Genomic DNA, 57,299 nt, shown 5'->3' with positions numbered 1-57,299 from the left:
TCACATCAACTGCAACAGAGACAGGCATATCTTCAACCACGAATTTGTAGATTGCTTCCATACCTAAGTCTGCAAAAGCAACAACTTCAGCCTCACGAACTGCTTTAGATACAAGGTAAGCAGCGCCACCAACAGCCATCAAGTAAGTTGCTTGATTGTCTTTGATTGCTTCAATTGCAGCAGGACCACGGTCTGCTTTACCAATCATACCGAATAAGCCAGTTGCTTCTAACACTTGACGAGTGAACTTATCCATACGGGTTGCAGTTGTTGGGCCAGCAGGACCAACCACTTCATCGCCAACTGGATCGACTGGACCCACGTAGTAAATGAATTTACCTTTGAGATCCACTGGAAGTTCTTCGCCATTATTTAACATGTCGACCATGCGCTTATGTGCAGCATCACGACCTGTATAAATGGTACCGTTCAATAATAATGTATCGCCTGGCTTCCAAGCATTCATTTCTTCTTGAGTAATGGTATCCAGGTTGACCCGCTTCGATTGAGACGAATCCCACGTTACAGCAGGGTAGTCTTCAAGTTTTGGTGCTTGAATATGTGCAACACCAGTACCATCTAACTGGAAGTGTGCGTGACGAGTCGCAGCACAGTTTGGAATCATACCCACTGGCTTACCTGCCGCATGACATGGGTAATCCTTGATTTTAATATCAAGGACTGTGGTTAAACCACCAAGACCTTGTGCGCCAATACCCAACGCATTCACTTTCTCGAAGATCTCGATACGGAGTTCTTCCATTTTGCTTTGTGGGCCACGATGAAGTAATTCGTCCATGTTGATTTCTTCCATGAGTGCTTCTTTTGCAAGCATCATGGCTTTTTCAGCAGTACCACCGATACCAATACCGAGCATACCCGGTGGACACCAACCTGCACCCATAGTTGGAACAGTTTTAAGTACCCAATCCACGATTGAATCAGATGGGTTTAACATCGCAAGTTTAGATTTATTTTCTGAACCGCCACCCTTCGCTGCGACGGTAATATCAACTTTATTACCAGGAACGAGTTTGTAGTGAATCACGGCAGGCGTGTTGTCTTTGGTATTTTTGCGACCAAAAGCTGGATCTGCTAAAACAGAAGCACGGAGTACGTTTGAGTTTTCTAGATAACCTTGGCGTACACCTTCGTTTACAGCATCATCCAAGCTCATGGTTAAATCAAATTTAACGTCTAAGCCAACTTCAAGGAAAACGTTAACAATCCCTGTATCCTGACAGATTGGTCGGTGACCTTCAGCACACATACGTGAGTTGATCAGGATTTGGGCAATAGCATCTTTTGCAGCTTTGTTTGCTTCACGATCGTAAGCACGGCTCATCGCTTGGATGAAGTCTTGCGGGTGATAGTAAGAAATAAACTGCAGGGCATCCTTGATTGATGTAATCAAGTCATCTTGTTTGATGATCGTTGTCATATCAAATTTCTCTTGAGCGGGCGATTAGCTGGCGGGCTAAATTATATGACAAAAAGGAATGAATGTGGGAGTTTTAGCTTAGATTTGGCGAAAGGTCTAAACTGAGCCTTCGATTAAATTGCATCAACAAAAGATGCGCTGTGGATTTTAGTTTTTTCTCAGTTGAGATGGACTATAGCCAAACTGTTTCTTAAAGCGATGGCTAAAATGGCTGCTGGAGCTAAAACCATATTGCACAGCAATCTCTGTCAGATTCGCTGTAGTCTGTTCCAGTGCTTGATGAGCACGCTCAAGACGGCGTTGCATCACATATTGATGCGGTGGCATCTGCATCGATTGTTTAAACATATGCGCAAAATGATACTCGCTGAGTTGCGCTTGTTGCGCCAGATCAGACAAGGTCAAACTCAAATGGAGATGTTGATCAATCCATTCCAATAACTGCTTAAGCACATAAGGCGAGAGCCCCCCTTTAACTTCAGGTGCTTGCCATCGGGCATGACTGTAATTTTTGATCAGATGATTGAGTAACAGCGTTGTTGCGGTACTCATCTGCAAATGGTTTTCACGATCTTGCCATGCGCCATTGAGTAAGAAGTGTCGATAGATCATCGAAATTTGTGGGTCAGCCACAAAAATTTGTGGGTTTAAAATGATCTGACTCGGTTCCCGATCCCAGACTTGTTCGGCCACACGTTGTAAGTGCTGTTCAGTATAGTAAAGATGTACGAAGGTGAGTGGATCACGTAGGTCCCAAGTCGACTCGAAATCTTGTGGCATTAGGCACATCCGGTCAGGGCCACCGCCATTGTGCCAGCCCTGTTGGGTTTTTTGATAGCTTTCATAACCGCCCTGAATATACATACTCAAAGTGTGGTGATTGCTACAGACGCTGACACGGTCTTGGTTATTTTGCCACATGGCCAACTGCATACCCGAACCCAGTTCTACCGAGTCGAGCAATTGCGCTTTATATTGCTGTAATTGATCTAGAATCTGATATTTCATCTTCTATACGCAGTGCCAAATATGATCCAGTTTAGTGTAGAACGTTCAGCCAGTTTTGTCATCTGGTCAAAAAATCTAGAAAAACGCAAATCCATGACAATCACCGCAAGATGGTGCAAGTAATCATGACCGCAAAAGCAGCAAAATAGTCGTCGAGGTAATTGAATTTGGTTCTAATGATATGAATGCGCTGTTATATGCTTTGGTGGTGGTGATCTGGGGAACCACATGGATTGCGATCAGTCTGCAACAACAAAGTGGGATATCAGCCAGTGTTGCGGTGTTCTGGCGTTTTTTTATTTCTGCAATGGTGTTATTTGTTTTCGTCGCTTTGAGCCGAAAGTTGCAGAAACTCGCCGGTAAAGATCATCTGTTTTGTATGTTGCAGGCCTGCTGTATTTTTGGCTTTAACTTTGTCTGTTTTTATTATGCGGTGCAATATATCAGTAGTGGTTTAGAGGCCGTTATTTTCTCTATGGCGGTGATTTTCAATACCATCAATGCCCGATTATTTTTCTCTCAGCAGGTTTCTTCGCGCTTTTATCCTGCGGCCTTATTAGGTGTACTCGGGATTATTGCTCTGTTCTGGCATGACATGGTAGGCACCACTTTAAATCGCAATACCTTGATCGGTATCGGGCTCTGTATTTTAGGCACCTATGGTTTCTCTTTGGGCAATATGATCAGTACGCGCCATCAAAAACATGGCTTGGATATTTTTACCACCAATGCCTACGGGATGTTGTATGGCTCACTGCTGATGGCGTTGATTTCATGGTTTAGACAGGATCAGTTTTTCCCGAGTATGCAATTCAGTGCAGTCAGTGCTTTACTGTATCTCGCGATCTTTGGTTCGGTGATTGGTTTCACTGCCTATTTCTATCTGGTCGGACGGATTGGTGCGGGTAAGGCAGCCTATAGTACCTTGTTATTTCCTTTAGTGGCCTTAGTGATTTCGACGGTATGGGAGGATTATCATTGGCAAATGAATGCGGTGATCGGGGTGGTTTTAATTCTATGTGGCAATGCAATTTTCTTTGTGAAAGGGCCGCAAACCAAGAAAATTCAGACATTAAATAAGCCAGAATCTTGTTAAGATTTTGCTCAATGGCTTTAAAAAAGTAATGACGCATCATAGGCAATGACATGGTACAGGAATATCTAGCACAGCATATTATTGAACTCTATCAGCAGCATGCTCGTGAATGGATTGAACTACGAGGTAAGGTGCTATCTGAGAAAGTTTGGCTAGATCGGTTTCTAGCATTACTCCCAAGCTCGGTAAGTATTTTGGATTTAGGTTGTGGTTCAGCTCAACCTATTGCTGCGTATTTTATTGCTCAAGGACATCAGGTAACAGGGGTAGATGCTTCGGAATACATGATTGAAATGGCACGGCAGTCTTTCCCTGAACAAGTCTGGGTGCAGCAAGATTTTCGGGAGTACTTTACTGAACAAAAGTTTCAGGGCATTGTTGCGTGGGATAGTTTCTTCCATTTAACCCAAGATGATCAACGCAACATGTTTAAACGTTTTGCCGAATATGCACAATCAGGTACAGCTTTAATGTTTAGCAGTGGGCCTGAGCAGGGTGAGGCGATTGGTTCGTTATGTGGAGAGCCACTGTACCATGCCAGTCTCTCAGCGGAGGAATATCAGACTTTGCTGCAACACAATGGGTTTAAGCTGATTAAAATGATTGCTGAAGATGTTGAATGTACGGGGCATACGGTCTGGTTGGCTCAATACTGCAAATGAAAAAGCCCTTTCAATGTAAAGGGCTTTTTCAATTTCAAGCGAATAGTGGATTTAATCTTGTTGCTTCGCCTGAATCGCCGTCAGGGCAATGGTAAACACAATATCATCGACCAAAGCACCGCGAGACAAGTCATTCACAGGTTTATTTAAACCTTGTAGCATCGGGCCGACACTCACCACATTGGCAGCACGTTGTACCGCTTTATAGGTGGTATTACCTGTGTTCAGATCAGGGAAAATAAACACATTGGCACGACCTGCGACTTGTGAGTCTGGCGCTTTTTGGCGACCGACACTTTCAACCGAAGCAGCATCGTATTGTAATGGACCATCAATCAATAAATCAGGACGGCGTTGCTGTGCGATTTTGGTCGCTTCAGCCACTTTCTCAACATCTGCACCCGTGCCCGAAGTTCCTGTGGAATAACTGATCATGGCAATACGCGGATCAAGACCAAAGGCTTTGGCTGAATCGGCAGACTGAATCGCAATCTCGGCAAGTTGTTCTGCATTTGGATCTGGATTGATGGCACAGTCACCATAGACATAGACTTCATCAGGCAACAACATAAAGAAGATTGATGACACCAGTGAGTAGTTTGGAGCGGTCTTAATCAGCTGGAATGCCGGGCGTACGGTGTTGGCCGTGGTATGAATTGCACCAGACACCAAACCATCAACTTGATCGAGTGCCAACATCATGGTGCCGAGTACCACGGTATCTTGCAACTGTGCTTTGGCTTGTAGTGCGTCGAGCTTACTTTTACGCAGTTCTACCATCGGTTCGATGTATTGATCACGAATGGTATCAGGGTCAATGATCTGTAAATCATCGGGTAACTGAATACCGCGTGCTTTAGCCACTTCGGCAACCGATTCAGGTTTTGCCAATAAAATACACTGTGCAATGCCACGGGTTTGACAGATGACAGCCGCTTGTACCGTACGTGGCTCATCACCCTCAGGTAGGACGATGCGTTTTTTCGCAGCAATGGATTTTTGTACCAGCTCATAACGGAACGCTGAAGGTGACAGGCGAGGATGCAAGTTGTTCTGGGTATGTTGATCCAGCCAATTGCTATCCAAATGACTCGATACGAAACGGGTGACTTGCTCGGCACGTTCAGTATCATCTATTGGAATTTCATTGCCAAAGCGATGTAGCAATTGCGCCGTTTCCAATGTATCTAAAGGCGTGTGTAAGATCGGGAGCCCTTGCTTAATCGCACTTTGGCAAAACTCGAGTACATTGCTTGCAGGCGCAGCTTGTTCGGTTAACACCAGACCCGCCAGCGGTGTACCATTACTGCTGGCAAGGCTGGCAGCCAAGATCGCATCGGTGCGTTGTGATGCGCTAATAATCAATTCGCCCGCAACAAATTTATGCAATTCTGATTCGATATTGGATGCAATTAAACTGGTATGCAGAATACGACGTTGTTTGGCCTCACCTTGATGTAACCATGTACCATTGATGATCGAAGCGATATCTAAACTACGTGGCACACTGAGGGTATTGCTGAATGGCACCAGTCCAATAATCGGCAGCTCATCGGTGCCCATAAAGCGGTTATAACGTTGTAATTCTAAGGCAAACGCATCGATGTGCTGGTCTAGGCGTAGACTCGGATCAAGTGTGACCGGAATTTCGGCCGTACCCTCAGGCAAGCCTTTGGTCCGCATAAACAACACGCCTGTCGTGCGTGCTGAGGCCGCGCCACCGAATTGACGTAAGTGCGCGTCGACTCTTTCTGCTGTTTTACGTGGATCAGCTAAATCTGCGGTGCTGACCAAAACCACTTGCGCATCCAGTGCTTGTGCCAGTGCGGCATTGATTTCACTGACAAAATGATCTTGTCCATTCGGAACCAAACCTTCAACGATAATCACATCATGATCAGCCGAAATTTGGCGGTGTAGTGCAACAGCCTCCTCAAGTAACTCATCTGTTTCACCCAAAGCGATTAGTTGAGTCAGTCTTTCATAGGTGATTGGCTCGGCAGATTTATGCTGAAATAAATGGCGATAGAGTGTCGTGGTACGGTCAACAGTGGTGTCTGCAATTTGAGAGTAGGGTTTTAAGAAACCCGCATTAATCCCTTTACAATCTAGCGCGTAGATCATACCTAAGCAGGCTGAAGTTAAGCCAACACCTTCACCTGTGGGGATGAGTAAAATCGTATTCATAATGACCTTAGAATTGTCTAATATTTTGATTAAATCGTGTGTTCAAGTACTTGGCGTGTTTCTTTGGCGATACGACCTTCTTCATCTGTTGGAATCACCCAAATTTGTGGTCCTGCACCATTGTCGATACGACCTTCACTACCGCGAGGCAATGCATTATTTTTCTCTTTGCTGAACTGCAAACCAAAGTGCGCTAGGTAAGCTAAGGTTTTTTCACGGACATATGCTGAATTTTCACCAATACCACCTGTAAATACTAAACCATCCAAACGCGGTAAACCGCAACTTAAAGCCGATAAAGATTTGGCTAAGCGATAGCAGAACACTTCAATCGCAAGGGTTGCACCATCATGACCATTTTCAGAGGCTTCAACTAAGGTACGCATATCATTGGATAAACCAGACAAGCCCAATAAGCCACTTTCTTTATTCAACATGCTGTCAATTTTTTGGATATCCCAGCCGAGGTTGCTGGCAAGGAATAGATGTAAGCTTGGATCGACATCACCACTACGGGTGCCCATGACTACGCCTTCAAGCGGGGTCATGCCCATTGAGGTATCGACGCTATGACCATTCCATACTGCACAGGTTGAACTGCCATTGCCTAAATGTGCACTGAGCCAGCCGCCTTCATTTTTATGGCCTGCCAATTCGCTGGCGCGTTCAGTCACATAAGCATGGCTGGTTCCATGGAAACCATAGCGACGCACTTGATGTGCTGTATATAAAAATTGTGGCAAGGCATAACGGTAGGCGCGTTCAGGCATGGTTTGGTGGAAGGCAGTATCGAATACAGCAACTTGTGGTAATTGTGGGAACAAGCGCATGGTTGCTTCGATCCCAATCAAATGTGCTGGATTGTGTAGAGGGGCGAGAGGCGTTGCGGCTTCAATACGCTCAACCAACTCTGGTGTGAGTAATTCTGCTTTAGTGATGTCGCCGCCGTGAACGACACGGTGTCCAATCGCCTGCGGGTTATAGTTGGCTAAACGTGCCAATAAGGTTTCGAGTGCTTTGGCATGATCTGCATACGGAATTAAAAGTTCCAGTGGTTCGCCCCCAAGCGTGATGCCTTTGATACGGGCATCTGCCGAGCCTAAGTTTTCTGCCAAACCATAAATACGATCTTCACGACGTTCAGAAATGAGCGCGTATTTGATTGATGATGAACCACAGTTAATTACTAATACAGATATAGCCACGTTTGAACACCTAACAGATTTTAAATTTTATGATGAACACTTTGATTTTGCTGCAACGCATGAGGCAGTGGAATCAAGCGCAATGTTTTAACATGGGATGTCGTCTTGGCGAAGATAGACTTTAGCCTATACGACCCGTTTATAAATCAACCTATTCAGTATAGTTAGGAAATGAGCAGTTGTTTTGATTGATCTGTTGATTTTGTCATTGTTTTTTGTATGTAAATATATAAAAACACGATAAAGATCAAATGAATGGCCTTTATCGTGTTTCTGTGTCCGAATACTCGATTTTGTTATTGGCGGATTTGACCGTCACCAAAAACGATCCATTTTTGTGAGGTTAAACCTTCTAGACCAACTGGACCACGAGCATGGATTTTATCGGTTGAAATACCGATTTCTGCACCTAAACCATATTCAAAGCCATCAGCGAAGCGGGTTGAAGCATTGATCATCACCGAACTTGAATCCACACGCGCCAAGAACTCACGGGCTAGACTAAAGTTTTCAGTAATAATCGCATCGGTATGGTGTGAACCATACTTATTGATATGTTCAATCGCTTCATCCATGCCAGTGACCACTTTAACTGCAAGAATGGGTCCGAGATATTCGGTATACCAATCTTCCTCTGTCGCTGTTTTTACGGATACACCTAAAATACGTTGAGTTTCGGCGCAACCTCGTAGTTCAACCTGTTTTTCAGCATAAAGTTCGGCAATACGCGGTAAGAATTCTTCCGCAATGGCTTCATCGACCAATAAGGTTTCCATGGCATTACACACACCATAACGATGTGTTTTGGCATTGAGTGCAATCGGTAAGGCTTTCTGTAAGTCTGCTTGTGCTTCAACAAAAACATGGCAGTTGCCATCTAAATGCTTAATCACAGGAATACGTGCTTCATTGCTGATACGTTCAATCAGGCTTTTACCACCACGTGGCACTATCACATCAACGAATTCAGTCATGGTAATCAGGTGACCCACTGCGGCGCGATCAGGGGTATCAATCACTTGAACCGCATGTTCAGGCAAGCCTGAAATTTGTAGGCCATGTTGAATCGCAGTTGCAATAGCTTTATTCGATTCAAGTGCTTCTGATCCACCACGTAAAATAATCGCGTTGCCAGATTTTAAAGCCAATGAAGCGGCTTCAAGGGTTACATTGGGTCTTGATTCATAGATCATGCCAATCACACCCAAAGGAACACGCATTTTTCCAAGCTGAATGCCTGATGGGCGATAGGCCAAATCGGTAATTTCTCCAATTGGATCAATCAAGGCAATCACATCTTTTAAGCCTTGCAGCATGCCTTTGAAACGTGCGGGGGTAAGTTCTAAACGGTCAAGCAAAGCACTGTCGAGTTGACGTTGACGGCCATTGTCCATATCAATTTGATTGGCTGCTAAAATTTGGGCTTGATTATTTTCCAAAGCCGTATAGATTGCAGATAGGGCATGGTTTTTCAAATGCGTTGATGCGCTCGTTAATACACGAGAAGCTTGACGCGCTTGAGCACCGACCTGTTGCATATAATTTTGAATAGAATCTTGCATAGCAGTTTGAGATTTGCATGTATTTATAAAGATAGTAACAGTCAACGGCTGAACAATGAATAGGCTGAACTGACAATTCAAAAAATTATGAAGCGTTAATTGGCGCAAAAGTTTTTATTTTAATGCGATGAAGATATTGAATCTAAAGCTGAGATTACATATTTTGCAAAAGATTAATGTTCTAAACAAGATAAGTGGTTAAGGAAATGATTGCGTATAAAACGTGCATATGTATAGAATGAAAAAGTATAGGATAAATGTAATACAAATTTTATAAATTTGTTAACTTGCAAGTAGAAATCGCTGAAAATGAGATTCTTGCAACAAAAAAATAAACAAGGATGGAGGAAGGACATGAATTCCATTATCCAAATGGACTCGGATATAAATCATACCTACACAGGCTTTGGTTTTTTCGACATTTACAATAAAAACAGTTTTAAGCAACCAGCGCGTACTACGTGGATCGATGGTTGGAAAATTGAATATATGGCAATTGCAGATCCGAAAACGATCCACAACACGCCGATTGTAATTGTCGGGGGCGCATTTCAAAATTTTAACTCTTATAAGTATTGTGTTGAGCAACTCTTTGAGAGTGGTCCTGTTATTTTAATCGATTTACCGTCAATGGGTGCGAATCAACAAATTCGCAATGTTGATACAGGTGAGTCTGCTGGAATTCTGGAGCTGCCTGATTTATCTAAAATGCTCGGTCAATGGTTGGATATTGTGGGCTTTGATAAAGTTTCAGTGATGGGCATGTCATTGGGTTCTGTGGTGGCTTCTTCATTTGCAGATCAACGCCCTGAGCTGATTGATCGCATGGTGTTGATGGGGGTGATGCAGAAAACCCGTAAAAGTTGGCGGATGCTGCTGGAGGAATCACTGCATTTAATGCGTGAAGACCGTATGGAAGAATTTGGCCAAGCCGTGATTCTGTATTTGGTGAATCATGCCAAGCTTGATAAAACTCGGATGTCACCAACAGCCAAGCGTTTATTCTTCAGACAGATGGCCGAGTTTAGTGCAACTGAACGTGAGCGTTATGAAATTAACTGCAACCGTTTATTGCGTTTAAGTGATGTGCCTGTGCCTCAATGTAAAACTTTGGTGGCTGCTGGGCAGTATGACAGCTTTACTTTGCCGCACGAAAATGCTGATTTTGCTTTGCAATGCCAAGATATGCAGTTCGCTTTAATTGCCAATGCAGATCATGTGCCGCAACTACAACGCCGTAAAGAAACCATGAATTTGTTTACCACCTTCTTAAAGGGAGAATCCATCGACAATTTAGATGGCATTATCACAATGAGTCGTGAACAAATGCAGCAGATTGAGCGTCGTGGGGAAGAGCGTATTGCAGTATTACAGCCTGAAAGCAAACTGTCACATCGTCATCTTGCGATAGAAGCGGATGTGAAGATTGTCGATATCACCTACTTTGGGGTGTATTTAAAACTTCACAATCTTGAGCTGCTTGATTTTGTAAATCAACACCCGCGTGACTTAGCGCTGCATTTAGCAGATGAAGAAGGCGAGTTTAAAATTGAATGTTTAATCTTTGATGCAACTGAGCAAGGACTGCGCATCTTGTTTAAACATGGCAGTTTTGATATCGCAGAGCGTTTGACGCGCTTTATTCAACGCCAACAGCCAATTGAATAACGCGTATTCCAAGATTAAAAAAAGTGGCAATTTGCCACTTTTTTTGTGGATGTTATTGATTGGTCGCTTGGATCACCCAGACCAAGTCACCTAAATGCTGCTGCGTATTTTCTAAAGTCGCTTGCTCAAAAAATTGTTTCGGTTGCAGGACTTCAACTTGATTAAAACCTGCTTCGTGGAAAAATTGTTCGATTTCGGCAGGGGTCTTAAAATGAAAGCTAAAGGCACTGCGAGACATCCATTTTAATAAACGACTACTGTTCCAGATAATCGTCGCTAATTTGTTTTGAGTGGGTTCTGGGTATATATCAGTTAAATAATGCAGCTCTTTAAAGCCTTGACCATAGTTGGCAATGGCTTGAATCAATTGTTGTAATAGTGATTTTTCAAAGTAATTGATGAGTCCTTCACTAATGATCACCAATGGACGTTGAGGATCAAATACTTCAAAAGCAGAGGCAAAGGCATCGGTAAATAAATCGACAGACAGAACTTCATCTACATTGTTTTCAATTTGTTGCAGTGCTGCCTGTTTGGTGGCGGCCATGTCAGGTAAATCTAGTTCACGGTAGCTGATGTTTGGATAATGTTGTCTAAACCACCAACCACGTGGCGATAGACCACAAGCAATTTCAAGCACTTGTAGGTCAGGATGTTGCTCAATCAATTCTTTTAACTGGTTGTCGAGCATGCTGTGACGTTGTTTGAGCGTGGTGCGCATACTGCCACCGACATATTTTTCTGCCCAACTTTCAATTGGGTGAACTAAGGCTGCCAGCGTTTTTCCTTTTGCTGTTGCCAGTGCTGGATGTGAGATCCCCATTTGGTACCAGATGTAGCCGGTGTAGTGTGCGGTAAATGAAATGTGGCGATGTTTCGAAAGTTGTTGTGTCATCTGTCCTAGACTCTATTTTTCCTAATTGGGATATATAAAATTAATCTCTTTTTTTTAATTGAGATTTTTCTATCAAATCCGATTTTAGGTTTGTTATTTACTATCGTGGGGCGGCATGGATGCCGCCGTTGGGCTGGGGTTACAAGAATGTACCCTCAGCCTAACAAAGGATTTTTGCTTACTTTTCATCCCTGAAAAGTAAGTCGAGCCGAAGGCAAAATTCTTTAATCAGATGAGCACTCGGCAAGATTCCATTATGTTAATAAAGCGATGAAAAAACCTAAGTAAAGTTAGAACGAATTTTTAAACTCTTCAATGACTTTTCTGACGCTGTGCCAGTTTTCATCGTCTAAAGACAATGTGGTGCCAACCTGAATATTTGGAATTTTACCGCGCATACGCTCTAAACGTTGTTGATTTGGTAAGGCCAAGGTTTGAATTCCATCTAATGCAGTACATGCCGCTGCACGGTCATTACACACTAAGCCCATATCACAACCCGCATTTAAAGCCGCTTGAATACGTGCATCGGCACCGCCTGCGACACAGGCAGCCTGCATGCTTAAGTCATCTGAGAAGAGTACGCCGTCAAATTTAAGCTGTTGACGTAAGATTTCTTGTAACCAGAACGGTGAGAAGCCTGCTGGATTTGGATCGACTTGATCATAGATCACATGAGCTGGCATGAGCGCATCAAGCTGAGGCATCAACTTGATAAAGCTCTGCATATCTTTGTCATAGATTTCTTGGTATGAGCGACTGTCAATTGCAGCGGCAACATGTGAATCCGCTTTGACTGAACCATGCCCAGGGAAATGTTTGCCCGTAGTGGCCATGCCTGCTTTTTTCATACCACGCATAAAGGCATCAGCCAGTGGCACGATGTCTTGCATGTTTTTGGCAAAACCACGATCACCAATCACATCACTCACATCATTCAGGTCCAAAACAGGCGCAAAGCTAAAATCAATGCCAACGGCGAGGACTTCAATCGCCATTAACCAGCCGCACTGCTCAGCCAGTTCAAGTGCTTGTTGTGGATTGCTGAGGTAGCGTTCGCCCAATCGGCCCATGGCAGGAAGTAGAGTAAAGCCCTGTCTTAAGCGTTGTACACGGCCGCCTTCCTGATCAACGGCAATCAAAATCTCAGGACGGATTTGACGCATATGGTCGGTTAAGGCACGGACTTGTTGAGGGGATTCAATATTTCGTGCAAATAAAATCATGCCACCGACTTGCGGAGCTTGTAATAGTTCAATATCTTCTTGAGTAAGTTCTGTGCCAGCAATATCTAGCATCAACGCGCCGATCATAAGGATTCCGTTTGATTTTTGATAAAAAAATTGATGAAAAAAACGATAGCTAAATTGTGCAATGATTTGCTACATTTTGTCAGTACAGAATATGATAAAACTACATGATATTGATGATAAGTGCTTGTTGGTCATTTATTTATGGTGACCGATGAGTTTTACATGTTGGGAAGTACTTGGGTGAAATATGTTCATTTCAATCAGCCCCACATGTAATAATTGCCATATCCAAGGAAGTACCAAAATTTTATGAAACTTCAAATGATAGCGTGTGCAGTTGCAATCGCGACTGGTGGTTTATTTTTCTCTCATACCATGAATGAGGCATTTGCGGCGACTGAGGCACCTGTCGTTTCAACGGTAATCAAGCCATCACAAGAACAGGCCTTGGTTGCACGTCAGTTAGCCACATTGGTTGATCGTCAGCATTATTTAAATATGCGCTTAGACGCAACCACGTCAAACCGTATTTTGAATATGTATTTGGATAGTCTGGATCCAGATCATTCATTATTTCTGAGCGGCGAAGTGGAAGACTATCAAAAAAAATATGGGTCAACCTTTGGCAGTTCGTTAAAAGCAGGTAACTTAACTGGACCATTTCTGATTCATGCGCAATATCGTGATCGTTTGAAACAATTCTATGAGTTTATGTTGGCTGAGTTGAAAAAGCCGCAGAACCTGAATCAAAAAGACGTCTATCTCGATACAGATCGTGAAAAAGCACCGTATTTTAAAACCACGGCTGAGCAACAACAACATTGGCAAAGAATGTTGGTTTCACAGTTGATCAATTTAACCATTAGTAAAGAAGAAGAGCAGGCCAAGCAAAAAGCGCTGAAAGCAGACCCATCACTGGCGAATGGTCAGGATTTAACAGGGCCTGAGGACTTAACCCCTGTTCAAACTTTAACGAAACGTTATACCCGTCAGTTAGAGCGTATTGGCCGTGTGAAAAGCGATGATGTGCTGGATAAAACCTTAAATGCCATGTTGGCAACCTATGATCCACACAGTAACTACTATCCACCGATTGATGCGATGGAGCTGAATCGTCAAACCACTTTACAGTTGGAAGGAATTGGGGTTTCGATTCGTCCTGAACGTGGCAATGAAGATTACACCAAAATTGAAACCATCGTTGAAGGTGGGCCAGCCAGTAAATCAGGTCAGGTGAAATCAGGCGATCGTATTATTGGCGTCGCGCAAGACGGCGAGAAAATGGTCGATGTGATTGGTTGGCCGAGTTCGGAAATTGTGGGACTGATTCGTGGTAAACGCGGTACCAAAGTAGTAGTACGGTTACTGGGTGCGGGTGCATCGATGAGTCAAGCCCGTAATGTGACTTTAACCCGCGATATTATTCAAGAAGAAGATGCGGGTGTTCGTTCTCGTACGGTTGAAATCACTCGTGATGGTAAAAAGTATCTGTTTGGTGTGATTGAAATTCCGTCGTTCTATTTTGACTATCGCTCACGTCGTGCAGGGACCGAATATCGTTCAGTCTCTGAAGATACTGCGAAGGCTCTAGAGTCACTCAAAGCACAAAAAGTTGAAGGTATTCTGGTCGACTTACGTAATGATCCAGGTGGTTCTTTGGAAGAAGTGGCACGTATGCTTGGTCAGGTGATCAAGTCTGGCCCAGTGGTACAAATCCGTGATGGTAACGGTAACGTGAATGTATTTGAAGATACCGATGGTGGTGAGCAGATCTATGCAGGTCCAATGGCTGTTTTAGTGAACTTGGCATCAGCGTCAGCAAGTGAGATTTACTCTGCGGCGATTCAGGATTATGAGCGCGGGATTATCATTGGCAGTACCACCACAGGTAAGGGAACAGCACAGGTTCAGTTAGACTCTTTGGCTTATGGTCAGGCGACGTTAACTCAACGTAAGTTCTACCGTATTACGGGTGGAAGTACCCAAAACAAAGGTGTAATTCCAGATATCAAGTTGGTTGATATTTACAACGAAGAGTTTGGTGAGCGTAAAGCGAAAAATGCCTTGAAGTGGGATACCATTCCAACCGCACCATTTAAGCGTGAAGGCTCTGTTCAACCTTATGTGGCAAAACTGTCACAGTCATCTGAACAACGTGTTGCAGCTGATTCTCAATTTAAATATTTAGAAGCACGTAAAGCAATTGCCAAGAAAACTTCAGATCAGAAGAAAGTGGTACTCGATATTGATCAGCGTCGTGCCGAATTGATTGATCTTGAGAAACAAACCTTGAATGCCGAAAACCAACGCCGTAGTGCGACAGGTTTAGTACCTTATGCCAACTGGGAAAGTTATCAAGCTTCAATCGATGCCTTGGTGGAGTCACGTGCCAAAATGAAAGCACACCTGCGTCCACCATTGCCTGAGGAAGAAACCTTTATCAATGAAGCGGCAAATGTCCTGTTAGATTACTCGAAGTTGCAGTCTCGTTAACCGTTACAGTGAACTAGCCATAAAAAAGCCCTGTGTGATACAGGGCTTTTTTTATGAGTGTTTTAGTTGACCCGAATCCAGATTTGACTGCGTCCTAATACTGAGACGCCGACATAGCCACGTAAGTGCAAACGTTGTCCATTAGCGCTGAGCTTTGCAGTCAAGCTATAAACACGGCCACTATTGGGGTCAAGGATTTTTCCACCTGTGTAGGTGAGGTCCTTTTTATGTTTTAGCTTGGTGATGGCATTCAAACCTAAAATCGGTTTGTTGGTATAAGGTGCAGGGCAGTTTGTACAAATTTCTTTAGGGGTATAGCCTGTGCGCGGGGTAATTTTGATAATTTTGCCTGTGTAGGAACCGTCCGCTTCTTGTGTAATTTCAACCTGTCCTTTGGGTGCACCTGTTACATCATCCACGCTTTGCCAAATCCCCGTAATATCTTGGGCAAAAGTAAAATGACTGAGGGTCAATAGGAAGAAAAAAGAAATCAGTTTGTGCGAGATGTGCATGTGAAAGCCTCCTTGCTGCCATGTATCTGGCTATTATTTCGGATTTCTAATCACAGATTCAATCATTATTTTACAGTTGTAAATTATTAATCGTTGACGTTTCAATCAATTTTATGGGACGAAATAAAAAAGCTTCTTCATCTTTTTATGCGAATGAAGAAGCTTTTTGACTGCAACCGAGATCAAAGAAAAGCACATCATGTGACTTTTAAGTGAATTGATTTTACTCGGCACGAATCCAGATTTGATTACGACCTAAAGCGGATACACCGAGATAACCCCGTAAATGTAAGCGTTTACCATTGGCACTGAGTTTGGCTTTCATACTATAAATTTTGCCAGTATTCGGATCTAAAATACGGCCATTGGTATAGTTTAAACCTTCACTATATTTTAAACCGGTCACCACATCTAAACCCACGATTGGTTTGTTGGTATAAGGCGCAGGACAATCCACACAGGTTTCTTTCGGTGTATAGCCAGTACGTGGCGTAATTTTGACTACTTTGCCTGCATAGGTGCCATTCGCTTCTTTACGAATTTCAACCAGTGCCTTTGGCGCCCCCGTTTTGTCATCAATACTTTGCCAGAGCCCCGTAATATCCTCTGCAAAAGTAAAACTGCTCACCGCAGATAAAAGTAACGCACTTAATAATTGTTTGCCCATCATTAAAAATCCTTTTAACGTTTAAGCTTACATTATGGAGGATATCTGACAACTAGTTCAATCTTTATGTGATATTTGTGGCAAATTTTAGGATAAAGAGAGGATGAATGTCGGGAGCCAAATGGCTGTAAATACACCATTTACTGCCATACCAAAGGCCGCATAGCGTCCTGTAACAGGGCCACGTTGCCAAGCTTGCGCTGTACCGATCGCATGGGCAGCTAAACCTAAGGCCAGACCCGAAGCACGTTCATCATGAATATGTTTTAAGATCCACGGCGAAAATGCAGCCCCAATCACCCCTGATAAAATCACAATCAGCGTGACCATCATTAAAGGAGCGTGCAGTAGCGTTGCGATGTTCAAGGCAATGGGGGTAGTCACAGCGCGGGTGGCAAAAGCCATGATGGTTGGTTCAGACATGTGCAGTAAATAGGCCAAGCCCATCGGTAAAGCAACGGCACTGATGCTGGCGAAACATAAGATGCCAATCATTGATTTGAGCGGTAAATCATCATAACGCATGGCGGCCAATGGAATGGCCAAAGCAACTGTGACATAGCCAAGCAGATGACTAAAAACGTTGTTCACATTATCCATATATTGTTGATAGGGAATACCGAAAATGGCTAAGAATGCGATGACAATAAACATGCCAAACACAATCAGAGGAATCTGTGGAAATTTCTGATTCAGCGGTTTGGCAAGCAGATAACTGATGAAGGTAATGATGAAGCCATAGATAACCATTGACATAGATCAGCTCCTTATAACCAACGTTTCGCCATTTTGGCATAGACCCATAATGGCAATAATGTACTGAAAGTTAGAATAAATAAAAATGCAGGAATTTCTTTGCCCATATGCACCAACATGATTAATGAGCCTGCGCAAATAGGCAAAAAGGCAAAGCCACTTTCTTTCAATATCTTATTGTTGGTATCAATCAGGCGATTGGAGATTTTTTTAAACCGTCTCCAAATCAATAAGGTCATTAATAGGCTAATCAGTCCAACCAAATTACCCAGTTCCGGATGACCCAAAGCCTTGGTGATCGCAACAGCCCCTTCACGATAGACAATAATTAACAAAATCGTGCCAAACCAAGCTGTCCAATCAATATTCTTCATTTTCTTTGTTACTCTCGTTTATCTGAACGATGGCTGATCGCAATTATTGTGATGGATGATCGATCTCAAATTCTTCCAAAGGTCGCTGAAATAGGGAAGCTTTTTTTCCAAGAATTTCGTCTAATGGTAAATGCGCCTGTTTGATGAGTTGTTCCAGTTTATGTGGTGCAATACACACGGATAAATGCAGATCACCCTGATCATCATACTGTTCGGATTGAATTACATTCAAGGTATAGAGTTGCGTACGTAATTTACCGTAAGCGGGTTTTAACACTAAATCAAACTGTTGTAATTGTCCCATTAGACATTGTTGTACGGCTTGACTGAGTAATTCAAGTCCTTGAGCTGAATGGGCAGATACATAGACCCGATCAGGGACATCAGCTGTTTTATAAATGATTTTGGCGGCATCACCGCTGAGATCAATTTTATTGTAAACATGCAAAATCGGGGCATCCGCACCAATTTCTTTGAGGACGGACTCTACGGCTTCAATCTGTTCAGACATATTCGGACTACTGCTATCAATCACATGTAAGAGCAGCGTCGCTTCTAGTGTTTCTTCTAAAGTGGCTTTAAACGATTCCACCAAGTCATGTTGTAGATTACGAACGAATCCAACGGTGTCGGCCAGTACAACGGTGCCAATACCGTCCCAGTCTAGGCGACGTAAAGTGGGATCGAGCGTTGCAAATAGTTGATCGGCAGCATAGACATCGCTTTTGGCGAGGATATTAAACAGCGTGGATTTTCCAGCATTGGTATAACCCACTAAAGAAATGGTCGGAATGGCGGCTTTTTGACGTGCAGCACGACCCTGCAAGCGGGTTTGCTGTACTTTAATCAGTTTATCTTTGAGCTGAGTAATACGGACGCGGATTAAACGACGGTCAGTTTCCAGTTGCGACTCACCTGGCCCACGTAGGCCAATGCCGCCTTTTTGTTGTTCGAGATTACCGGTAAAACCACGAATTAAACGGGTGGATAAATGTTTGAGTTGTGCCAGTTCAACCTGTAATTTACCCTCATGGGTGCGTGCGCGTAGCGCAAAAATATCCAGAATTAAACCTGTGCGGTCAATCACACGACATTTCAGAATTCGTTCAAGATTACGTTCTTGGGCAGGCGACAATGAATGGTCAAAAATGACCAACTCGGCTTCGAGGCTTTGGACCAATTCAGCAATTTCATCGACTTTCCCTGAACCGATAAAAAATTTCGGGTCAGGTTTATTACGTTGCACAATGAGATGTTCAAGGATTTCAGCGCCAGCAGATTGAGCGAGCAATCGAAACTCTTCAGCATCAAGATCGTCGAGGAGCTGGACAGACACACTGACTAAAATTGCCCGTTCACCGCTTTGACGCTGCTCAAAATTTTCCACGTGCTTATGAAATCCTTATATTTAAAGCCTTATTCTAGAATAAACTTTAACTAAAGGGCAAAGGCTTCGCGGATTTATATGACATTACGACGGATCAGCTCAATGAATCCGACTAAGGTTCCCATATATAAAATCGACCATCCCAAAAACATTCTTAAAGCATAGCCATAAGCAATGGTGGTTTGGTTTTCAGATGTCGTGCTTTGCGGGTTCATCACATCACCTTTTAATCTGTAAATTCGATTTATTTATAATATTTGATCTGATAAATCTTTTAAAATTGAAAAAATTTATGCTCACATTCGTTTTTTGTTATGAAGGAAACTTCTATAAGGCAATATCGACATGATATAACAGAGTTAATTCAATGCACATGTGCATCTATGCGTACGGTTTTAAGAATTTATGACTCAACAAGCAACAGCAGTAAATAACACACCTTTAAGTCTGTTTTCGAAATTCAGTTTATATAGTAAAAAATTAGCCGCAGGTTTAGAAACCATTGGTGAGGGCTTCTATCTTATTTACCGTCATGGTTTATATAAAGATCCAAATAATCCTGTAAATACTCGTTATGTGCAGTATTTTTGTCGCCGTTTGTGTGAAGTCTTTAATGTCGAAGTTGAAGTGCATGGCGCCATTCCGCGTGAACCAGCCTTATGGGTCAGTAATCATATTTCTTGGTTGGATGTGGCTGTTTTAGGCTCAGGAGCACGTATCTTTTTCTTGGCCAAGGCAGAAGTGGAAAAGTGGCCTATTTTAGGAAACTTGGCCAAGGGTGGCGGGACTTTATTTATTAAACGAGGCTCAGGAGATTCGATTCGAATCCGTGAGCAAATTGCTGAGTTTTTAAAACAAGATATTCCTGTCCTGTTCTTTCCAGAGGCCACCACGACCGATGGTAGTAAAGTTAAAAAAGTTCACGGACGTTTATTAGGTGCAGCGATTGAAGCACAGCGCCCCGTGCAGATTTGTGTAATTTGCTATGTCAACCAACAGGGCGAATTGGATTTGGTTGCGCCATTTATTGGCGAGATGTCTTTTGCAGAACATGTGCAACGTGTGCTGGAGATGCCTAAAGTCACAGCACATTTATTGACTTTACCTGCGATTTCAGTCGAAGGGCATACGGTAGAAACGCTCACCAAGGAAGTCGACCGCCAAATGCGGGCTGGTCTAGAGCGCTTGCAACGAAAAGTACTCTCCGTGCTACCCAAAAGCTTGGAAACTACATAAACCCTTCAATCGGTAGCCATGAAATCACTTTCATGCCTGCTCTTTGCCACCATTTCATTTTGGGTTCTTTGGTATAAATCAAAGGACCTTGTGGCGTTTCACGTTGCCAAGTGATTTTCTTGTTGGCATCTAAAACCAAACGATAGGCATAGGTTTTTAAGTTTTGATCCATGGTGGCATGTACTGCTTGTGCCAATGGCGGGCTATTCAGTAAGACACCAATCTCGGTATTCAAATAAGCGGAACGCGGGTCAAAATTAAAAGAACCAATAAAGACCTGTTTTTCATCCAGTGCCATCAGCTTGGCATGTAGACTGGAACGACTTAAACCTTTGATGTTGACCTTGGCTTTTTTTGCCAGCTCCTCCGTGTGTTTATCTAAATCACTTTTATCAAGTGCAGGTAAAAACTCATACAGTTGTACGCCATTTTCCAGCAGTTCTTGGCGGTATTTCCCATAAAAAGCATGTACCACTGCTACGTCATTGGCTTTAAATGAGTTGGTCAATACTCTGACTTCGATACCATCTCTTGCCAAATCACTTAAAATTTTTGTTCCTTTCTTTTCAGGAACAAAATAAGCAGAGATTAAATCGATATTCTTTTCGGGTTGTTCAAGGTGGTTAATTAACTGGAAGTTGAGATGTTCTTCTTTTTTAGCTTTAGATTTGATTTTATCAGGTGAGTCTTTGACCACCTCTGCCTTGACCCAGTCGAGGGAAATATCCCGATCCATGAGGGCATCGACAGCTTGGGAGCGACTGGTTAAATCAAGATAATTTTGTACGGTAATCCGCTTATAGTGTTCATCGAGTTGCTCTTTAAGACTTTCGTAGCTCAAACGGTGCGCACTTTGTTTTACGACCTCGCGCACATCGTAGGCATATTCGTGATTCCAGTAATCATCAAATGATTTGGAGATGTCATTTACCGCGGTACCAAACAACATCACATCTACATCAGAAAATTGATAGGTATCACTGACGTTATAATATTGGTTGGTCATATTGCGACCGCCAATCAAGGCAACCTGATGATCGGCAATAAAGCTCTTATTGTGCATGCGCCGATTAATGCGCTTCAAATCCAGTACCATATCAATTGCACGATATTTTCGGAAACGGTAAGGATTGAATAGTTTTACCTCGATATTGGGATGTTGTGCCAAAGCTAAAAAAATACCTTCGGTATGCTTGGCATTATTATCATCAATCAGTAGTCGCACTCGTACCCCGCGATCTGCAGCACGGATCAGTGCATGTAAGGCTAGGGCACCAACCTTGTCGTTATCCCAAATATAATATTGTAAATCTAAGGTCTTCTCGGCTTTATCAATTAAACGCAGTCGGGCTGCCAGTGCCTCTAAAGGTTCATATAAAACGTGATAACCAGTGAGGTCTGGATGTTGTTGCTGTAAGGGCCTTATGACCTGCGCCAAGGATGTTTCTGAGGTGTCAATTTGTGTGGTTGTTTGTATGACAGGCTCAATTTTATGTTTGGGTAAGGTGCTACACCCCGTAACAGTGAGCGCAATTGAGCAATAAATCGCAAGCATACTTTTATTGTAAGTACTTGTACTTATCTTTGTATGTTTGCTATTTAAATGAGAAAATTGCGTCATAATCGTTACTGATTAAAAGTTGGGCTCGAGTATACCACTTCATCGAAAAAGATAAATATAAGATGAGATGTATGCCCCTAAGGTAAAGTTAATGAGGGCTGTAATGTCGAATTCGGATACTGTTATTTTTGGTTTTTATCTTATTTTTGCCGTTCTGGCATTTTGGGCATTGATTCAAGCTTGGGTTCATCAAGCACGTACAGAAACCATCCATCCCTTTAAAGCCTTTGTACATTTATTGGCGTTTTATCTGTCTTATTTATTGGTTCCACTGTGGTTCTTTAGTATTTATGCTGGTTGGGGTGGATATTACAGTCTTCATCAGGCAGGATTTGTTTTTCTACTCAGTAGTGTGTTGATCTATGCGCGTTTTATTGAACCACACAAAATTCATGTTCAACATCATCAGTATCGTTTGAATTCAGAGCGTGAGTTTCATCAACCGGTCAAAGTGGCTTTGGTTGCAGACATGCATGTCGGATTATTTTCAGGGCATGAACGGCAATTGAAGAATATGGTCAAGAAGTTGAATCAGGCGAAACCTGATTTGGTGGTGGTCGCGGGTGATTGGACTTATGAACCTGAGAATCGCTTGGTACAGGAGCTTGAGGTACTCAAGCAAATTGAAGCACCTGTGTATTCGGTTCCTGGTAATCATGATGAACAATACCCAGGGCCCCCGATTCAAGCGTTGCTAAGTCGGGCACTTGAACAGAATAATGTTATTGATATTGAAGGAAAGATTGTTGATTTTGATGAGTTTCGGTTAATCGGAATTGGAGATCTGTGGGCAGGGAAGGCCAATATGCGCTTTATGCCTGATTTACCCCAAGATAAACCTTGGCTGATTTTGTCGCACAACCCTGATACGGTTGATATGGTGCCGGAACTGCCAACCCGGCCATTAATGCTTTCAGGACACACGCATGGCGGGCAGATCGAGTTGCCTTGGATCACCAGTTATATTATGAAACGGGTTTCTATTTTGGGCCATAAGAAGGGTTTCTATACCCATGAACATGCCGATGTGTTTGTTACAGTCGGGACGGGGATGGTAGGAGTCCCATTTCGCTTTCGGGTGCCACCAACGATTGATATCATCGAACTAATTTAAATAAAAAAACCGACGGCATTGCGTCGGTTTTTTATTGAATCGGTTTGATTATGGAATGATGATGACATTGACGCGGCGATTGCTAGCGCGGTTTTCATCAGAGGTATTTGGAACAAACGGCTGATGTGAACCACGACCGACTACAGTCAAGTTGGTTTGCTTGAACCCTTGAGCGACAAAGATATTTGAAACACTTTGAGCACGCTCTTCAGAGAGCTTTTGGTTATATTCTGGATTACCAATATCGTCAGTATGTCCCACGATTTTTAATTTCTGTAGATCATACTTATTCAATTGAGTGGCTAAACGAATAATCTCTTGTTGATGTTCAGGTTTGATTTCTGCCTTGTTGAAATCAAATAACAAACGTTCAGGTAGGCCCAAGGTCCAGCCTTCATTCGTGAGAACAAAACCTTCTTTCTTGAGCATTTTGACCTGACGGTATTTCAACGGGCCAAAACTCAAACAGCCAGCCAATGTTAGGCAGAGCAACGCAATAAATGAAATTTTAATGGTGTGAGTGCGCATAACATGTCCTAAATTTCTGGTTTATAAAGAAACCAATGTGGGTTTAAATTTTTAGCTTTATACATGGCTTGATCGGCTTGCATAATTAAATCCTCTGGATTCTCTGCAAACTGAGAAAAAGCAACCCCTAAGCTAAAACCGAAATGAATCATTTGTCCGTTAAACGCTAATGGCTGTTCGCAACTTGCGAGAACCCCTTCAGCGATTGTGGTTAAATGATCAGCGTGATGAATTGAATGTAAAATAATGGCAAACTCGTCACCACCTAAACGCGCAATAAAATCTTCATGACGAACTGATAGTCTTAAACGAGACGCCATTTCTTTTAAAACGGCATCACCAGCTAAATGCCCATATTCATCATTAATCACTTTAAACTTGTTATTGTCGATAAATAATAAGGCAGAGTTGTGACGGTATTGTGGGTTTTCAAAGATATTAAATAATTCTTGATAAAAATAATGACGATTTGGCAAGCTGGTTAATTGATCATGATGGGCTTGGAATGAAAGTTGACGATTTTCTTTTTGCAAATGGGTATGCCAAATTTGGATTTCTTCTAACAGTTCATTAAATACGGTATTTAAATTTTGGAATTCGTGAATATGGTTGTTAGGAAAACGTAAATTATAGGCCTTTTGATCACTGACCAATTGTGCAATATGGGTGAGTGGCTTGATTGCTTGCATAATTTGGCGGTAGGTAATATTCACTGACCACAACAAAGCAATCACAATGAAGAACATTGAAATTGCAAGACCAATAATAATGGTTTTTAAAAAGTGCAAAATATTTTCGGAGCTACCATACAGCACCAGTTCGCCTACTTTTTTCTTATGGTGAACCACCATGAGCTTAACTGGGTCATGTAAAAACCAACGATCCATTAAATCTTGCATCACGGATGTGTGTGCAACTTTTTTGGTACTTTCAGCCAATAGTTGTTGCTGTGGATCATAAACATGAATACTACGGATGGCATGTTCACTGGTGTAGTCATCAAGAATCTGGTCAATTGCACCTTTATCTCTAAACACGACGGCTGGTTGAACACGCTCCAAAACTGTTTGACTTAATAATTGTAAATTCTGTTTTGCATAGGTTTCCATGGTGAACATGGAAATTGTGGCAAAAGTAAAAGAACAGATGACAAAGGTAATGGCAAAGATCGCAAATTGTGATTTACGGAATAAGGCGTGTAAGGACGTTGATTGATATAAATTTGAAATCACTGTCTTACCCCGCATTCTTCGCTAAAAGTAAAACACGAGGATCAATATGCACCTTGGAATAAGTTAAGGCATCCAAATTCACCTTGAAGGTTGAAAAGGTCTTTTTATTATATAAGCAAAAAATGCTACCCACTTCGCAGGCTGGATTATTGGTGCTTAATGAAAGCAGTGATCGGGATGGGTAGGCTTGAATCAAGTTCTGTTGTTGTTGTGGTGATGTTGTTGTGAAATAGGCAACATGACATTCTGTTTTGGGGAAGTCTTTAGCACTGACGGCCTGAACTTGATACTCATAAGCAAGCTGGCGAATATTGCTTTGAAATTGATTCGCTGCATCTTGATTGTCTATGACACAAATGGTTGGGCGATTTGTGTTGGACCATTTGCTATAACTTAATATTGATAAAGCCAATTCATAAAAGTTATGCGTTGATATGGCATAGCAAAGCGGGCTCGCAGCAAATGATGCAGCAAGCAATAAATATCGAGCCTTTTTACCAGCAAACCGTATTTTCAATCAAAAGTGCCAAAAAATGTGAAGCAAGAGACATATTCTACTGGACTTAATTGTTTAAAAAAAGTTCTTAAACACAAAGAAAAAGCATTAAAAGTAACTGTTCAGTTCAAAAAATAGGCGGTCGGAGCAATAAATCAAGATAATTTAAAAAATGGGGTTGTATTGGGTTGGGAATGCTGTAGAATGCACATCCATCGGCGGTGATGCAGATAAAAACTTGTTGAGAAACAAGGATTTGGCTAAAGTGGTTGAGTTCTTGGGTTGATTGATAAGTTTGTTAAATATCTAAATTACCTGTTGACTTTTAAGAAATTGAGAGTAATATAGCCGACCTAGCTTGATGATGACGAATCATCGAGAAGATCATTAAGAGAATAGAAGAACAACTTGTGTGGATTTTTACTAGTTGATCAATCGAAAATATTTCATTGATTGAAGAGTAGAAATTTCTCGAAGTTTATTTGAGCGAATTTTTAGTCAGAAAATTGATGAGCCAAGATTTGTAGCCATAAGCTACTAATGATTTTAAACTGAAGAGTTTGATCATGGCTCAGATTGAACGCTGGCGGCAGGCTTAACACATGCAAGTCGAGCGGGGAAGGGTAGCTTGCTACCTAACCTAGCGGCGGACGGGTGAGTAATGCTTAGGAATCTGCCATTTAGTGGGGGACAACATTCCGAAAGGAATGCTAATACCGCATACGTCCTACGGGAGAAAGCAGGGGATCTTCGGACCTTGCGCTAAATGATGAGCCTAAGTCGGATTAGCTAGTTGGTGGGGTAAAGGCCTACCAAGGCGACGATCTGTAGCGGGTCTGAGAGGATGATCCGCCACACTGGGACTGAGACACGGCCCAGACTCCTACGGGAGGCAGCAGTGGGGAATATTGGACAATGGGCGGAAGCCTGATCCAGCCATGCCGCGTGTGTGAAGAAGGCCTTTTGGTTGTAAAGCACTTTAAGCGAGGAGGAGGCTACTTAGATTAATACTCTAGGATAGTGGACGTTACTCGCAGAATAAGCACCGGCTAACTCTGTGCCAGCAGCCGCGGTAATACAGAGGGTGCGAGCGTTAATCGGATTTACTGGGCGTAAAGCGTGCGTAGGCGGCTTTTTAAGTCGGATGTGAAATCCCCGAGCTTAACTTGGGAATTGCATTCGATACTGGGAAGCTAGAGTATGGGAGAGGATGGTAGAATTCCAGGTGTAGCGGTGAAATGCGTAGAGATCTGGAGGAATACCGATGGCGAAGGCAGCCATCTGGCCTAATACTGACGCTGAGGTACGAAAGCATGGGGAGCAAACAGGATTAGATACCCTGGTAGTCCATGCCGTAAACGATGTCTACTAGCCGTTGGGGCCTTTGAGGCTTTAGTGGCGCAGCTAACGCGATAAGTAGACCGCCTGGGGAGTACGGTCGCAAGACTAAAACTCAAATGAATTGACGGGGGCCCGCACAAGCGGTGGAGCATGTGGTTTAATTCGATGCAACGCGAAGAACCTTACCTGGCCTTGACATACTAGAAACTTTCCAGAGATGGATTGGTGCCTTCGGGAATCTAGATACAGGTGCTGCATGGCTGTCGTCAGCTCGTGTCGTGAGATGTTGGGTTAAGTCCCGCAACGAGCGCAACCCTTTTCCTTATTTGCCAGCGAGTAATGTCGGGAACTTTAAGGATACTGCCAGTGACAAACTGGAGGAAGGCGGGGACGACGTCAAGTCATCATGGCCCTTACGGCCAGGGCTACACACGTGCTACAATGGTCGGTACAAAGGGTTGCTACCTAGCGATAGGATGCTAATCTCAAAAAGCCGATCGTAGTCCGGATTGGAGTCTGCAACTCGACTCCATGAAGTCGGAATCGCTAGTAATCGCGGATCAGAATGCCGCGGTGAATACGTTCCCGGGCCTTGTACACACCGCCCGTCACACCATGGGAGTTTGTTGCACCAGAAGTAGGTAGTCTAACCGCAAGGAGGACGCTTACCACGGTGTGGCCGATGACTGGGGTGAAGTCGTAACAAGGTAGCCGTAGGGGAACCTGCGGCTGGATCACCTCCTTAACGAAAGATTGGTGACTGGTAAGAATCCACAACAAGTTGTTCTTCGAAGATGTATCTGAGGGTCTGTAGCTCAGTTGGTTAGAGCACACGCTTGATAAGCGTGGGGTCACAAGTTCAAGTCTTGTCAGACCCACCAAATCTGATTGCAGTAGCTTGGATTGAAAGATATGTCGTTCATTAAGTGATAAGCTGGGGACTTAGCTTAGTTGGTAGAGCGCCTGCTTTGCACGCAGGAGGTCAGGAGTTCGACTCTCCTAGTCTCCACCAAATTCGAGGGTAAACAAAGCAACGCTTTGTCCGAGAATTTAAGCAAACAGCTATGCTGTGCGCAGGCACACATAGGATGTAGCTTGAAGCTAAGAAGATTATAGAGTTTAGTGAATACAGTCCAAGTTGACTGGTTTATTAATCTCTGTGATTTATCACAGTTTACTACTCACCGACGAGGTGGTAGTTAATCATTAACAGATTAGAAAATTGAGTCTGAAATAAATTGTTCAAACTCGATTAGATATAAGCTTAACAAGCAATTGTTAAGAAGATATTTAATCTGAGAACTAGCAAAAACACTGAATCAAGCGTTTTGGTATATGAATTTAGATTGAAGCTGTATGGTGATTAAGTTCACAGACAACAAACCAGTGGCAATTAAGTTTGCAACGATAACACTCACTTGTATGTGTTAACGACTGTTTGGGGTTGTATAGTCAAGTAATTAAGTGCATGTGGTGGATGCCTTGGCAGTCAGAGGCGATGAAAGACGTGATAGCCTGCGAAAAGCTCCGGGGAGGCGGCAAATATCCTTTGATCCGGAGATTTCTGAATGGGGGAACCCACCCGCTATAAGGCGGGTATCATAAGCTGAATACATAGGCTTATGAAGCGAACGAGGGGAAGTGAAACATCTCAGTACCCTTAGGAAAAGAAATCAATTGAGATTCCCTTAGTAGCGGCGAGCGAACGGGGAGCAGCCCATTAAGTTGTGTGTGTTCTAGTGGAACGCTCTGGGAAGTGCGAACGTAGAGGGTGATATTCCCGTACACGAAAGGGCACACACAATGATGACGAGTAGGGCGAGGCACGTGAAACCTTGTCTGAATATGGGGGGACCATCCTCCAAGGCTAAATACTCCTGACTGACCGATAGTGAACCAGTACCGTGAGGGAAAGGCGAAAAGAACCCCTGTGAGGGGAGTGAAATAGATCCTGAAACCGCATGCATACAAGCAGTGGGAGCCGACTTGTTCGGTGACTGCGTACCTTTTGTATAATGGGTCAGCGACTTATATTCAGTAGCAAGGTTAACCGCATAGGGGAGCCGTAGAGAAATCGAGTCTTAATAGGGCGTTTAGTTGCTGGGTATAGACCCGAAACCAGGCGATCTATCCATGAGCAGGTTGAAGGTTGGGTAACACTAACTGGAGGACCGAACCCACTGTCGTTGAAAAGCCAGGGGATGACTTGTGGATAGGGGTGAAAGGCTAATCAAGCCTGGTGATAGCTGGTTCTCCCCGAAAGCTATTTAGGTAGCGCCTCGGACGAATACCATTGGGGGTAGAGCACTGTTTCGGCTAGGGGGTCATCCCGACTTACCAAACCGATGCAAACTCCGAATACCAATGAGTACTATCCGGGAGACAGACTGCGGGTGCTAACGTCCGTAGTCAAGAGGAAAACAATCCAGACCGCCAGCTAAGGCCCCAAAATCATAGTTAAGTGGGAAACGATGTGGGAAGGCATAGACAGCTAGGAGGTTGGCTTAGAAGCAGCCACCCTTTAAAGAAAGCGTAATAGCTCACTAGTCGAGTCGGCCTGCGCGGAAGATGTAACGGGGCTAAAACTATGTGCCGAAGCTGCGGATTTACGCATTAGCGTAAGTGGTAGGGGAGCGTTCTGTAAGCCGATGAAGGTGTATTGAGAAGTATGCTGGAGGTATCAGAAGTGCGAATGCTGACGTGAGTAACGACAAAACGGGTGAAAAACCCGTTCGCTGAAAGACCAAGGGTTCCAGTCCAACGTTAATCGGGGCTGGGTGAGTCGACCCCTAAGGCGAGGCCGAGAGGCGTAGTCGATGGGAAATTGGTTAATATTCCAATACTTCTGTGTAATGCGATGAGAGGACGGAGAAGGTTAAGTCAGCCTGGCGTTGGTTGTCCAGGTGGAAGGTTGTAGGCATGCATCTTAGGCAAATCCGGGGTGCTCTATGCTGAGAGCTGATAGCAAGCTGTACTTGTACAGTGAAGTGGCTGATACCATGCTTCCAGGAAAAGTCTCTAAGCTTCAGTTACACAGGAATCGTACCCGAAACCGACACAGGTGGTCAGGTCGAGTAGACCAAAGCGCTTGAGAGAACTCTGCTGAAGGAACTAGGCAAAATGGTACCGTAACTTCGGGAGAAGGTACGCTGCTGACGGTGATGGGACTTGCTCCCTGAGCTATTGGCAGCCACAGAAACCAGGCCGCTGCAACTGTTTATTAAAAACATAGCACTCTGCAAACACGAAAGTGGACGTATAGGGTGTGATGCCTGCCCGGTGCTGGAAGGTTAATTGATGGGGTTAGCGTAAGCGAAGCTCTTGATCGAAGCCCCAGTAAACGGCGGCCGTAACTATAACGGTCCTAAGGTAGCGAAATTCCTTGTCGGGTAAGTTCCGACCTGCACGAATGGCATAATGATGGCGGCGCTGTCTCCAGCAGAGGCTCAGTGAAATCGAAATCGCTGTGAAGATGCAGTGTACCCGCGGCTAGACGGAAAGACCCCGTGAACCTTTACTGCAGCTTGACATTGAACTTTGACCTTACTTGTGTAGGATAGGTGGGAGGCTTTGAAGTACGAACGCTAGTTTGTATGGAGCCGTCCTTGAAATACCACCCTGGTAATGTTGAGGTTCTAACTCTGCCCCGTAATCCGGGGCGAGGACCATGTCTGGTGGGTAGTTTGACTGGGGCGGTCTCCTCCTAAAGAGTAACGGAGGAGTACGAAGGTGCGCTCAGCGTGGTCGGAAATCACGCGTAGAGTATAAAGGCAAAAGCGCGCTTAACTGCGAGACCCACAAGTCGAGCAGGTACGAAAGTAGGTCTTAGTGATCCGGTGGTTCTGTATGGAAGGGCCATCGCTCAACGGATAAAAGGTACTCTGGGGATAACAGGCTGATACCGCCCAAGAGTTCATATCGACGGCGGTGTTTGGCACCTCGATGTCGGCTCATCTCATCCTGGGGCTGAAGCAGGTCCCAAGGGTATGGCTGTTCGCCATTTAAAGAGGTACGCGAGCTGGGTTTAGAACGTCGTGAGACAGTTCGGTCCCTATCTACCGTGGGCGCTGGAAATTTGAGAGGATCTGCTCCTAGTACGAGAGGACCAGAGTGGACGAACCTCTGGTGTACCGGTTGTGACGCCAGTCGCATCGCCGGGTAGCTATGTTCGGAAGGGATAACCGCTGAAAGCATCTAAGCGGGAAGCCTACCTCAAGATAAGATTTCCCTAGGAATTTATTCCTCTAAAGAGCCGTTCGAGACTAGGACGTTGATAGGTTGGGTGTGGAAGCACGGTGACGTGTGAAGCTGACCAATACTAATTGCTCGTGAGGCTTGACTATACAACACCCAAACAGTTGTTGTATTCAAGATAAATTCAATACATAACTTGATTTAGTGTGAAATCTAGTTACAATACAGACCAATTATCTAATCCGTTAATAACTCTTTCGGTACTAAGTGGCAAAAAATGTAAGACCACCCAAAACCAAAACAGTTTGCTGGCGACAATAGCAAGAGTGAACCACCTGATCCCTTCCCGAACTCAGAAGTGAAACCTCTTAGCGCTGATGGTAGTGTGGCACTTGCCATGTGAGAGTAAGTCATCGCCAGCTTTTAAATCTAAACACCCCCAACCTAACTGGTTGGGGGTGTTTTTTATTGCGTGGGGAAAAATAGAAATATGCTGCTCTTAAATAATAGAATGTTTTTTATTCGTAAAGTTTTTATATTAAAAGGCTGAAATTTTTTATTCATCATTTATTCGTTAAAAGTTATAGAGAATATCTCTATTTAATAAAATAGTTTGACTGAGTTCACTTTAATATTTTTTACTTGAAGATAAACTTTATTTACACAAAATCTATATTATGGTTACATTAGACATATTTTTATAATGAAATATCTAATTCTATTTGGGGATAAAAAGGAATGATCATGAATAAAAAGCAGCTTACATTAAAGTTGTCTGCAATTGCTGTCTCTATTTTATTAGCTAGCTGTGGTGGTGGCGGTGGTGGGTATTATGGTAGTACTGGTTCATCATCTGGATCGGATAATACTGAGAAGCCAGTAACTGAAACACCTGTTGCAACCAATTATCATATTATTATTACGAGCTCTAAGCCTACATTGGTTGCTTCTGGTGATACTGCTATAGTTACACTTAAGTTAGTTGATGTAAATGGCGGTGGTGTCGCAAATCAAACAGTACAATTAGCAATTCAAGATACTGCATCGACCAATATCACCATTGATGGTGCTTCATCTGCTGTAACAGACAGCACAGGAAGTGCTAATTTTACAGTTAAATTGCCTAAAGATTTGACTCAAACTCAGCTAAGTGCTTTAGTTGCAAATGGGATAACAATTAAAGGTAGTTTTACTGATGCTACAAAGAAAATAACGACTCAATCTTTTATGCTTAATGTTGTTGATAATACAGCTTCAATTTCAGCTACTGCGCAATATAGTCTAAATATAGCCTCTAATAAACCGACATTGCTTGTAACTGGTGATAATGCCGTTATTACAGTAAAAGCTGTAGACAAGAATGGTGGTGGTGTTTCTGGACAAAATGTTGTTTTAAGTATTCCTGATTACAAAGTTAATGGTGTGACGATTAATGGGCCATCCACAGCTGTAACGGATACCACAGGCAATGCAAATTTTACGATCCTTTTGCCTAATAAATCTGCTCAGGCAGCAAGTTTAATTGCTAGTGGTATCGTTATTAATGCTGCTTTAACAGATAGTAATGGTGTGACATCGAAACAAACAACCACGTTAAATGTCTCAGCGGCTCAGGTTGAACAACCTGTTGCTAATATTACTTTTGGTAACTCAGGACAATTACAAACGAGTACAGATGGCACATATTATACGGAATCTGTTTCAGTACAAGTTACAAATATTGATGGTAAGCCAATCGCTTCCCAGCCAGTGGTAATGTCAATTAGTAATTTAGGTTATGCCAAAGGTGCTTTAGTTTATAATCCAGATGCTAAACCAAATGCAACACGTCAATTCGTAGCACCCTATACTTATTGCCCGATCACAGTTGCAGTTCCAGCACCAGATTTTGTACAGCTACCAACAACCTTTGTAGCACCATCGGTTTCAACTGATGGCACAGTAACTTATACAACAGATGCAACGGGTAAGTTTGATTTTCAAATTCGTTATTTAAGAAGATATGCGAGTTGGCACATGGTTAATATTGTGGCGACCACGCAGTTATCTGATCGTAAAGTCACCTCTAATATTCCATATGCTTTAACACCGTTAAAGACAGATATGGATAATCCAGCTGGAATGCCATTTGATGTTAGTCCTTATGGTGTAGGAGTGAATTGTAGTAATAAAGACTAATTTGAAAAACAGCACTTCGGTGCTGTTTTTTTATAGCGCTGTACCCACGCTCACTGTTGCTGTTGGACGAACCTGAAAAGAACTACAAGCAGAAAATGAGAGGATGCATAACAGGACAATGGCGAGTTTTGACATGGTTCTTGATCTATCGAAAAAGAACCATCATCTTATAAATACCAAGCTTTAACTATTTGGATCAGGTAATGAAATGTAATGAATTTAGTCGTCTAATAAATCCATTTGTTTTGCGATTTGATATAGATTATTTGAGCGATTACCGGTACGGCAGAACATCAAAATTGGTTTTGGCAGTTCATTATAGTGATTGGCAAAATTACGGACATCGAGTTCAGTGATTTGCCCTGCAACAACGGGTTGATAGACATAGTCTAAACCTGCAGTTCGAGCAGATTCTTCGATCTGTGCGCTGGTCGGCTGTTCAGGGCCACCTTCCATGTCTGGTCGGTTATTAATAATCGATTTAAATCCTTTTTCAACCACTTGCTCAATATGCTCAGGGCCGATTTGACCTGCAAAACCAACATTCTCTGTCATCTTGTCACTCCAAAAACAAACAAAACATTTTATGCTCTATCATAGCATTAAGCTCGATCTTGAGTTTAAATGTCTGTATTAAATAAATGATGATAAGTAAAAGATAAGGGCAATGGAGCGCGCATGCATACCTATACTGTTGAGCCGTTGTATGTTCCAAGTAGTGATGAAACCATCGCTGCGGATTTTTATCTGCCTAAAGCCAATACCAAAGCTGCTGTGATTATCATGGCGCACGGTTTTGCAGGCTTGCGTCAATTTAAATTGGTTCAATATGCACAGCGCTTTGCTCAGGCCGGTTATGCAGTCATTTTATTCGATTATCGTAATTGGGGAGGCAGTACAGGCAAGCCGCGTGAATTGGTTTCTCTCAGTGCCCAGCTTGATGATTGGAAGACCATGATTCAATATGCCTCGAATTGTAAACTGATTGATAATCGACGTATTGTTTTATGGGGAACTTCACTCAGCGGTGGATATGCCCTAAGCTTGGCATCGGATCTGAAAAACATTCAGGCGGTCATGGTACAAGTTCCCTATGTTGATGGGGCTGAAACAGCCAAGCTTTATCCCTTACAGCGCTATCCAGAGGCATTGAAGCGTTCCAGTCAGGACTATATGGGTTCCAAGATGGGCCTTGTACCTAAAACTTTACCTGTGGTCGATCAATATCGATTGTGTTTTTTACCAACTTCAGACAGTTTTTATGGATATCACTCGATTGTAAATCCTGACTACTATTGGAGCGGAGAAGTCCCTGCACGGGTGTTTTTTAATTTAATGCGTTATCGTCCGATTCAGTTTGTACGGAAAATTAATATCCCGGTTTTATTTATTGCCGCCAAGCATGACTCTCTGATTCCAATTGAATCGAGTCGGGAAGCCGCGACCAATATTGCGCCATTTGTGAGCTATCACGAATGGGAAATGAAACATTTTGATGTTTATCATGGTTCTTGGTTTGAAAAAGCAGTCACAACCCAATTAGAATTTTTACATCAACATATTGGAGTGATGTAGATGATTATTGTCTGTGCATCATGTGGTGCAAAAAATCGTGTACCCGAAGAAAAATTGGCGGTTCATCCCAACTGCGGGCAATGCCATAAAGCGTTATTGCCTTTAGAGCCGATTGAACTCAATGAACAAAATTTCAGTAACTTCATCAGCAATTCAGATCTGCCTGTATTGATTGACTTGTGGGCTGAGTGGTGTGGTCCCTGCAAGATGATGGCGCCTCACTTTGCTCAAGTGGCGAAGCAAAATCCCTATGTGGTTTTTGCCAAAATTGATACCGAAGCCAATCCACGTTTAAGTGCTGCATTTAATGTGCGTAGCATCCCAACGTTAGTGCTGATGAATAAGACCACGGAATTGGCGAGAATCAGCGGAGCATTACGCGCACCCGAGTTACAACAATGGTTAGACCAGCAATTACAGCAACACCAAGGACATTAACATGAGCGAACGCCCAACTCATCCAGAAGGGACTTTATCACTACAAAACATTGCCATGCCCGCAGATACCAATTGGAGTGGTGATGTTTTTGGCGGCTGGATTGTCTCTCAGATGGATCTCGCAGGAGCGATTCATGTTGAACGTTTTAGTAAAGGTCGTTGTGCAACGATTGCGATCAATCAGATGACTTTTCTGGTACCGGTTAAGGTCGGGAATGTGATTAGCTGTTATACCAAAATTTTGAAAGTTGGCAGTAGTTCAGTACAAGTCCAAATTGAGGTATGGAACAGTCATGATGATTCTCGTGAGCCAGTGCGCATTACCGAAGGTGTATTTACCTTTGTTGCGGTGGATGTGAATGGCAAGAAACGTTTGATCTCAGAAGAGATTAAACAAGCATTTGCAGCAAGCTAAGTTCTCTTTTATCGAGTGAATGAAGCCAAGACTATTTTTGATTTGGAATGAAGCATGGCAGAAGAATTAGTTTTGCAACATGGCCATAAGGCCGAGCAATATCAAAGTATCCTTCCTCAGATTCAGGCAATTGTTGAAGATGAAAGTGATGTGATTGCCAATCTCGCCAATATCTGCGCGGCGTTAAAACAGCAATTTGGCTGGTTTTGGATTGGCTTTTATTTGGTCAAAGAGAATGAGTTGGTGTTAGGCCCATTTCAAGGCCCAATCGCCTGTACCCGTATTGCCAAAGGTCGCGGCGTATGTGGCGCGGCATGGCAACAGCAGCAAGTGATTGTGGTGCCAGATGTAGATCAGTTCCCAGGGCATATTGCCTGTAGTTCTGCCTCTCGCTCTGAGATCGTCTTGCCAATGATGAAAAATGGTCAGTGTGTTGGCGTGTTGGATATCGATAGTGATGAACTGAATCAATTTGATGAGGTCGATGCAGCATATTTACAGCAGTTGATGACTATGATTGAAAAATTTATTTAAGTATTTAAAAAATAAAGCCCAAATTCGTTTGGGCTTTGTTTTTTGTGCCGCTTAGAACATGCTGTTGGCGTTCTGACTTTTTTCAGGAATATTTTGTATCACATCCCAATGCTCTACAATTTTTCCATTTTCTACACGGAATATATCAATAATCGCTCGGCCTCGGTCGCTGTCATTCTCTGTAGAATGCACATGCAGAACGACTAAATCTCCTTCCGCAATTGCTTTCTTGATGACATTTTTTGCCTGAGGGTTATTGCTAAATTTTTGGCTAAAGAAGTTTACAAATGGTGCCTTACCGTCAGGTACATTCGGATTGTGCTGAATATATTGATCCCCAATATAACGATCGGCATATTGTTTAACTTGGTGTTTTAAGAAAACACCTTCATAAAAATCGACCACGATTTTCTTGTTTTGTTCAGCTAAAGAATGGCGCTGTTTTGAAGGAATTGAAGCTGAAGCATCAGCGGCGAGCACTTGAGCAGAATAAGTCGCGAGGTTGAGCGCAATAAAAAAATGAGAAAGCAGAAGTATTTTTTTCATTTTTAGCATCAGAACACAAAGAGTGATCATTGCATCCTGATGCTAATACTGCCACTAGAATAGTCTAGGTCAGTTATTATTTTTTACGTTTTGGTAACCAAGCCCAAAGCATTTGGCATTGGATTGGTTGATTGCCTGCATCATCAATCACGGTAATAGGGACCAATAACTCGCCTTTTTCATTCTCTGCGATAAACTTTTGTTGATCAGCTGATAATGTTGCTGTTGCCGTTAAACCACCTTGCGCAACTTTTAAGTAATCGACATGCAATGATTTGATCAACAAAATCCGATCATCTGGGACATGTAAACCCGTTAAAAATCCAGTCGCAGTTTCACCCAGTAGTGCCATGGCTGCTGCATGGACACCTTTAATATGATTTTGCATATTACGCTGGTTTTCAATACGAACAGTCACGTGGTCTTTATCGACTTCTAAATAACGAATATTCGCTGTTCCGACCATCGGAACCACACGACCAAAAGCCTTACTCCAGAGCGTGCTACGGATGCCTTTGGGAAATTTAGATGTGGTTTTAACCAGCGTATAAAGACGGTTATCTTTTGCCATAGTGAACCTATTGCTTAATCTTTGAAATTATTAAATTGCAGTGGCAGACCAAATTGTTGTTCACGTAAAAAGTTCATCACTTGTTGCAAAGTATCGCGCTTTTTATCGGTGACACGGATTTTGTCTCCTTGGATAGAAGATTGCGCTTTGATACCGCTTTCTTTAATGGCTTTATTAATTTTTTTTGCGGTATCTGAGTCAAGTCCATCTTTAAGTTTGATCACTTGCACCACATTTTTACCCGAAGCTGTGGCTTTTTGTGGATCTAAAGCTTGTACATCAATTTTACGTTTATAGAAGTGATTTTCGAGCATGGTATAGACTTGTTCACATTGGAAATCGCTTTCAGTTGAGATTTTGATTTCTTTATTTTTCTCATTTAACTCAATTGAAACGTCTTGTCCACGGAAGTCAAAACGAGTCGCAATCTCTTTTTCTGTGTTTTGCACAGCATGATTGACTTCAAATAACTCTAATTCAGAAACAATATCAAAAGAAGGCATGGTTAGACCTTTACAAAGGGAAAGAATATTTGAGATGCTAAGGGGGTTTTCTTCATTTGCCAAGTGTTGTTTACATCAAAGGAGTGCACAATGATCCGTAAACAAGAAATTACAACATTTGAGTTCCCAGAAGGCGCAGTCATCTGGGATGTCCGTGATACCAAAGCGTATGCAGAGGCTCATGTTAAGGGGGCGGTGAATCGTCCAATTGCTGAGATCACTGCGGACAGTCTGACTCAAGTTACAGCGGATCAACCGATTTATATTCTATGCGGTGGCGGCAGCAAAGCACCGCGTGCAGCAGAGCTTTTAGACGGTATCGATGGTTCTCGTGAATATGTTGTATTGATGGGTGGCACACGCGCAGCGCGTGATGCGGGCTTGCCTTTAGAACAAGGCGCTTAAATCACTCAAAAGATTGGCCAAAATACAGCTGTATTTTGGCCAATTCAAAATTCTAGATTTCTGTCATTTTAAAATTAAAAATATTTAACCAGAATAATAAGGCTTCTTGGCTTTTACTTTCTTCTGAAAGCGTTGAGGATTCAACTTATCCAACAGGTTTTGAGGCACTGGACAAAGCTCACCCAAGACAAGGGCTGCCAAGACTTCGCTACACAAGGGCGCAAACAAGAATCCCTTAGAACCTAGGCCTGCAAAGGTAAATATCTGTTCATCATTTTTCATTTTCCCAACCAAAGGAAAATAATCCAAACTTTGTGCACGCACAGACGCACGACCTTGCCATGTTTCGGTGGATGGAAGCTGTTGCGCATATTCAGGGAAGACACTGTGGATAAGTTCATAGTTATGCACATGGTCTTCTGCTAGAACTTCAACATCGTCTCGATTGGGATAAAAAGATGCGCCTAGAATCAATTGAGCGGCATCCAATTGCATACAATAACCGCCATAACTATAGGCTTGATCTAGAGCTAAAGCTTGTTCGCGATTCTCAACCCAGCTGACTTGTCCACGAATTGGTTTTAACACGGGGTAGTTTTCAAACAGCTCAGCACTTTGCTTGGCACAACACACAATCACATCATCGGCTGTTGCGATGAGCTGTTGTTCTTGCCAAAGCTCAGTTTGCTTATCTGCGCTATTTAAGCGAGAAATTTTTGCTTTTATGCATTGGATATTCGGATGCTGTAACATTTCATCACGCAGTTGCTGTGGAGAAACTGCACCTGCTTGATGCAGGGCCAAGCTTGGATAAGCTGTTTCAGGGGGAGCATTCTGCTGATCATGTACAGAGAGCACAGCTTCAGGATATTGTTTCGCTAAACCAAGCAATTCATCCGTATTTTTTAAAGCGATTTGCTGGACTTGAATCGGTCTAAATGCTTTGAATTTAGGATAAAAATTCAAGGCATGTTGCCAGCTCAAGGTCATCAGATGTTCATGGGCTTGTTCAATTGGACAGAGCTTGGGATTGAGCAGAGCAAGGGGATTGCCTGATGCACCTGAGAGTGGCTCATTTTGCTCGTAGATCGTGACTTGATGGCCACGTTGAGCAAAGGCCCATGCACAGCTTAAACCTGCGATTCCAGCGCCAATAATCGCGATCTGGCGTTGTGTCTCTTGTGATGTATTGGTCTTAGATTTAGATTGCGTGGCACCTTGTTCTACTGAATCTGATTCCGCTGTTATACCATCAAGCCAAATGGCTTTTAGCATTTCACGTTTATGGCCAAAACCACGTGGGCGGCTAATGTGCACACCATGTTGCTTCAGTCCACGTTTCAGTACCCCAGCGACACTAAAGGACGCAAAGGTCGTCCCATAGTCTGATAAACGCACGATGTGATTGAGTACATTTTCCTGCCACATGTCAGGGTTACATGAAGGCGCAAAACCATCAAGAAACCATGCATTTACGGCTTGGGTTTTCGGGATACTTGGAAAAATATCTTGTGCATCACCCAACCATAAATCAATACTAAAGCGTTCTTCTGGAAAACTTAAGCGATGGCAGCCTGCAATAGGCAGGGGATACTGCTGAATCAGCTGTTCTGCAAGTGGCTTAAGTTCAGGCCAGACATTCAGTGCGCGGATCAGATCGGCTTTGCTCAGCGGAAATTTTTCGACGCTGATGGCATGTAAGTGACTGTGATTATCTGGACGAACCTGCTGCCACAGTTGCCACAGGGTCAGAATGTTTAAGCCCGTACCAAAACCTGTTTCGCCCACACAAAAGTATTGAAAATCTGCCAGTTCTGATAGGCGTTCAGTTAGGTCATTACCATTTAAAAACACATGGCGTGTTTCAAGTAAACCGTTATCTTTGGAAAAGTAGACATCACCAAACTGTTTAGAAATGGGAACTTCGATACCATCAACCAGTTCCCAATCTAATTCGGCTGTTTGTATTTTTGCGGAGTGAGACATAAATAAAGAAGTGGTTTTTACCACTGACGGCGACGTTTAGTATGAATATAACTGGCAATCAAGAAGCCCAGAATCACACCCACAGCAATGGTCATTGCGCCATATAAAAACATTTGTGCGCTGCGTTCACTTTGTAATACCTGAACCTGTACGGTGAGGTTGTCATTTTTTAACTGTAATTCTTGATTTTGAGAAAGTGCTTCCAGATTGGCATGCTCAAGTTGCTTCAAGCGGCTGGCCTGATCTTGAATCATGGCTTTAACTTTGGCATCTTGTTGTTGCTTGGCTTTGGCAATTTGCTCAGCGGTCAGCGGTTTGGTCGCTGCGGTAGTTGCATTGGTTGGCGCAGCAGCTGTTGTATTCGCTGTTGGGGTTGTGCTGGCTGCTGGAGCCGCAGGTGTTGCAGGCTCAACTGCCCATGCAGTAGAGCTAAATAAACATAAAGCCAATATGCTTTTGACGACAACGTGCATGATTTACCCTTTTGGAAAAGCTTTGTTGAACGGTTTTACCTCAATATTTGAGTAAATCCCTTCTTTTAAAAATGGCTCTTCCTGAATCCAAGCATCTAAGGATTCACGACTATCAAACTCGACAATCATGGTACTGCCCCAAAAACCAGCCTGCGGATCGTTTGGATCTTTTGGATGTGCACCTGCCGTAATTAAACGTCCTTCATCATCTAACTTTTGCAGACGTTCAATATGTTGCGGGCGGGTGGCTAAACGTTTTTCCAAAGTACCTTCGCGATCAGTACAAGTCAGCACAAAATATGGCATGGCAGTAGCTCGATGATTTAAAATCTATTCAGTGGTTTTAAAATGCTTTCTTAAGAAAAACAGTATAGCAGCTAGGTAACTGATAGAAACGATAATATCGCCGAAAGCGGTGAATTCGCCCCAATATTTTCCTTGCATGTAGACAAAACCAAAGAAGAAATGCAAAGCCGCAAGTAAAAAGAATTGACCACACCACGCCCAGTTCAATTTGAGCCAACCTTTAGGGCTAAGCTCTAACAACGAGCCTAAAAGTTTTTGGATAATTGGCATACGTTCTTTATTAAAGAGTGGCGTCACCAGAAAGCCTAATCCAATACCAATATTGATGATGATCGCCTTCATTTTAATATAGGTCACATCACTAAAGATCAGGGTAATTCCACCAAAAACCACAGACATTAACACGATAAACCACTGCATTTTTTCCAATTTAAATTTTTGGAAAAAGAACAGGCAGCCATACACCACAAGTGTCGAGATGAGTAATGCACAAGTTGCAACAAGAATATGATTTTGATCGAGATTTCCAGAACTACCCACCAACTGTAGCAGCGGATGATGACTATCTTTAGGATCGGTGGTTTTATAAAAATAAAAGAAGATAATAATCGGTAGATAGTCGAGCAACGCTTTCATGTTACAGTACGATGATGAAATAGGTCAGATAGCATAATACAAACCATGTTCGGTGTCGATTTACACACACATACGCTCATTTCCGATGGTACCTTCTCTCCTGAGCAGTTGGTACAGGCGGCTGTCGATTTAAAAATCCACACCCTTGCCGTGACAGACCATGACACCATGGATGGCTTGGGGCGTGCCCAAGATTATGCACAAGCGCATGATATTCAAATTATTTCTGGCGTGGAAGTTTCTAGTCAGTGGTCTAGACCGAATACCAAAAAGAGTTATGGGGTACATATCGTTGCCCTGAATATGCAAGATGAAGCACCGATCAAAGCCATGCTGGAACAGCAGAAAAAAGTCCGTGCTGAACGGGCAAAAGTGATTTGTCAGCTCTTAGAAAAATGTATTGATTTTGATATCTATCCTGATGTGATTGCCCAAGTGGATGGGGAAGCAGATCGGGTGACTCGAACCCATATTGCTAAAGCCCTAGTCGAAAAGAATATTGTCAGTCGCCCACAGCAGGCCTTTGATCGTTTTCTGAAAGAAGGCAAAAAAGCCTTTGTGAAATTTGAAGGTATGGGCTTAAAAGAAACCATTGATGTGATTCATGCCAGTCAGGGTTTCGCCGTGCTTGCTCATCCGACCCGTTATGACCTGTCTGCCACCAATATCCGTTATTTGATTGAACTGTTTGCCGAGTTGGGTGGTGATGCCGTGGAACTACCACCGAGTATCGAACCTGCTTCGACACGCCAAATGGTGGATCGGATGATTCAACAGTGTGATTTAGCTGTTTCGATTGGCAGCGATTTTCATGGCGAGAATATGCCGTGGATTAAATTGGGACAGACGCCACGCCTTAAAGAGGGGCAGAAAGGGATTTGGGAACACTTTAAACCATCGGTGACATGAAAAAAATAGAACTTTGCCTCATGCTTGTTTTTTTCATGCTGCTTGTATGGGGCGTGCAATGGATGTTTCATGGTTTTGCAGGAATGCCATAATCAATATTGCAAGGTGGATTGGTCTGAAGGACTAAAGTTTTATCATTCACGCTGTTGAAAGTAATCGATTAAATAATCTAAAAAATGCTGCACTTTGGGCGCGATCATCTCTCGATGCGGAAACACCGCATAAATTGCCGTTGTTTCTACAGGATAGTCAGGTAGGACTGGTACTAATCTTCCAGTAGCAAGATCCTCAGCCACATGCCAGATCGAATGATTGGAAATACCAAGACCAGCTAAGGCCGCTTGCCGAACGCCTTCACCTGAGTTGGTCGCAAAATACCCCTCGACATGAACCTGTTCAACCTGACCTTCTGCATTGATCAAGTGCCAGTGATCGGTCAGACCCTGACCATGCTGTTGCAAGATACAACGATGTAATTTGAGTTCTTCCAAGCTATGGGGCTGACCATATTTTTCCAGATAGCTGGGCGAGGCACAGAGTAAGCGTTGATTGGTACTCAAGCGTTTGGCAACCAAGCTGGAACTTTTTAACTGACCAATGCGAATGGCCAAGTCCATACCTTGCTGAATCAGATCGATGTTCTGGTCATTCAGATCTAAATGAATTTTCAGTTCAGGATGCAAAAGTGCAAACTCGGCAATCACAGGCATCAAAACTTTTGTGCCAAAGGTTGCGGAGGTGCTAATCCGAAGTGTACCTGTGAGCGGCTGATCTTTAAGCTTTAATGATTCTTGCAAGTGAATAAAATCAGCAATCCAATGCCGACCATGTTCAAGTAAAGCACGGCCTTCCTCGGTTAAGGTCAGCTTTCTCGTGGTGCGATGAAACAAGCGAAATTGTAGGTTTTGTTCTAAGCGTTGCAATTTCTGACTGGCAACTGACACCGAAATATTAGCGTCCTGAGCGGCTTTACTGATTGAGCCTAAGTCTGCCACTCGAATAAAAAACTGAAAATCTTCTGTATTCATTATCAATAAAATCAGAAAAGTATTTCTTGATTATCGTGGTTTTTCGAATAAATCCCTAGCGCTATTTTTGTACTGAAGCAATCACAGCTTGAAGAGACAGATCATGAAATATCATTTTTTAGGAAACTCGGGTTTAAAAGTGTCAGAGTTGGGATTTGGTGCAGGGACTCTAGGTGGGCAGGGACAAATCTTTGCTGCTTGGGGACAAGCCAGTCAGACTGAAGCCAATCAGATGATTCGCGCTGCTTTAGATGCAGGCATTAATTACTTTGATACAGCAGATGTCTATTCAGATGGAGAATCTGAAAGGATGCTCGGTAAGGCACTTGCATCAGAACGGCAGCATACTATTATTTCGACCAAAATCGGTATTCGTAGTTCAGAACATCTAAATGATGCGGGATTTAGTCGGCATTATCTATTGTCCGCAGTTGAACAGTCATTAACTCGATTGGGAACGGATTATATTGATGTATTACAGCTACATCAGTTCGATAGCTTCACCGCATTACCTCAGTTAATGAAAACTTTAGATGAGTTAGTGCGTAGTGGTAAAGTCCGTTATATCGGCGCTTCAAATTTTGCAGGCTGGCAACTGATGAAAGCCCAAGCCATTGCTGAACAATATGGCTATGAAAAGTTTGTGGTGAATCAGGTCTATTACTCATTGATCGGTCGTGATTATGAATGGGAGCTGATGCCCTTAAATGATGACCAGCAGATTGGTGCGGTGGTATGGAGTCCTCTAGGCTGGGGCAGATTGACGGGGAAATTTGATCGGGAGAATCCGATTCCAGCACAGAGTCGCTTACATGATACCGCGCAATTTGCGCCGCCAGTGAATGAAGCGCATCTCTATGCTGTGATTGAGGTGTTAAAACAGATTGCAGCAGAAACTGGCTATACGATTCCGCAAATTGCCTTAAATTGGTTATTACAGCGCCCAACGGTATCCAGTGTATTGATTGGTGCGCGTAATCAAACTCAACTGCAAGATAACCTTGTTGCCAAAGATATCCAGTTGTCGATTGAACAGATCGAACGTTTAAATCAGGTCAGTGCGGTCTATCCGCCTTATCCTTATTATCCCTATTGGAATGGACAGTTTACCGAACGCTTTAAGTCTATCGTCCCGTCCCAATTTATTTAACTGATGTTAAGTCACATAAAAATGCCCTCATTGGAGGGCATTGTCATTAGAGTAGGTTATGGTCATGCGCCTGAATCGGCGGTGGGGTTGGTCGACCTAAAGTTCCAAGTAATTCAATTTCAATCGAACGTACCATCGCATCCAGCGGTAAGTCATTGCTTTGTGTGCCAAAAGGTTCTTCTATTTCAGTGCTTAAAGCATCCAGACCTAAAAAGGTATAGGCTAAAATACCGACCAATAGCGGTGTCACCAAGCCCAATAACGAGCCAAGACTGAATGGCAGCATAAAGCAGAAGAAATACACGGTACGATTCAGTAAAACCGAATAGGCGAATGGAATTGGGGTATTCGCTATCCGGTCACAACCCGTTTGCATTTCACTTAACGCGGCCACATGGCGGTTCATCTGGGTATAGATAATATCCGAGATTTCGCCTTCTTTCATGGCTTGTAACAGTTCCCATTGAATTAGGCTCAAGGTGTACTGCGGTGCATTATGCTGCTGATAAAGTTGGGTCAGTGCTTGTTGGCTCAGACCACTGGTTTCGGTCAGCTCGGTTGGATTAGCGGTTTGATGACGCAGACGATCACGCAGCACATTGGCAAACACAATCACGTTTTGAATGATACGTTCACGACGTGCCTGGGTCAGGACGCGGCAATCACGGTCAAAATGGCGCGCCGTGGCAATCAACACGCCCCAGAGTTTACGCGCTTCCCACCAGCGGTCATAACAAGCGGTGTTCTTAAATCCCAAGAAAATGGACAGCACCACACCAATCAACGTGAAGCCGACTAATGGAATTTCCGGGAAACGATATAGATTGACATACTCGACCCCGCCAATGATGGCAGAGATCAGCATCACGAAACCGAGAGAGGGCAAAATTTTGGGTAAAATCGTTCCTCGCCATGAGAATAAAACTTTAAAAATACTCGGCTGGTCACGGACAATCATGTTATTTGAATCATTAATTTTATGTCTTGATATTCCTGTTTGATTTAAGCTTTGTCAAGGCGAGATTGCTTGGTTTTAATAGGGTTGAGTAGTTGTTGTTCAGAAAATGAAAAATAGCCTTCTGGCGAAATAATAAAATGATCGATCAAGTGAATTTCTAGCAGTTTACAGGCTTGTTTGAGCTGTTGGGTTAGATAAATATCTTCAGTTGAGGGTTGGGCAGTGCCATAGGGATGATTGTGTGCCACCACGATTTGACAGGCCTGTTGTTGCAGGGCATAGCGTAGGGTTTGATTCAGTGAAACAGCGCAGGAATGATGGGAGCCAAAGAACAGCTTTTTAAAATGCAATTTTCTGAGTTCGGCATCCAAACACAGTACTGCAAAAACCTCCTGTTTTTCACCTTGCAGTTCATAGCGTAAATAGTCGAGCACCAGAGTTGACGTATCCAGACAAAGTCGTTGTTGCTGGAAATGATTATTCAGATAACGCCGCCCAAGTTCCTTTACCGCCATCAGCTGCGCATATTTGGTTGAAGCAATACCATTAAATTGTGATAAATCTTCAAAATTGGCATCAAATATCAAATTAAGTCCGCCAAAATGTTGAATCAAAATACGCGCCAATTCCACCGCAGAGTGCTGTTTTGAGCCTGAACGCAGAAAAATCGCCAACAGTTCCGCATCGGATAAGCTTTGCGGTCCTTGGGATAAAAGACGTTCTCTTGGACGCTCTTGCTCGGGCCAAGTTTTAATAGATTGATTCAATCGTTAATTTCCTTTTGATTTTATTGTGATTATTTTTTTAACAGGCAAAAATAATTGCGCGTCTTTTCCTTTTATATTACGTCATGTCAACACGATTTTCGATTATCGTCAGTGCTGAAATGTTGAGGGTGCTACTTGGGTATCCACTTATTTAATGCTATTGTGAGCGCCACTGCAACAGTAAGGTATCCTGTTTGTGAGCTTCGATCTAAGTGTTATTCCCCATAAAAACATTATATTAGCGGTTACAGGTGGTATTGCTGCCTATAAAAGTGCCATCTTGGTACGCCGTTTAAAAGATTTCGGTTTTGATGTCCGTGTGGTCATGACTCATGGCGCACAAGCATTTATTACCCCACTTACTTTTCAAGCACTTTCAGGCAATCCTGTGCATACCGAATTGCTTGATCCTGAAGCCGAAGCAGGCATGGGACATATCGAATTGGCGCGTTGGGCTGATTTGGTTCTGGTGGCACCTGCCAGCTGTGACAGCATTGCAAAATTTGCCAATGGCTTGGCGGATGATCTGCTCAGCACTTTATATTTGGCAACCAAAGCACCTGTTTGGGTTGCACCGGCCATGAATCAGCAAATGTGGGCAGCAAAAGCTACACAGCGCAATCTGCAAACGTTAGTCGAAGATGGTGTTCATGTGATCATGCCCGATGCAGGCGAGCAAGCCTGCGGTGATGTCGGTTTAGGCCGTATGCCTGAGCCTGAAGATTTGGCTCGCCAAGTTGCAGCCTATTTCCATAAAGCACAACGTGCATTAGCTGAAAAATTTGGTCTGTTGGCTGGAAAACGTGTCACCATTACTGCGGGCCCGACCCGTGAAGCAATTGATCCAGTCCGTTATATTTCAAACCACAGCACGGGTAAAATGGGCTTTGCCTTGGCCGCTGCATGTTATGCCGCAGGGGCAAAAGTCACCTTGGTGGCTGGCCCTGTTAGCTTGGATACGCCGAATGGTGTGCAACGTATTAATGTCAGTTCTGCAATGCAGATGCTTGATGTCAGTATGAATCAACTGAAAGATGGCTGTGACATCTTTATTGCAACGGCAGCTGTGGCGGATTATCGTGTGGCACAAGTGGCTGAGCATAAGATTAAAAAAGCAGGTAATGAGCTCGCGGTGGCTTTGGTCAAAAATCCAGATATCGTAGCGACCATTGCACAGCAGGAACAACGTCCATTCATGGTTGGCTTTGCTGCTGAAACGCAAAATGTCGAAGAATACGCTGCTGGTAAACTGGTGGCGAAAAAACTGGACATGATTGCCTGTAATGATGTGTCACGCCCAGATATCGGTTTTGCCTCAGATGAAAATGCCATGACCGTGTTCTTTGCCCAGTCTTATCACATGAAAAAGCGTGAGTTGGAAAAGGCATCAAAACAAGAGATTTCGCAGCAGTTGGTTGAGTCGATTGCCGATGCTTTACGCCGTCGCCTATAAAGTCTAAACGCGATCTTTTTTATCAAAATGCAACGATTTCGTTGCATTTTTTATGTATGCTAAATCAGCAATTGCCATTGATGCTTTGAAGTCAAAGCACGATGTTTTGCGTCAAGAAATTAAGCATAGCCACAGTTTTTGATAGGATATCCTAATGATTAAAAAAACTTTAGCCACCGTTGTGATGTTATCCGCGTTTGCATTTAGCCATACGGCAATGGCTGCGGGTTTAGAAGATGACATGAAAACGCTGGGCAAGAATTATAAAGCGTTTAACCAAGCTGCAACGCCACAGGCGGCAACCACAGCTTTAGATAATATGCGTGCTGCTGCGACTCATTCAAAACAGTATAAATTGGCGCCGAATACCACTGAAAAAGTGCCAGCCTCTACCGCTTTATTTGACCAAATTATTGTAGAAATTGATAAAGCCAAATTGCTGGTTCAAGCGGGCAAGCTGGATGATGCTAAGAAGCAAGGTAAAAAGATTGCCGAGTTACGTGACCAAGGGCATAAGTATTACACCCATTAAGCGATAAAGGTCGTTCATCGACATGATAGAGCCGTACTTCCAAGAAGTACGGCTTTTTTCATCGGGATTTGAGATGCTAGAAAGACAAAGCTGAGACTGAGCATGATTCAGATTTTCATGGAATGGCAAAGTTGCTACAGTGAAAACATGAATGATGAGAGGTGATGATATGTCCTCACAACAACGTAATTATGAGCGTATTGCTCAAGCGATTGACTATATTCAACAGAACTTTCAGCAACAGCCACAATTGGATGAGGTCGCTGCACATATTCATTTAAGTCCTGCACATTTTCAGCGTTTATTTACTGAATGGGTCGGTACCAGTCCGAAAAAGTTTTTGCAATATATTAGTGTTGAGCATGCCAAGAAGATTTTAAAACACGAGCAGGGCAGCATTTTTGATGCAACCTTTGCCACAGGACTGTCCAGTACCAGTCGATTGCATGACCTGTTTATTCAGATTGAAGGGATGACCCCTGCTGAATATAAACATGGTGGACAGAGCCTGACGATTCACTATCAATTCGCAGAGACCTTGTTTGGTGAAGTGCTGATTGCATCCACACATAAAGGCATTTGTGCACTGAGTTTTGTGGACAATCGGGCTGATGCTTTGCAGCAGTTAACCGCACAATTTCCTCAGGCCGTGATTATTGAACAGATCGATGCATTTCAACAAAGTGCTTTAGCCTTATTTCAAAAGGATCAACCTCAACTGGCAGAGATTAAATTGCATTTAAAAGGCACCGAGTTTCAGCTTAAAGTATGGCAAAGTCTGCTCAAGATTCCTATGGGACAACTCTCTACCTATGGCGAGTTGGCCAAGGCAATTGAACACCCCAAAGCTGCACGAGCGGTCGGCACCGCCATTGGCAGTAATCCTGTGGCATTCCTGATTCCGTGTCATCGTGTAATTCAGTCTACAGGTGCTTTTGGTGGTTACGAATGGGGAACATTGCGTAAAACAGCATTGATCGGTTGGGAAGGTGTACAAACCCATGCAGCCATCTGAATTGACACAAATCCAAACCGTGATTGATAAGATTCAAGCTGCGGATTGGGAGGCCATCACTGAGCAAATGCATCAACAGGGCTTTGCCCTGATTGAGCAGGTTCTATCAACCGAGTTATGTGAGATGCTGAAACAGGCATATCCGCAAACCGAACTGTATCGTAAGACCGTAGAAATGCAGCGTTATCGTTTTGGTCGAGGTGAATATAAATATTTTACCTACCCATTGCCGAATCTGATTGAACGGATACGGCATGAGATCTATCCTTATTTGGCACCGATTGCCAATGCATGGTTTCGGGTGCTGAAGTTAGAGCACTCCTTTCCACCCTCCCATCCTGAATTTCTACAGCAGTGCCATCAACAGGGACAAACGTTGGCAACGCCACTGATTTTGAAATATGGACAAGGCGGCTTTAATACGCTTCATCAGGACTTATATGGCGAGGTATATTTCCCGATACAGCTAGTGATTGTATTGAGTCAGCCGAATGTGGATTTTAGTGGAGGAGAATTGGTTTTTAGCCAGCAAACTCCTAGAGCGCAATCCAAAGCCATGGTGGTACAGCCACAGCAAGGCGATCTGTTGATTTTCACCACGCAGTTTAAACCTGAAAAAGGCAGTCAGGGCTATTATCGGGTGCAGATGAAGCATGGTGTCAGCCCAATTCACCAAGGGGAGCGCTATAGCTTAGGCATCATTTTCCATGATGCGGTGAGTTAGTCTGATGTGGCGGCATCTAGAATTAACGCAGACCGAGCTACATCTGAAACTAAAACAGCAGAAAATTTTGTATGCTGGAAACGTACAGCTTAAAATTTATGGCAGATTGACCTGTGCATCAGGGAAGCGCATGCTGAAAAAGAATCGGCTATTTTTTGTCGATGAGCAAGAAGCAATTGCACAAGGTTTCCGACCGTGTGGACATTGTATGCAGCAAGCCTATAAGAAGTGGAACGATGCAACTATTTGATATTGAAGCTGATCCAAAGCAGAATCATTTGCCTTATGATGGTACGGTACAGTACTACGGCAAAGTGGTGCAGACCACGGCGGCAGATTATTATTTTGATCAACTGATGCAGACCATTGCATGGGAAAATGATCAGGCGCTGATCTTTGGAAAGTTATTGACGACTAAACGTAAAGTGGCGTGGTATGGAGATCGACGCTTTGAATATACCTATTCCAATATGAATAAATATGCCTTGCCGTGGACACCGGAATTACTGGAGTTAAAACAACTGGCCGAAAATTTAACGGGGGAGACATTCAACTCTTGTTTGCTCAATCTTTATCATAGTGGTGAAGAGGGGATGGCTTGGCATAGCGATGGTGAAACGGATTTAAAAAAAGATGGTGCGATTGCCTCATTTAGTTTTGGTGCCGAGCGTAAGTTCGCATTTAAACATAAGCAGAGTAAAGAAAAAGTCGAACTTTATTTAGAACATGGCAGTTTATTGGTGATGAAAGATACCACGCAGACCTATTGGTTGCATCGCCTACCGCCGACCAAAAAAGTCAGTACGGCACGGGTGAATCTGACCTTTAGAACCATTGTGGAATAAGGCTACTCAATATTAAACATAGTGATAGAGCTCAACATCTGAAAACGTTGCATTAAAAGCTTCAATCAGGCGATTAATCTGCTCAGTTTGGTCGGGAACCAGCATCCAATAAGGATTTTCATTCGAGATCAATAACAAGGCCAGACCATGTTGTTCTGCAACCGCATCGATATTGTCAAATAAAATCGCATAGATATGTTCAGCAAAATCAATTTCATTCTGCTGTTCTGGGGCGCTCTCTGCATATTCAGCAAATAATTGCTCAACTTCAGCTTCAATACGATTATTCAGTTGTTCAATATCGACTTGGGCTTGTTGCAGTTGATAACACTTGTCGGTGCCATTGTCATAGTATTCTTTTAATTCAACGTATTGAATGTTGGAATGTAAAGTATTGACCCAATTGATAAATTGATGAAAATCCTGTGCATGGGCAGGATAAGGTACCTGTGTCAACTCAGGAAAGACCTGCTGGCATAGCGGATAAAGTGTTGTGGTCATGGTTTATTCTCGTTTTATTCGGATCATTTTTATTATGATAAAAAAACCACAGCAGTTGCTGTGGTTTTTTTGATTCAAGGCTAAAGCCTTATGCTTGACCTTGTGCATCTGCATCCGCTTGGAGGCGTTGCATATTTGCTTCAAATTCAGCATCAAAGTTGATTGGTGTAAGCAGCAATTGCGGGAAGCTACCTTTAGTCACTAAATCATTGACTGCTTCACGTAAGAACGGGAACAAGATATTTGGGCAGTACGCGCCCAAGATGTATGGAAGGCGATCTTCTTCTACACCATCAACCAAGAAAATGCCTGATTGCGTTACATCTACGATGAACGCAGTTTCATTTTCGTTGTTGGCTTGAACCACAACTTTTAAAGACACTTCATAGTGAGTTGGATCAATTTTTTCTGCAGCAGAAGATAAATTGATATTCAGTTCAGGTTGCCATTGCTTGGTAAAAACTTGTGCACCTGGAACTTCAAAAGAGATGTCTTTGGTATAGATACGTTCTAACGCGAGTTGTGGTTGAACTTGTTCTTCGCTCATTGTTTTTCCTTAAATCTTGGATTTAGATGTTGTTAAGCTAATAATTGGTCGAGTTTGCCTTCACGCTCTAAAGCATAAAGTTGATCAAAACCGCCAATGAATTGGTCTTTGATAAAAATTTGCGGCACCGTACGGTGATTGGTACGTTGCATTAACTCAAGACGTACTTCTGGCGCTTCATTGGAAAGATTAATTTCTTTATAAGCAACGCCTTTGCGCTCAAGTAATTGTTTTGCGCGTACGCAATATGGGCAAGAAAGCGTTGAATAAATGGTGACGTTTTGCGTAGTCATTTTATCTCTCCTTAAGCTTTGGTTTTGCTTTTCACTAAAGGTAAGCCCTGAGCTTTCCAATTGCTAATGCCGCCGTCTAAACGGTAGCTGTCGGCATGACCAACTTTCTGCAATGCTGAGCCTGCAACCTGACCTAAGTTACAAATGAAGACCAGTGGACGATCACTTGCTTTTAATTCATCGACATGACTTGTAATCTGGCTGTATGGAATGTTACGGCTACCGCTGATGTGACCATCACGGAAATCTTTTCCATCACGTAAGTCGATCAAAATGGCATTTTTTGCCTTGACCAAAATACCTAGAGATTGTGGTGAAATTTTACGACCATTGCGTTGTCCCTCTAAAACAAAGAACAACACGATTAACACGCCGAGCGCACCAAATAAGAAGGGGTGATTCCCCATAAACTCTAACCAGCGTTCCACAAGTCACCTAAAGTTAAAATCAAAATTGACCCTGAGTATAACTTATCTCAATGGTGATCAAAATCTTTAGTTCAAGGGCAAGCAGCGAAGAAAATTAACTTTTTTGCTGCGCTTCCTGAATTTCATCCAGTAAGCGTAAATAACTGTCCAAACGGCGTGGCAAAATCTCGCCTGCATCAACCGCTTGTTTCAGCGCACAATTTTTCTCATGGGTATGGGTGCAGTTACGGAACTGACATAGCCCTAAATGTGCTTCAATCTCAGGAAAACCAGTACGAACCTTTTCTAAACTGAGGTGCCATAGTCCAAATTCACGGATTCCTGGGGAATCAATCAACGCACCGTTTGTTCCAAATTTAATCAAACGAGTGGAGGTGGTGGTGTGCTGACCTAGTGCCGAGTTCTCAGAAATAACATTGGTCTTCTGGGCTGCATCGGGAACGATGGTATTGATCAATGAGCTTTTACCGACACCTGATTGTCCAACGAAAGCCACTGTTTCATTATCAATACGATTTGAAAGCACAGATAAGTCACCTTGCGAATGACAAATCAAGGTTTCATAGCCCAAAGATTCATATTCACTCAGTAAGGTGAGAATCGGGTCATTTTCAGTGAGCAAGTCAGATTTATTCAACACCAACAAGGCTGGAATATTGGCATCGGCACAGGCCACTAGATAGCGGTCAATCAATGTCGGCGCAGGTTCTGGTAAGGGTGCAAATACAATCACAATCAAACTGATATTGGCTGCGACGGGTTTCACTTTGTGATAACGGTCGGGGCGAGTCAGTAACGATTGTCTTGGATAAATCGCGGTGATAATGCCTAAACCTGTAATCGGATCGGCCTGCCATTTAACCCGATCGCCAGTCACCAACAGTTCTAGGTTGGTACGGGTATGACAACGCCAAACGCTGTCGAGTTCAATCGGTTTCCAGAACGGTTCGGGTTCACCTTCAGCCACTTGTGGTTTTTCAGGGTGCTGTTCAGGCACAGATAAAGCTTGTACTTCGAGTTGACGACCATAATGCTGAACAACCAGTCCATCCAGATCTTGCGATGTATCAATGTCGTCTTGACGTGATTTATGCTGTTTCTCAATACGACGCTGCTGTTGTTCGGTTAAACGACGCTTACGAATTAAAGCCATTCATATCCCAAAAAATCCACACTTTGAAGACCGCAAAAATAGCACGAAGCCACTATAGAATTACAGCCAAGATGTAATTAATTTGCTACTATTGATGTTTTTAAGCACTTTAGAATCGCCATCCATGAGCAGCACCCCTGATACACGATTAATTTGGATCGATCTGGAAATGACAGGTCTCGATACCGATAACGACAAGATTATTGAAATTGCAACAATTATTACAGATGACCATTTGAATATCTTGGCTGAAGGACCTGTTTTAGCGGTACATCAATCTGATTTGATTCTAAATGCGATGGATGAGTGGAATACCAAACAACATGGCCAGTCGGGTTTGATTGAGCGAGTACGCCGCAGTAAGTTAAAGGCTCAAGATGCAGAACAGCAAACCCTTGAGTTTTTAAAGAAATGGGTGAGTCCAAAATCATCACCAATGTGTGGGAACTCGATTTGCCAAGATCGCCGTTTCTTGCATCGTTTGATGCCTGAGTTGGAACAGTTTTTCCATTATCGTAATTTAGATGTGTCTTCGGTGAAAGAGCTAGCGAAACGTTGGAGACCTGAAATCATGAGTGGTTTAAAGAAAAATGCATCCCACTTGGCGATGGATGATATCCGTGATTCGATTGCAGAATTAAAATACTATCGTGAATACTTTTTTATCATGAATAACGATAAGTAATCAGTTTATGAGCAATGTATAAAAAGGAGCGTATGCTCCTTTTTTAATAGATGAAAAAATTTGGGCTTGCTCAAAAAATCGCTTAAACTCGATGTTTAATTGCAAACTATAAAAAAGAGAGCGTACATGCAAAGTACTAACCCTATTTTAACACGGGTAGAAACCTATCAAGATTTGGCTGAGCCAATGACCATTCAGGGTGCGATTCAAAAATCCGTACTGTTGACGGTGATTGCAGCTGTTTTAGGCATGGCCTTATTTTTCTACTGTGCGATGACCGCTAACTTGTCGATTGCCTATGCTGCAACGATTATTGGTGCGGTAGGTGGTTTAATCCTTGCCTTGATTACCACATTTAAATCCAATACTGCACCCGCTTTAGCGATTCCTTATGCTTTATTTGAAGGGGCATTTTTAGGCGGGGTGTCGTTTATTTTCCAGTTAAAGTATCCGGGTGTTCCTTTACAAGCATTGCTTGCGACTTTCGTGACCACATTGGTTTTATTTGCCTTATATAAGTTCCAAGTGATTCGTGCCACTGAAAAGTTTAAAGCGGTTGTGATTTCTGCCTCGATTGCCATTGCCTTGGTATTTGTGGTGCAAATCATTCTACGTTTAGCATTTGGTTCGAGCATTCCTTATATCTTTGAAAGCAACTGGTTGGGTATAGGTTTTGCAGCCTTTGTTGCGGTGATTGCTTCATTGAATCTAATCTTGGACTTTGACTTGATTGAAAATGCGGCTGCACAACGTGCACCAAAAGCATTTGAATGGATCTGTGCCATCGCCTTATTGGCAACTTTGGTGTGGATGTATTATTCATTCTTGCGTTTATTGAGTCTGTTACGCGGTGATGATTAAGTTCTGAGTCAAATAAAACTACGAATCGTCTTCAAAGGAAGGCGATTTTTTTATGCAAGATTGTAAAAAAGATGGATTATGCAATTCCGCAATGCGCTGATTATTGGCATCATGTGGTGAAAATTTTTCGAGTGAGAATAAGATGTCACAAGGACTTTTAGCTGGTAAACGTTTTTTAATTGCCGGTATTGCAAGTAAATTATCGATTGCTTTCGGTATTGCTTCTGCGTTACACCGTGAAGGTGCGGAGCTTGCGTTTACTTATCCAAATGAAAAGCTGAAAAAACGTGTCGATGATTTTGCAGCACAGTTTGGTTCAACACTGGTTTTTCCTTGTGATGTTGCTGTTGACGCAGAAATTGACAATGCTTTTGTTGAATTGGCAAAACACTGGGATGGTTTAGACGGTGTGGTACATTCAATCGGTTTTGCACCTGCACATACGCTTGATGGTGACTTTACAGATGTAACGGATCGTGAAGGTTTTAAAATTGCACATGACATTAGTGCCTATAGCTTTATCGCGATGGCACGTGCAGCGAAGCCATTATTACAAGCGCGCCAAGGTTGTTTATTGACTTTAACTTACCAAGGTTCAGAGCGTGTGATGCCGAACTATAACGTGATGGGGATGGCAAAAGCATCACTTGAAGCGGGTGTTCGTTATTTAGCATCAAGCTTGGGTGTAGACGGTATTCGTGTGAATGCAATTTCTGCAGGTCCAATCCGTACTCTGGCAGCATCAGGCATCAAGTCTTTCCGTAAAATGTTAGATGCCAATGAAAAGATTGCACCGCTAAAACGTAATGTGACCATTGAAGAAGTGGGCAATGCAGCATTATTCCTTTGTTCGCCGTGGGCTTCAGGTATTACAGGCGAAATCATGTATGTTGATGGTGGCTTTAATACGGTTGGTATGAGCCAAAGCATGATGGATGATGAATAATTAGATTGCTCTAAATTATTTGATAAAGCCGCTTTTATAGCGGCTTTGTTTTTTAGAGTATTAAATTTTAGCGTTCGGAATTAGTGGAGTCGCTGATTGCTTTTTATATTTCGTATAAACTCCAATAAACTTCTGTATTTTGAGTACAAAAAAAGCCTTCAAATGGTTCAATTTCTAAAATTTTATCAATAGTCTCTTTAGAAGAACAAAGAAATGAACAGTGGCTATCCCAATGTGTTGTTATGAGTAGGCTATGATCGTGTGCAAATACACAACCATGAGCAGGTATTTCATCTTTTTCAATTAGGTCTTCAACCCAGTAAAGCTTCCTTTCTGTGCCGAATTCATCTCCGACCCAAAGCCAATTATGCCCAATTATTTTGATGGCATTCAAGAGTTTATTTTCAATAAAGGGGGATAAATAGCCCTCTTGTGGAAGGATAATATGCTGACTTTGAAGCGCCGTAAGCTTTTCGGAAAAATATTTGTTTGATCGTTCTGGCTTTATGCCATTAATTATGGTTCTTAGACCAATATCTATATCTGAAAACTTTGTAAGTCCTGAAAGTAATAGAGTTTCACTCCAGCTTATTGTAGAGCACTCCTCAATAAATTGATGCTTACTAGGCCATCTTGATGGGGGGGAATACTCGAGTTTAATTTTAGTAGACATAAAAAAAGGATGAAATATGACAAAGACACTCTCAAATTGCCCCTCATAAAATGAAAGGATCTTCTTGTCATAAGGACAGGATGCGAACTTTTCTGGTGTTGGTAAAATTCTATTAGTCATTAATTATCTAATTATGAAATATAACGTTGGAGTTAATGATGTACCAAGTACTCTTGAACGACTTATTATCGCTTGCTAACTAGATGTAAAGGTTAGTATTAGAATCGAATAGAAAAATCTGAACTTTTTATTTCTACTCCATTATCATTATTCATCTAATTTGCAAGATATCTCGCTGTATACCTATAGGTTAACGTGAGACTTTGAAAGAAATTCA

General features: G+C 42.8%; 57 protein-coding genes, 2 tRNA genes and 3 rRNA genes (1 of these 62 running past the window's edge). 28 read left to right on the top strand and 34 right to left on the bottom strand.

The genetic code is table 11. The annotated features are described in order from the left end of the window. Window positions 1-1,441 carry the 5' portion of a fumarate hydratase gene (locus NDN13_RS11830; protein ID WP_251115597.1) on the bottom strand. 86 nt of this gene lie to the left of the window's left edge, so the window shows 1,441 of its 1,527 coding nt (coding positions 1-1,441); it begins with the start codon at window positions 1,439-1,441; its stop codon lies off the left edge, out of view. Between the two features lie 147 nt (window positions 1,442-1,588). Next, window positions 1,589-2,449 (bottom strand): AraC family transcriptional regulator, encoded by an 861-nt coding sequence (locus NDN13_RS11825; RefSeq protein ID WP_251115596.1) that lies wholly within the window; start codon window positions 2,447-2,449, stop codon window positions 1,589-1,591. A 181-nt stretch (window positions 2,450-2,630) separates the two neighbouring features. Here NDN13_RS11825 and NDN13_RS11820 point away from each other — a divergent pair, with 181 nt between their 5' ends. Beyond that, window positions 2,631-3,545 (top strand): DMT family transporter, encoded by a 915-nt coding sequence (locus NDN13_RS11820; RefSeq protein WP_251115595.1) that lies wholly within the window; start codon window positions 2,631-2,633, stop codon window positions 3,543-3,545. A gap of 50 nt (window positions 3,546-3,595) precedes the next feature. Beyond that, complete coding sequence (locus tag NDN13_RS11815; protein WP_251115594.1) at window positions 3,596-4,207, top strand: class I SAM-dependent methyltransferase; 612 nt, start codon at window positions 3,596-3,598, stop codon at window positions 4,205-4,207. Between the two features lie 51 nt (window positions 4,208-4,258). On the opposite strand, the gene pta is transcribed toward NDN13_RS11815, so the two are convergent. The 3 genes from pta to NDN13_RS11800 form a co-directional block, all read right to left on the bottom strand. Further along, complete coding sequence (gene pta / locus NDN13_RS11810) at window positions 4,259-6,394, bottom strand: phosphate acetyltransferase (protein ID WP_251115593.1); 2,136 nt, start codon at window positions 6,392-6,394, stop codon at window positions 4,259-4,261. Window positions 6,395-6,423: 29 nt separating this feature from the next. Next, the gene (locus tag NDN13_RS11805; RefSeq protein WP_251115592.1) at window positions 6,424-7,599 is read right to left on the bottom strand and encodes an acetate/propionate family kinase; all 1,176 of its coding nucleotides are present in this window, start codon (window positions 7,597-7,599) and stop codon (window positions 6,424-6,426) included. Between the two features lie 296 nt (window positions 7,600-7,895). Next, a complete protein-coding gene (locus NDN13_RS11800; protein ID WP_251115591.1) occupies window positions 7,896-9,161 on the bottom strand; it encodes a glutamate-5-semialdehyde dehydrogenase in 1,266 nt (421 codons plus the stop codon). A gap of 354 nt (window positions 9,162-9,515) precedes the next feature. On the opposite strand from NDN13_RS11800, the gene NDN13_RS11795 reads away from it, so the two are divergent. Beyond that, the gene (locus NDN13_RS11795) at window positions 9,516-10,829 is read left to right on the top strand and encodes an alpha/beta fold hydrolase (RefSeq protein ID WP_251115590.1); all 1,314 of its coding nucleotides are present in this window, start codon (window positions 9,516-9,518) and stop codon (window positions 10,827-10,829) included. Between the two features lie 52 nt (window positions 10,830-10,881). Here NDN13_RS11795 and NDN13_RS11790 read toward each other — a convergent pair whose 3' ends face one another. Further along, window positions 10,882-11,724 carry a class I SAM-dependent methyltransferase gene (locus NDN13_RS11790; protein WP_251115589.1) on the bottom strand — a complete coding sequence of 281 codons (843 nt, stop codon included), beginning with the start codon at window positions 11,722-11,724 and terminating at the stop codon, window positions 10,882-10,884. A gap of 290 nt (window positions 11,725-12,014) precedes the next feature. After that, a complete protein-coding gene (nagZ, locus tag NDN13_RS11785; RefSeq protein WP_251115588.1) occupies window positions 12,015-13,037 on the bottom strand; it encodes a beta-N-acetylhexosaminidase in 1,023 nt (340 codons plus the stop codon). Window positions 13,038-13,286: 249 nt separating this feature from the next. Here nagZ and NDN13_RS11780 point away from each other — a divergent pair, with 249 nt between their 5' ends. Further along, window positions 13,287-15,470, top strand: a complete 2,184-nt coding sequence (locus NDN13_RS11780; RefSeq protein WP_251115587.1) for a carboxy terminal-processing peptidase — start codon at window positions 13,287-13,289, stop codon at window positions 15,468-15,470. A gap of 62 nt (window positions 15,471-15,532) precedes the next feature. Here the strand turns inward: NDN13_RS11780 and NDN13_RS11775 are convergent, their stop codons facing one another. The 6 genes from NDN13_RS11775 to NDN13_RS11750 all read right to left on the bottom strand — a co-directional run bounded on the left by NDN13_RS11775 (window position 15,533) and on the right by NDN13_RS11750 (window position 19,381). Further along, on the bottom strand, window positions 15,533-15,982 hold the full coding sequence (locus tag NDN13_RS11775; RefSeq protein ID WP_251115586.1) for a DUF2147 domain-containing protein: 450 nt from the start codon (window positions 15,980-15,982) through the stop codon (window positions 15,533-15,535). A 223-nt stretch (window positions 15,983-16,205) separates the two neighbouring features. Further along, window positions 16,206-16,649, bottom strand: a complete 444-nt coding sequence (locus NDN13_RS11770; RefSeq protein ID WP_016541492.1) for a DUF2147 domain-containing protein — start codon at window positions 16,647-16,649, stop codon at window positions 16,206-16,208. A gap of 87 nt (window positions 16,650-16,736) precedes the next feature. After that, the gene (locus tag NDN13_RS11765) at window positions 16,737-17,405 is read right to left on the bottom strand and encodes an LrgB family protein (RefSeq protein WP_016541491.1); all 669 of its coding nucleotides are present in this window, start codon (window positions 17,403-17,405) and stop codon (window positions 16,737-16,739) included. Window positions 17,406-17,416: 11 nt separating this feature from the next. Then, window positions 17,417-17,779, bottom strand: a complete 363-nt coding sequence (locus tag NDN13_RS11760; protein WP_251115585.1) for a hypothetical protein — start codon at window positions 17,777-17,779, stop codon at window positions 17,417-17,419. Window positions 17,780-17,822: 43 nt separating this feature from the next. Beyond that, on the bottom strand, window positions 17,823-19,166 hold the full coding sequence (gene hflX, locus NDN13_RS11755; protein ID WP_251115584.1) for a ribosome rescue GTPase HflX: 1,344 nt from the start codon (window positions 19,164-19,166) through the stop codon (window positions 17,823-17,825). 74 nt (window positions 19,167-19,240) lie between these two features. Further along, window positions 19,241-19,381, bottom strand: coding sequence for a hypothetical protein (locus tag NDN13_RS11750; protein ID WP_251115583.1), 141 nt, complete (start codon window positions 19,379-19,381; stop codon window positions 19,241-19,243). A gap of 190 nt (window positions 19,382-19,571) precedes the next feature. Here NDN13_RS11750 and NDN13_RS11745 point away from each other — a divergent pair, with 190 nt between their 5' ends. Beyond that, the gene (locus NDN13_RS11745) at window positions 19,572-20,402 is read left to right on the top strand and encodes a lysophospholipid acyltransferase family protein (RefSeq protein ID WP_251115582.1); all 831 of its coding nucleotides are present in this window, start codon (window positions 19,572-19,574) and stop codon (window positions 20,400-20,402) included. Here the strand turns inward: NDN13_RS11745 and NDN13_RS11740 are convergent. Continuing rightward, entirely contained in the window at window positions 20,395-21,957 is a 1,563-nt protein-coding gene (locus NDN13_RS11740; protein ID WP_502799540.1) for a phospholipase D family protein, read from the bottom strand. The genes NDN13_RS11745 and NDN13_RS11740 overlap by 8 nt on opposite strands. A gap of 169 nt (window positions 21,958-22,126) precedes the next feature. Here NDN13_RS11740 and NDN13_RS11735 point away from each other — a divergent pair, with 169 nt between their 5' ends. Then, complete coding sequence (locus tag NDN13_RS11735) at window positions 22,127-23,137, top strand: metallophosphoesterase (protein WP_251115580.1); 1,011 nt, start codon at window positions 22,127-22,129, stop codon at window positions 23,135-23,137. 48 nt (window positions 23,138-23,185) lie between these two features. Here the strand turns inward: NDN13_RS11735 and yfiB are convergent, their stop codons facing one another. From yfiB to yfiR, 3 genes are read right to left on the bottom strand one after another with little or no spacing between them, the layout of a single operon-like run. Beyond that, complete coding sequence (gene yfiB / locus NDN13_RS11730) at window positions 23,186-23,665, bottom strand: outer membrane lipoprotein YfiB (protein ID WP_251115579.1); 480 nt, start codon at window positions 23,663-23,665, stop codon at window positions 23,186-23,188. 8 nt (window positions 23,666-23,673) lie between these two features. Continuing rightward, window positions 23,674-24,897 (bottom strand): diguanylate cyclase DgcN/YfiN, encoded by a 1,224-nt coding sequence (gene dgcN / locus NDN13_RS11725; RefSeq protein ID WP_251115578.1) that lies wholly within the window; start codon window positions 24,895-24,897, stop codon window positions 23,674-23,676. Window positions 24,898-24,901: 4 nt separating this feature from the next. Continuing rightward, complete coding sequence (gene yfiR, locus NDN13_RS11720; protein WP_502799539.1) at window positions 24,902-25,414, bottom strand: regulatory sequestration protein YfiR; 513 nt, start codon at window positions 25,412-25,414, stop codon at window positions 24,902-24,904. Window positions 25,415-25,941: 527 nt separating this feature from the next. Between yfiR and NDN13_RS11715 the strand changes: the two genes are divergently transcribed. The 6 genes from NDN13_RS11715 (at window position 25,942) to NDN13_RS11690 (ending at window position 33,106) form a co-directional block, all read left to right on the top strand. Continuing rightward, window positions 25,942-27,479 (top strand): 16S ribosomal RNA (locus NDN13_RS11715). A gap of 59 nt (window positions 27,480-27,538) precedes the next feature. After that, window positions 27,539-27,615, top strand: a tRNA-Ile gene (locus NDN13_RS11710). Window positions 27,616-27,670: 55 nt separating this feature from the next. Further along, window positions 27,671-27,746 (top strand) — tRNA-Ala (locus tag NDN13_RS11705). 438 nt (window positions 27,747-28,184) lie between these two features. Then, a 23S ribosomal RNA gene (locus NDN13_RS11700) occupies window positions 28,185-31,077 on the top strand. Between the two features lie 158 nt (window positions 31,078-31,235). Continuing rightward, a 5S ribosomal RNA gene (gene rrf / locus NDN13_RS11695) occupies window positions 31,236-31,350 on the top strand. Together the 16S, 23S and 5S rRNA genes with 2 tRNA genes alongside form the textbook arrangement of a ribosomal RNA operon. A gap of 322 nt (window positions 31,351-31,672) precedes the next feature. Beyond that, the gene (locus NDN13_RS11690; protein ID WP_251115577.1) at window positions 31,673-33,106 is read left to right on the top strand and encodes a hypothetical protein; all 1,434 of its coding nucleotides are present in this window, start codon (window positions 31,673-31,675) and stop codon (window positions 33,104-33,106) included. 219 nt (window positions 33,107-33,325) lie between these two features. Here the strand turns inward: NDN13_RS11690 and NDN13_RS11685 are convergent, their stop codons facing one another. Then, complete coding sequence (locus NDN13_RS11685) at window positions 33,326-33,661, bottom strand: protein tyrosine phosphatase family protein (protein WP_016543061.1); 336 nt, start codon at window positions 33,659-33,661, stop codon at window positions 33,326-33,328. 123 nt (window positions 33,662-33,784) lie between these two features. Between NDN13_RS11685 and NDN13_RS11680 the strand changes: the two genes are divergently transcribed. The 4 genes from NDN13_RS11680 to msrC are packed head-to-tail and all read left to right on the top strand — an operon-like array spanning window position 33,785 to window position 36,068. Further along, window positions 33,785-34,681 (top strand): alpha/beta hydrolase, encoded by an 897-nt coding sequence (locus tag NDN13_RS11680; RefSeq protein WP_251115576.1) that lies wholly within the window; start codon window positions 33,785-33,787, stop codon window positions 34,679-34,681. Then, a complete protein-coding gene (trxC, locus tag NDN13_RS11675; protein WP_004655931.1) occupies window positions 34,682-35,119 on the top strand; it encodes a thioredoxin TrxC in 438 nt (145 codons plus the stop codon). 1 nt (window position 35,120) lies between these two features. After that, entirely contained in the window at window positions 35,121-35,534 is a 414-nt protein-coding gene (locus NDN13_RS11670) for an acyl-CoA thioesterase (protein WP_004655929.1), read from the top strand. A 54-nt stretch (window positions 35,535-35,588) separates the two neighbouring features. Beyond that, entirely contained in the window at window positions 35,589-36,068 is a 480-nt protein-coding gene (gene msrC / locus NDN13_RS11665) for a free L-methionine (R)-S-oxide reductase MsrC (protein WP_251115575.1), read from the top strand. A 51-nt stretch (window positions 36,069-36,119) separates the two neighbouring features. Here the strand turns inward: msrC and NDN13_RS11660 are convergent, their stop codons facing one another. The 3 genes from NDN13_RS11660 to NDN13_RS11650 form a co-directional block, all read right to left on the bottom strand. Next, complete coding sequence (locus NDN13_RS11660; protein WP_251115574.1) at window positions 36,120-36,623, bottom strand: nuclear transport factor 2 family protein; 504 nt, start codon at window positions 36,621-36,623, stop codon at window positions 36,120-36,122. A 67-nt stretch (window positions 36,624-36,690) separates the two neighbouring features. Continuing rightward, window positions 36,691-37,185 carry a DUF4442 domain-containing protein gene (locus NDN13_RS11655; protein ID WP_171548549.1) on the bottom strand — a complete coding sequence of 165 codons (495 nt, stop codon included), beginning with the start codon at window positions 37,183-37,185 and terminating at the stop codon, window positions 36,691-36,693. Between the two features lie 14 nt (window positions 37,186-37,199). After that, a complete protein-coding gene (locus tag NDN13_RS11650) occupies window positions 37,200-37,688 on the bottom strand; it encodes a YajQ family cyclic di-GMP-binding protein (protein ID WP_004655922.1) in 489 nt (162 codons plus the stop codon). 90 nt (window positions 37,689-37,778) lie between these two features. Between NDN13_RS11650 and NDN13_RS11645 the strand changes: the two genes are divergently transcribed. Next, window positions 37,779-38,093 carry a rhodanese-like domain-containing protein gene (locus NDN13_RS11645; RefSeq protein ID WP_004655921.1) on the top strand — a complete coding sequence of 105 codons (315 nt, stop codon included), beginning with the start codon at window positions 37,779-37,781 and terminating at the stop codon, window positions 38,091-38,093. A gap of 84 nt (window positions 38,094-38,177) precedes the next feature. Here NDN13_RS11645 and mnmC read toward each other — a convergent pair whose 3' ends face one another. From mnmC to NDN13_RS11625, 4 genes are read right to left on the bottom strand one after another with little or no spacing between them, the layout of a single operon-like run. Then, window positions 38,178-40,079 (bottom strand): bifunctional tRNA (5-methylaminomethyl-2-thiouridine)(34)-methyltransferase MnmC2/FAD-dependent 5-carboxymethylaminomethyl-2-thiouridine(34) oxidoreductase MnmC1, encoded by a 1,902-nt coding sequence (mnmC, locus tag NDN13_RS11640; RefSeq protein WP_251115573.1) that lies wholly within the window; start codon window positions 40,077-40,079, stop codon window positions 38,178-38,180. A 17-nt stretch (window positions 40,080-40,096) separates the two neighbouring features. Next, window positions 40,097-40,552 (bottom strand): SH3 domain-containing protein, encoded by a 456-nt coding sequence (locus NDN13_RS11635; RefSeq protein ID WP_251115572.1) that lies wholly within the window; start codon window positions 40,550-40,552, stop codon window positions 40,097-40,099. Between the two features lie 3 nt (window positions 40,553-40,555). Continuing rightward, the gene (locus NDN13_RS11630; RefSeq protein WP_016543071.1) at window positions 40,556-40,858 is read right to left on the bottom strand and encodes a YciI family protein; all 303 of its coding nucleotides are present in this window, start codon (window positions 40,856-40,858) and stop codon (window positions 40,556-40,558) included. Window positions 40,859-40,882: 24 nt separating this feature from the next. Next, complete coding sequence (locus NDN13_RS11625) at window positions 40,883-41,494, bottom strand: septation protein IspZ (protein ID WP_251115571.1); 612 nt, start codon at window positions 41,492-41,494, stop codon at window positions 40,883-40,885. A gap of 45 nt (window positions 41,495-41,539) precedes the next feature. On the opposite strand from NDN13_RS11625, the gene NDN13_RS11620 reads away from it, so the two are divergent. After that, window positions 41,540-42,403, top strand: a complete 864-nt coding sequence (locus NDN13_RS11620) for a PHP domain-containing protein (RefSeq protein WP_251115570.1) — start codon at window positions 41,540-41,542, stop codon at window positions 42,401-42,403. A gap of 134 nt (window positions 42,404-42,537) precedes the next feature. On the opposite strand, the gene NDN13_RS11615 is transcribed toward NDN13_RS11620, so the two are convergent. Then, window positions 42,538-43,431, bottom strand: a complete 894-nt coding sequence (locus tag NDN13_RS11615; RefSeq protein ID WP_251115569.1) for a LysR family transcriptional regulator — start codon at window positions 43,429-43,431, stop codon at window positions 42,538-42,540. Window positions 43,432-43,534: 103 nt separating this feature from the next. On the opposite strand from NDN13_RS11615, the gene NDN13_RS11610 reads away from it, so the two are divergent. After that, window positions 43,535-44,581: an aldo/keto reductase gene (locus NDN13_RS11610; RefSeq protein ID WP_251115568.1), complete on the top strand. Its 1,047-nt coding sequence runs from the start codon at window positions 43,535-43,537 to the stop codon at window positions 44,579-44,581. A 46-nt stretch (window positions 44,582-44,627) separates the two neighbouring features. Here NDN13_RS11610 and NDN13_RS11605 read toward each other — a convergent pair whose 3' ends face one another. Both NDN13_RS11605 and radC read right to left on the bottom strand, forming a co-directional pair. After that, window positions 44,628-45,539 (bottom strand): bestrophin family protein, encoded by a 912-nt coding sequence (locus NDN13_RS11605; protein WP_004655906.1) that lies wholly within the window; start codon window positions 45,537-45,539, stop codon window positions 44,628-44,630. Window positions 45,540-45,583: 44 nt separating this feature from the next. Beyond that, a complete protein-coding gene (gene radC, locus NDN13_RS11600; RefSeq protein WP_159413815.1) occupies window positions 45,584-46,306 on the bottom strand; it encodes a RadC family protein in 723 nt (240 codons plus the stop codon). A gap of 196 nt (window positions 46,307-46,502) precedes the next feature. Between radC and coaBC the strand changes: the two genes are divergently transcribed. From coaBC to NDN13_RS11570, 6 genes are all read left to right on the top strand, one after another. Beyond that, window positions 46,503-47,759 (top strand): bifunctional phosphopantothenoylcysteine decarboxylase/phosphopantothenate--cysteine ligase CoaBC, encoded by a 1,257-nt coding sequence (coaBC, locus tag NDN13_RS11595; RefSeq protein WP_251115567.1) that lies wholly within the window; start codon window positions 46,503-46,505, stop codon window positions 47,757-47,759. Window positions 47,760-47,913: 154 nt separating this feature from the next. Then, on the top strand, window positions 47,914-48,291 hold the full coding sequence (locus NDN13_RS11590; RefSeq protein ID WP_005206803.1) for a cytochrome b562: 378 nt from the start codon (window positions 47,914-47,916) through the stop codon (window positions 48,289-48,291). A 169-nt stretch (window positions 48,292-48,460) separates the two neighbouring features. Beyond that, on the top strand, window positions 48,461-49,306 hold the full coding sequence (locus tag NDN13_RS11585) for a methylated-DNA--[protein]-cysteine S-methyltransferase (protein WP_004804301.1): 846 nt from the start codon (window positions 48,461-48,463) through the stop codon (window positions 49,304-49,306). Next, a complete protein-coding gene (locus NDN13_RS11580) occupies window positions 49,293-50,030 on the top strand; it encodes a 2OG-Fe(II) oxygenase (protein ID WP_251115566.1) in 738 nt (245 codons plus the stop codon). The genes NDN13_RS11585 and NDN13_RS11580 overlap by 14 nt, the downstream gene beginning before the upstream one ends. A 4-nt stretch (window positions 50,031-50,034) precedes the next feature. Then, a complete protein-coding gene (locus tag NDN13_RS11575) occupies window positions 50,035-50,280 on the top strand; it encodes an Ada metal-binding domain-containing protein (protein ID WP_251115565.1) in 246 nt (81 codons plus the stop codon). Next, entirely contained in the window at window positions 50,267-50,875 is a 609-nt protein-coding gene (locus NDN13_RS11570; protein ID WP_251115564.1) for an alpha-ketoglutarate-dependent dioxygenase AlkB family protein, read from the top strand. The genes NDN13_RS11575 and NDN13_RS11570 overlap by 14 nt, the downstream gene beginning before the upstream one ends. Before the next feature lie 12 nt (window positions 50,876-50,887). Here NDN13_RS11570 and NDN13_RS11565 read toward each other — a convergent pair whose 3' ends face one another. The 5 genes from NDN13_RS11565 to rsgA form a co-directional block, all read right to left on the bottom strand. Next, window positions 50,888-51,376, bottom strand: coding sequence for a hypothetical protein (locus NDN13_RS11565; protein WP_251115563.1), 489 nt, complete (start codon window positions 51,374-51,376; stop codon window positions 50,888-50,890). 88 nt (window positions 51,377-51,464) lie between these two features. After that, window positions 51,465-51,923 (bottom strand): protein-export chaperone SecB, encoded by a 459-nt coding sequence (gene secB / locus NDN13_RS11560; protein WP_004655889.1) that lies wholly within the window; start codon window positions 51,921-51,923, stop codon window positions 51,465-51,467. A gap of 32 nt (window positions 51,924-51,955) precedes the next feature. After that, window positions 51,956-52,216, bottom strand: coding sequence for a glutaredoxin 3 (gene grxC, locus NDN13_RS11555; protein ID WP_004804307.1), 261 nt, complete (start codon window positions 52,214-52,216; stop codon window positions 51,956-51,958). A gap of 11 nt (window positions 52,217-52,227) precedes the next feature. Then, window positions 52,228-52,644, bottom strand: a complete 417-nt coding sequence (locus tag NDN13_RS11550; protein WP_016543083.1) for a rhodanese-like domain-containing protein — start codon at window positions 52,642-52,644, stop codon at window positions 52,228-52,230. 94 nt (window positions 52,645-52,738) lie between these two features. Then, on the bottom strand, window positions 52,739-53,797 hold the full coding sequence (rsgA, locus tag NDN13_RS11545; protein WP_251115562.1) for a ribosome small subunit-dependent GTPase A: 1,059 nt from the start codon (window positions 53,795-53,797) through the stop codon (window positions 52,739-52,741). Between the two features lie 124 nt (window positions 53,798-53,921). Here rsgA and orn point away from each other — a divergent pair, with 124 nt between their 5' ends. The 3 genes from orn to NDN13_RS11530 all read left to right on the top strand — a co-directional run bounded on the left by orn (window position 53,922) and on the right by NDN13_RS11530 (window position 56,289). After that, entirely contained in the window at window positions 53,922-54,482 is a 561-nt protein-coding gene (gene orn, locus NDN13_RS11540) for an oligoribonuclease (RefSeq protein ID WP_005184949.1), read from the top strand. Between the two features lie 126 nt (window positions 54,483-54,608). Continuing rightward, window positions 54,609-55,343 carry a Bax inhibitor-1/YccA family protein gene (locus NDN13_RS11535; protein WP_004804311.1) on the top strand — a complete coding sequence of 245 codons (735 nt, stop codon included), beginning with the start codon at window positions 54,609-54,611 and terminating at the stop codon, window positions 55,341-55,343. Between the two features lie 142 nt (window positions 55,344-55,485). Continuing rightward, window positions 55,486-56,289: an enoyl-ACP reductase FabI gene (locus NDN13_RS11530; RefSeq protein WP_005184938.1), complete on the top strand. Its 804-nt coding sequence runs from the start codon at window positions 55,486-55,488 to the stop codon at window positions 56,287-56,289. Window positions 56,290-56,392: 103 nt separating this feature from the next. On the opposite strand, the gene NDN13_RS11525 is transcribed toward NDN13_RS11530, so the two are convergent. Beyond that, the gene (locus tag NDN13_RS11525) at window positions 56,393-57,082 is read right to left on the bottom strand and encodes a DUF2711 family protein (RefSeq protein ID WP_251115561.1); all 690 of its coding nucleotides are present in this window, start codon (window positions 57,080-57,082) and stop codon (window positions 56,393-56,395) included. Between the last annotated feature and the right edge of the window lie 217 nt (window positions 57,083-57,299).

The organism is Acinetobacter sp. C32I, assembly GCF_023702715.1.
In the GTDB taxonomy this organism is placed as follows: Bacteria; Pseudomonadota; Gammaproteobacteria; order Pseudomonadales; family Moraxellaceae; genus Acinetobacter.
Note: the sequence above shows the minus strand (reverse complement) of the source record. Positions and strands in the feature narration are given on the sequence as shown.

Coding starts and splice junctions, on each gene's coding strand:
- NDN13_RS11825 (WP_251115596.1), bottom strand. CDS start 2,449: ATGAAATATCAGATTCTAGATCAATTACAGCAATATAAAGCGCAATTG.
- NDN13_RS11820 (WP_251115595.1), top strand. CDS start 2,631: ATGAATGCGCTGTTATATGCTTTGGTGGTGGTGATCTGGGGAACCACA.
- NDN13_RS11815 (WP_251115594.1), top strand. CDS start 3,596: ATGGTACAGGAATATCTAGCACAGCATATTATTGAACTCTATCAGCAG.
- pta (WP_251115593.1), bottom strand. CDS start 6,394: ATGAATACGATTTTACTCATCCCCACAGGTGAAGGTGTTGGCTTAACT.
- NDN13_RS11800 (WP_251115591.1), bottom strand. CDS start 9,161: ATGCAAGATTCTATTCAAAATTATATGCAACAGGTCGGTGCTCAAGCG.
- NDN13_RS11795 (WP_251115590.1), top strand. CDS start 9,516: ATGAATTCCATTATCCAAATGGACTCGGATATAAATCATACCTACACA.
- NDN13_RS11790 (WP_251115589.1), bottom strand. CDS start 11,724: ATGACACAACAACTTTCGAAACATCGCCACATTTCATTTACCGCACAC.
- nagZ (WP_251115588.1), bottom strand. CDS start 13,037: ATGATCGGCGCGTTGATGCTAGATATTGCTGGCACAGAACTTACTCAA.
- NDN13_RS11780 (WP_251115587.1), top strand. CDS start 13,287: ATGAAACTTCAAATGATAGCGTGTGCAGTTGCAATCGCGACTGGTGGT.
- NDN13_RS11775 (WP_251115586.1), bottom strand. CDS start 15,982: ATGCACATCTCGCACAAACTGATTTCTTTTTTCTTCCTATTGACCCTC.
- NDN13_RS11770 (WP_016541492.1), bottom strand. CDS start 16,649: ATGGGCAAACAATTATTAAGTGCGTTACTTTTATCTGCGGTGAGCAGT.
- NDN13_RS11765 (WP_016541491.1), bottom strand. CDS start 17,405: ATGTCAATGGTTATCTATGGCTTCATCATTACCTTCATCAGTTATCTG.
- NDN13_RS11760 (WP_251115585.1), bottom strand. CDS start 17,779: ATGAAGAATATTGATTGGACAGCTTGGTTTGGCACGATTTTGTTAATT.
- NDN13_RS11750 (WP_251115583.1), bottom strand. CDS start 19,381: ATGAACCCGCAAAGCACGACATCTGAAAACCAAACCACCATTGCTTAT.
- NDN13_RS11745 (WP_251115582.1), top strand. CDS start 19,572: ATGACTCAACAAGCAACAGCAGTAAATAACACACCTTTAAGTCTGTTT.
- NDN13_RS11740 (WP_502799540.1), bottom strand. CDS start 21,957: ATGCTTGCGATTTATTGCTCAATTGCGCTCACTGTTACGGGGTGTAGC.
- NDN13_RS11735 (WP_251115580.1), top strand. CDS start 22,127: ATGTCGAATTCGGATACTGTTATTTTTGGTTTTTATCTTATTTTTGCC.
- yfiB (WP_251115579.1), bottom strand. CDS start 23,665: ATGCGCACTCACACCATTAAAATTTCATTTATTGCGTTGCTCTGCCTA.
- NDN13_RS11690 (WP_251115577.1), top strand. CDS start 31,673: ATGAATAAAAAGCAGCTTACATTAAAGTTGTCTGCAATTGCTGTCTCT.
- NDN13_RS11685 (WP_016543061.1), bottom strand. CDS start 33,661: ATGACAGAGAATGTTGGTTTTGCAGGTCAAATCGGCCCTGAGCATATT.
- NDN13_RS11680 (WP_251115576.1), top strand. CDS start 33,785: ATGCATACCTATACTGTTGAGCCGTTGTATGTTCCAAGTAGTGATGAA.
- trxC (WP_004655931.1), top strand. CDS start 34,682: ATGATTATTGTCTGTGCATCATGTGGTGCAAAAAATCGTGTACCCGAA.
- NDN13_RS11670 (WP_004655929.1), top strand. CDS start 35,121: ATGAGCGAACGCCCAACTCATCCAGAAGGGACTTTATCACTACAAAAC.
- msrC (WP_251115575.1), top strand. CDS start 35,589: ATGGCAGAAGAATTAGTTTTGCAACATGGCCATAAGGCCGAGCAATAT.
- NDN13_RS11660 (WP_251115574.1), bottom strand. CDS start 36,623: ATGCTAAAAATGAAAAAAATACTTCTGCTTTCTCATTTTTTTATTGCG.
- NDN13_RS11655 (WP_171548549.1), bottom strand. CDS start 37,185: ATGGCAAAAGATAACCGTCTTTATACGCTGGTTAAAACCACATCTAAA.
- NDN13_RS11650 (WP_004655922.1), bottom strand. CDS start 37,688: ATGCCTTCTTTTGATATTGTTTCTGAATTAGAGTTATTTGAAGTCAAT.
- NDN13_RS11645 (WP_004655921.1), top strand. CDS start 37,779: ATGATCCGTAAACAAGAAATTACAACATTTGAGTTCCCAGAAGGCGCA.
- mnmC (WP_251115573.1), bottom strand. CDS start 40,079: ATGTCTCACTCCGCAAAAATACAAACAGCCGAATTAGATTGGGAACTG.
- NDN13_RS11635 (WP_251115572.1), bottom strand. CDS start 40,552: ATGCACGTTGTCGTCAAAAGCATATTGGCTTTATGTTTATTTAGCTCT.
- NDN13_RS11630 (WP_016543071.1), bottom strand. CDS start 40,858: ATGCCATATTTTGTGCTGACTTGTACTGATCGCGAAGGTACTTTGGAA.
- NDN13_RS11625 (WP_251115571.1), bottom strand. CDS start 41,494: ATGAAAGCGTTGCTCGACTATCTACCGATTATTATCTTCTTTTATTTT.
- NDN13_RS11620 (WP_251115570.1), top strand. CDS start 41,540: ATGTTCGGTGTCGATTTACACACACATACGCTCATTTCCGATGGTACC.
- NDN13_RS11615 (WP_251115569.1), bottom strand. CDS start 43,431: ATGAATACAGAAGATTTTCAGTTTTTTATTCGAGTGGCAGACTTAGGC.
- NDN13_RS11610 (WP_251115568.1), top strand. CDS start 43,535: ATGAAATATCATTTTTTAGGAAACTCGGGTTTAAAAGTGTCAGAGTTG.
- NDN13_RS11605 (WP_004655906.1), bottom strand. CDS start 45,539: ATGATTGTCCGTGACCAGCCGAGTATTTTTAAAGTTTTATTCTCATGG.
- NDN13_RS11590 (WP_005206803.1), top strand. CDS start 47,914: ATGATTAAAAAAACTTTAGCCACCGTTGTGATGTTATCCGCGTTTGCA.
- NDN13_RS11585 (WP_004804301.1), top strand. CDS start 48,461: ATGTCCTCACAACAACGTAATTATGAGCGTATTGCTCAAGCGATTGAC.
- NDN13_RS11580 (WP_251115566.1), top strand. CDS start 49,293: ATGCAGCCATCTGAATTGACACAAATCCAAACCGTGATTGATAAGATT.
- NDN13_RS11575 (WP_251115565.1), top strand. CDS start 50,035: ATGTGGCGGCATCTAGAATTAACGCAGACCGAGCTACATCTGAAACTA.
- NDN13_RS11570 (WP_251115564.1), top strand. CDS start 50,267: ATGCAACTATTTGATATTGAAGCTGATCCAAAGCAGAATCATTTGCCT.
- NDN13_RS11565 (WP_251115563.1), bottom strand. CDS start 51,376: ATGACCACAACACTTTATCCGCTATGCCAGCAGGTCTTTCCTGAGTTG.
- secB (WP_004655889.1), bottom strand. CDS start 51,923: ATGAGCGAAGAACAAGTTCAACCACAACTCGCGTTAGAACGTATCTAT.
- grxC (WP_004804307.1), bottom strand. CDS start 52,216: ATGACTACGCAAAACGTCACCATTTATTCAACGCTTTCTTGCCCATAT.
- rsgA (WP_251115562.1), bottom strand. CDS start 53,797: ATGGCTTTAATTCGTAAGCGTCGTTTAACCGAACAACAGCAGCGTCGT.
- orn (WP_005184949.1), top strand. CDS start 53,922: ATGAGCAGCACCCCTGATACACGATTAATTTGGATCGATCTGGAAATG.
- NDN13_RS11535 (WP_004804311.1), top strand. CDS start 54,609: ATGCAAAGTACTAACCCTATTTTAACACGGGTAGAAACCTATCAAGAT.
- NDN13_RS11530 (WP_005184938.1), top strand. CDS start 55,486: ATGTCACAAGGACTTTTAGCTGGTAAACGTTTTTTAATTGCCGGTATT.
- NDN13_RS11525 (WP_251115561.1), bottom strand. CDS start 57,082: ATGACTAATAGAATTTTACCAACACCAGAAAAGTTCGCATCCTGTCCT.